This window comes from Enterobacter sp. 302C9 (assembly GCF_034106085.1).
GTDB lineage: Bacteria > Pseudomonadota > Gammaproteobacteria > Enterobacterales > Enterobacteriaceae > Enterobacter > Enterobacter asburiae_B.
Map to the genome: position 1 here is coordinate 1080504 of NZ_JAWNBW010000001.1, position 53403 is coordinate 1133906.

The window sequence follows — 53403 nt, forward strand, 5'->3', positions numbered from 1 at the left end:
AGCGGGCAATAAAAAACCCCTCATGCGAGGGGTTTTGACGTTTACTGCTGCGGTGCCGCCGGTTCGGCCGGTGCTGCCGGTGCCGCCGGTGCTGCCGGTTCCGGCATCCCCAGCGTCGGCATACCAAACATGCCGACAAAGTCTTCCAGCGGCATCTTGTCGCCGTTCAGCGTTACCTGGCCGTTGGCGTACTGCAGGCTGGTGGAAATCGTGTTGTTTTCCACTTTAGTGATGCGGAACATCTGGCCCATGGCCGCCAGACCTTTCACCTGCTGGTTAGCCAGCTTGCCGGCGTCTTCATCGCCGTAGCCTTCCAGCTTCGCAATCTGGGTCATAAACTCGGTCGCCATATCCATCGGGATGGTCAGCTTGCTGTCGAGCGACTTCACGCTGCGATCCACTTCCTGCGCCAGCGTCTGCGGTTCACCCGTTGCGGTTGCCGGATCTTTCAGGAACAGCGACAGGTTAAAGCTGGTTTCGCCTTTGCTGTTTTTCCAGCTCAGCGGCGCAACGGTGATCACCGGCTCGCCTTTCAGCAGGACAGGCAGGTTGTTGAACAGTACCGCCATCGCCTGCTGCTGATACACCTCAGGGTTCTGCTGGAGTGCGGCATCGGTCAGCAGCGCCTGGCTCTCTTTGCTGTATTTCTGGCTAAACTCGTGCCACGCCTGGCCGTCGATATTGCCGATCTTCAGCGACAGCTTGCCGGTGCCCAGATCCTGATTCTGCACCTTCAGGCTCTTCAGCGTGTAATCCAGCTGGGTGTTGATGCTTTTACCGTCTTTGGAAACGTCGGATTTGCCGTTGACGTCCATGCCTTCCAGCACGGCCATCTCTTTTCCTTCAACCGCAATGGCTACTTTGTCGAGAGAGAGTTTCTGATCGCCGATACGCTCCTGGAAATCGGTCATTCGACTGTTGCCGTCGGCTTTCAGGTTGTTGAAGGTGAGCTGAACCTTTTGGTTATATTCGTTCACGGCATTGACCAGGCCGCTTTCCGCTTCACCCGTCAGGGAGAACACGTTTCCGTCGCGGTCAGCATCGAGTTTGAAGTGACCGCCGCTAAAGGCGACTTTCTCATTCTCTTTCTCGTAGTTCAGCGCTTTCAGAGCAATATCGGAGCTCGTGTCGCCGGCATAGCTAATTCGGGTATTAATGTCGAAAGGCGATTCATTCTTCGCCAGGTCAAACAGCGGTTTGGTGACGTCGTTATTCACCAGCACGGTATGAACGGACGCCATCGACGGGGTCAGGTTAAAGGACTTCAGCTGCGCCAGCGGCAGCGGACCGTGGCTCACCACCTCGTCCAGCACCACGCTCTGGCCCGGTTTCAGCCAGCCGTTTTCAGCACCGGCCACTGGCTTCACAACCAGCTGCATACGGCTGGTAAACACGCCGCGATGATAATTCTGGTAGCTCAGCTCAAGGCCCGCCTCCGGCGCGCTGCGCTTAATCTCTCCGTTAGCCTGCGCCACCATCTCAGCCAGACGGCCTTCCAGCTGTTTCCCGGTAAACCAGGAGGCACCCGTCCAGACCACGCCTAACGCTACAATCACTCCAACCGCTACGACCGATTTTTTCATTGCGACTATCCCTAAAATGAAACCAGGCGGTAAAAACCGCCTGGAGATATTAAGCCTGCAACTAGCTTAGCAAGAGTTGTTAAAAAAATCAGTAAGTCCCTAATACCCGTCATACTTCAAGTTGCCTGTGCGTTGGCTTTCCTCGCTCACCCCAGTCACGTACTTATGTACGCTCCTGGGGATTCGCTGCGTCGCCGCCTTCATGCAACTCGAATTATTTAGGGTATAGCTTATTAAAAACGCGCGCCAGACGACCGGTGCCGCTTACGCTGACCGGTGATTCATTGGCTGCAACGAATGCTGACTCACCGGGCTTAAGCACCAGACGCTGTTCGCCTTTGCGAAGCGTCGCTTCGCCCTCGGCGCAGAACAGAATCGCCGCGCTTTCCTGCGCGATGGCGGTTTCGGCCTGGCTCAGGTCGTGCAGGGAAAAAGCAAAATCCTCAACCGGAATTGGGAAGTCCAGCTCTGCGCCGTTTTTCACCGGCTGAGTCAGCAGCTCCGCGGCAGGTTTCGCCACAAACTTCACGTTGGCAACCAGTTCAGGAATATCGATGTATTTCGGCGTCAGGCCTGCGCGCAGCACGTTATCGGAGTTAGCCATTACCTCCAGCGCAACGCCCTGAAGGTAGGCGTGCGGGGTTTCAGCGAACAGGAACATCGCTTCGCCCGGGTTGAGCTTCACCACGTTCAGCAGCAGAGGGGAGAACAGGCCGCTGTCGTCCGGGTAGAATTCGGAGATCAGGCGGATAGTCTCCCACGGTTCACCCTGCTGGCTGCCCAGAGCCGCTTTCAGCACCGCCAGCGCGTGGGATTTCTCTTCACCCTGCATATTCAGCAGGCTGGCAAACAGCTGGCTCAGCGCGTCCGCGTTCGGGTTTTCAAGGAAGTGGGCGATAGCCTTGTGGGCACCCGCGACCGGTTGCAGCAGAGAAACGATCTCTGAAAACTCGCGGAACGCGTTCATCGCCAGGAACGGGGTCAGCGCAAAGACCAGCTCCGGCTTGTGGTTAGGATCTTTGTAGTTACGCTCGGCGGCGTCTAACGGAATACCCGCCGCGTTCTCTTTCGCAAAGCCGATTTCAGAGGCTTTCTTGTTCGGGTGAACCTGGATGGAGAGCGGCTGGTCAGCGCACAGCACCTTAAACAGGAACGGCAGTTCGCCGAAGCGCTGAGCAACCTTGTCGCCCAGCAGCGCGGCTTTATCGGCGTCAATCACGTCACGCAGGCTGCGAACCTGGCCGCTGGCGTCTTCAATTTTTGAGCTGCTCTTCGGGTGCGCCCCCATCCACAGTTCTGCCATCGGCAGGTTGTTCGGGTTCGCGATACCGTAGAGATCCGTTAACGCAGTTTTACTTCCCCAGGCGTAGTTTTGCACTGAGTTAATGAGTTTTTGCATTATCAAGCCCTGATTCAATTGTGGAATTAACTCCGGGTATTAAAGCAATAAACCTCATGGAAGTAACCTGTGGATGTAAAAAGTCGTACTAGTCTCAGTTTTTGTTAAAAAATTGTGTAGGATAAGCTGACTCGCTTTTAAGCCGGGCAGCGGAACATTTGCCCTGAATAAACAGACCGAAGCAGTAAGTGAGAGACCAATGTCGAATAAACCCTTCCATTATCAGGATCCTTTCCCCCTCAGTAAGGATCGGACCGAGTATTACCTGTTAACCCGCGATCACGTCTCCGTCTCTGAGTTTGAAGGACAAGAGATCCTCAAGGTGGATCCGCAGGCGCTGACGCTGCTGGCGCAGCACGCTTTCCACGACGCCTCGTTTATGCTCCGCCCAGCGCACCAGCAGCAGGTTGCCGATATTCTCAGCGACCCGCAGGCCAGCGAAAACGATAAATACGTTGCCCTGCAGTTCCTGCGTAACTCAGACATCGCCGCGAAAGGTGTTCTGCCTACCTGTCAGGACACCGGCACGGCGATCATCGTCGGTAAAAAAGGCCAGCGCGTCTGGACCGGCGGCGGTGACGAAGCGGCCCTGGCGCACGGCGTCTACAACACGTACACCGAAGATAACCTGCGCTACTCGCAAAACGCGGCGCTGGATATGTACAAAGAGGTCAACACCGGCACCAACCTGCCGGCACAGATCGATCTCTACAGCGTCGACGGTGGCGAGTACAAATTCCTCTGTATCGCCAAAGGCGGCGGTTCGGCCAACAAAACCTATCTCTACCAGGAAACCAAGGCGCTGCTCACCCCGGGCAAGCTGAAGAACTACCTGGTTGAAAAGATGCGCACCCTCGGCACCGCGGCGTGCCCGCCGTACCATATCGCGTTTGTGATTGGCGGTACGTCGGCTGAAAGCACGCTGAAAACCGTCAAGCTGGCCTCAACCAAATATTATGACGGCCTGCCTACCGAAGGTAACGAGCACGGCCAGGCGTTCCGCGACGTGCAGCTTGAGCAGGAACTGCTGGAAGAAGCGCGCAATCTGGGCCTCGGCGCGCAGTTTGGCGGCAAATACTTTGCCCACGACGTGCGCGTGATCCGTCTGCCGCGTCACGGTGCCTCCTGTCCGGTCGGGATGGGCGTATCCTGCTCCGCGGATCGCAACATCAAGGCGAAGATCAACCGCGAAGGCGTGTGGATCGAAAAACTGGAAAACAATCCGGGCAAATACATCCCGGAAGAGCTGCGCAAAGCGGGCGAGGGGGAAGCGGTTCGCGTCGACCTGAACCGTCCGATGAAAGAGATTCTGGCGCAGCTTTCGCAGTATCCGGTCTCGACCCGTCTCTCGCTGAACGGCACGATCATCGTGGGCCGCGACATCGCGCACGCGAAGCTGAAAGAGCGTCTGGACAACGGCGAAGGGCTGCCGCAGTACATTAAAGATCATCCGATCTACTACGCAGGCCCGGCAAAAACGCCTGAAGGCTACGCGTCCGGCTCGTTAGGCCCAACCACGGCAGGGCGTATGGACTCGTACGTTGACCAGCTGCAGGCCAACGGCGGCAGCATGATCATGCTGGCGAAAGGCAACCGCAGCCAGCAGGTGACGGACGCCTGCCACAAGCACGGCGGCTTCTACCTCGGCAGCATCGGCGGCCCGGCTGCGGTTCTGGCGCAGGGCAGCATCAAGAGCCTGGAGTGCGTGGAATACCCGGAACTGGGTATGGAAGCGATCTGGAAAATTGAAGTGGAAGATTTCCCGGCGTTTATCCTCGTGGATGACAAAGGAAACGACTTCTTCAAGCAGATCCAGTCGTCCCAGTGTTCGGCGTGCGTGAAGTAATTCTGTAAATTGACGGGTGGCGGCTGCGCCTTACCCGGCCTACGAGTCTGGTAGGTCGGGTAAGCGTCAGCGCAACCCGACACCAAAAAGAGCGCACAAAGCGCCATATCGTTTCTCAGAAGTCATCAATACTTACCCCTTAAGCATGTGAGCAATCCCTCTTTTGTTATCAAGGAGAAAGTAATGACCACGGTACGCCATGAGAAAGATTCGATGGGCGCCATCGACGTCCCGGCCGACAAGCTATGGGGCGCGCAAACCCAGCGTTCGCTGGAGCACTTCCGTATTTCGACCGAAAAAATGCCCGTCTCGCTGATTCAGGCATTGGCGCTCACCAAACGCGCCGCCGCGAAAGTGAACCAGGATTTAGGCCTGCTGACGGCAGACAAAGCGACCGCCATCATCAACGCCGCCGACGAAGTGCTGGCGGGCAAGCATCCCGATGAATTCCCCCTCGCCATCTGGCAGACCGGTTCCGGCACCCAGAGCAACATGAACATGAATGAAGTGCTGGCAAACCGGGCCAGCGAACTGCTTGGCGGCGTGCGCGGCATGGAGCGTAAGGTCCATCCGAACGATGACGTCAACAAAAGCCAGAGTTCCAACGACGTCTTCCCGACGGCGATGCACGTGGCGGCGGTCATCGCTATCCGCGAGCAGCTTATCCCGCAGCTCAACGTGCTGAAATCCACGCTCAACGAGAAAGCGCAGGCCTTCCGCGACATCGTCAAAATTGGCCGTACGCACCTGCAGGACGCCACGCCGCTGACGCTCGGCCAGGAGATTTCCGGCTGGGTGGCGATGCTGGAACATAACCTGAAGCATATTGAGTACAGCCTGCCGCACCTGGCGGAGCTGGCGCTCGGCGGGACGGCGGTCGGGACCGGGTTAAACACCCATCCAGAATACGCGGTGCGCGTGGCGGAGGAGCTGGCAAACATCACCGGGCAGCCGTTCGTCACGGCGCCCAACAAGTTCGAAGCGCTGGCGACCTGCGATGCGCTGGTCCACACCCACGGCGCGCTGAAAGGGCTGGCGGCCTCGCTGATGAAAATCGCCAACGACGTGCGCTGGCTGGCCTCGGGTCCGCGCTGCGGCATCGGTGAAATCAGCATTCCGGAAAACGAGCCGGGCAGCTCCATCATGCCGGGTAAAGTGAACCCGACCCAGTGCGAAGCCATGACCATGCTCTGCTGTCAGGTGTTGGGCAACGACGTAGCCGTCAACCTGGGCGGTGCGTCCGGCAACTTCGAGCTGAACGTCTATCGCCCGATGGTGATCCACAACGTTCTGCAATCGATTCGTCTGCTGGCGGACGGGATGGAGAGCTTTAACGAGCACTGTGCGGTAGGGATTGAGCCGAATCGCGAACGTATCAGCCAGTTGCTCAATGAATCCCTGATGCTGGTGACGGCGCTGAATACCCATATCGGCTACGACAAGGCCGCCGAGATCGCTAAAAAAGCGCATAAAGAGGGGCTGACGCTGAAAGCCTCCGCCCTGGCGCTGGGCTATCTCACGGAGGCGGAGTTCGACGCCTGGGTTCGCCCGGAAGCGATGGTCGGCAGCCTGAAATAGTCATCCCGCCACGTACAGGTGCAGCCGCGGAATAATCAGCTGCAGCGGCTGCGCCTGAGGTCTGTAACGGTGCTGGACATTGTCCGCATCGTAATTCAAAAGCTCACCAATATCCGGCACGATGGCCCCCCGATCGGCATCATAGAGCGCAATCAGCGGCGTAGGGCAGGCATACTGAACCTGTTTTTGCTGGCCGGAATACCAGACGCGGGCGATAGGCTGTACCTTCACCGGACGCTTTATCTTGAGGCGCGCGTCCGCCGGCAGCGAGGCGATGCTGTGGTACTCCTGCTCCAGGCGCTCAATCCACTGCTCGCGCGACCACGGTGCGACGGTGCGCGGCGTCTTCAGGCTTTTTTCCAGCTGCGCCAGAATCTCATCCCGGGTGAAGTTTTTAATGATGTGCTTATTCGCCCAGCCGAAGCGCAGCGTGGCGGGGTGACGCAGTACCGTAAGCGTGCGATAGGCGTTCAGGGTAATCAGCCCCGGAAGCTGACGGTGCACCCATTCAAACCGGGCGGCAGGGGCGAGGCCGGACTCTTCGGTAACGATCTTTTCAAAGGCCGCTTTCAGGGTGTTGATGTGGGTAATCTGGCTTTCCAGCGCGTCGCGCGTTGTCGCATCGGTTTGCAGGCAGATCACGCCGGGCAGACGCACGGCGGCCTTACTGCTGCGGTTTTCTGACTGCTGCTGGATAAACAGGCGGCGATAGTGCTTCAGCGTCAGCTCAAGGGCGGCGCTGCCGATGTGCTGTTCAACCGCGATGGTGTCCAGCGGGTCGTGCTCGGCCCCTTTGGCAACCTCGGGCAGGGTAAAGACGCGCGCGGCCAGCAGACGGCAGCTCTGCAAACGTTCGGTCAGGGTCAGGAGCTCGTGTTCTATTTCCCGAAACGTGCTGTTCAGCCGTTCGAGGAGATCGTAGGTCGCCATAAGCACTCTCGTTAGTTACAACATACTTATCATATAGCACAGCACGCCGGGTCAGGCCAGCGTGCGGTTGAAGTCAGGCAGGGACGGGAAGGGCGATGTTATGGTATACCGGCCAGCTAAAGCAGAAGCGCGCGCCGCCGAGCTCGCTCTCTTCGCAATGCACCGTGCCGCCCATCGCCTGCGCGATAGAGTAAACAATCGCCAGCCCCAGGCCGCATCCGCCAGTGGCGCGATCGCGGCTGGGGTCGAGGCGGACAAACGGTTCAAACACGGTTTCTCGCGCTTCCGGGGCAATCCCCGGACCGTCATCCTCCACCGTCAGGCTGGCCTGATTGCCCTGCAAATCCAGCCCAATCTGTAGCGTGCTTTCGCTGTAGCGCATGGCGTTGTTCATCAGATTGTCCAGCACGCGCTCCATCAGGCGCATATCGAGCGCGCCGTAATCACCCGGCGTGACGCGCGTTAACAGCGTGCGCTGCGGGTTTACGCTCTGAACGTCATCGATGTGGGTTTGCAGCCAGGCAGGCAGGTCCGGCGTGCTGAGGTTCAGTTCGTTTTGCGGACGATCGAGGCGCGCGTAGGTCAGCAGTTCCTCAATCAGCGCCTCAAGCTGGCCGATGTCGCGGTTAAGCGCCTGAGACTCCGCTTCCGTCAGATTCTCGCTCATCTCCAGACGATAGCGCAGGCGAACCAGCGGCGTGCGCAGCTCGTGCGCAATCCCGTCGATCAGCTGCTTTTTACTGGCGATCAGGGCATTGATGTTATCGGCCATCTGGTTAAAGGCCACGCCCAGACGTTCAAAACTGGAACCGCTGTCGAAGTGGATGCGTTCGGTAAAATGCCCTTCGCCAAAACGCTGCGCGGCGGATTCCAGCTTCAGCATGTCCTGCCAGTGCGGGCGCATCCAGATAAAGACCGGAAACGCGAGCGAAATGGCGATAAAGGCCATCAGCGCCATGTCCAGCAGACGCATCTGGTGCAGATAGTAGAGATAGGGCACCGGCCCGACGGCCAGCACGTAATGGCTGCGCGGAATACGCTGGATAAAGGTGTATTTCTCGTCCAGCGCGACGATGTCCCCGTCGCGCAGACGCTGCATGGCGGGCGGATCCAGCTCAAAATCTTTTAACGGCTCGATGCGTAAATCGAATGACAGGTTCAGATCCAGCTCTTTGAGGGTTTTCGCCCAGTCGTGCGGCGGGATCTCTCTCAGCTCGCTGCGCATCAGATAGAGCGAGCTTTTCATCAGATCGTCCAGCGACTGCCTGCCCGCACGTTCGGCGGTGAATTTATAGACCAGCCCGACCAGCATGGTCATGACCAGGAAACAGACAAACAGCAAAAGATAAAACTGCACAAACAGCTTTTTCATTAAATATCACCAGGAAATCAAGTAATTAACTACTTTGTTTTTACCTTCAGGGGCACTATAGGGGCATTTGCATATCCGCCAAAGCGCTGATTCAAAAATGATACCTGATCGCAATCGAGAGCATTTATCTACGCAGAGTACACTGTATATGTCATTTCTGCATTCATGTGGCCCAATTGGCTCGCAATAAACGCAGGGTTGCGGACAATTAGAACAAAGAAGCGGTTACCGCAAGCAAGCCAGCGCCAACAAACCCTAGGCATCTGCATACGGACAGGAATATAGCGACGGGCTGACCATGGCACAGACTGGGGAAATCATGCAACAGATGAAGATAAATCAGCAACAGCTTACTGCGAAGGGCCAATAGATGCAGTAAATGATAGTACTCTTGCTAAGTCGCTGAAAATGCAATACTTTGAAAGTTCACATTGGCCGGGTGGGCAAATTTATTCATTCTCGGCAAATTGTATTTCGTGATCACAACAATGGAACTGCCAAGGCGACTCATAGATATGGTTACTACTAAAGACACGTCCTTAAATAAAATCAACAGTGTTAATGGTTATTTGCGGTTGATTTTTGATCAGAACAAGTTGATGAATGATAATGATAATTATAAAAGTATAGATGACGATGAAAAAGAAGGTTTTGCAGTAACTTGTTATCGTGGGCAATCAAAGTCAGATTGGTTGCTTCAACCTTCAATATCCAGAGGGTATAAAGATAATGCTGAGAATGAAATATTTAGAGAGTTAATGCTGGAAGCTCCAAACGAATTTAACAATGACAGATTCATGTTTGACAAATTAGTAAGGGCGCAGCATTACGGATTACCCACAAGATTGGTGGATGTATCATTAAATCCGCTGGTGGCACTATATTTTGCTTGCTGCGAATTTAAAGGGGGAAAGGAAGAGTTAGCAGATGGTAAGGTTTATATAATAAGCTTTAAGTCTTCGCGGGTTAAATTCTCCGACAGCGATACAATTAGTCTGATTAGTAACCTTACACGCTTGTCTGATGAGGAAAAAAAAGCGCTTAAAGAAAAACAAAACTTCGCAGTTGCTAGCTTTAGAAAGCTTGATGAAATTAAACGATTGTTAGGGTTCGTTAAAGGCGAAAAACCTTATTTCACCAATGAAGTTAGACGATCAGATTTGTTTAGATACTTTTTTGTTTATCCTACAAAAAACAATAGGCGTGTCATAGCTCAATCCGGCGCTTTCATGACGGCCGGACTATTAAAATACGATTCACCTCAAAGCTCAAATGGATTAAAAATCAATCAAATCCTCATACCTGGTGCCAGTAAGCCAAAAATATTAGAAGAATTAGATAAGCTAAATATAAATTCCAGAAGTTTGTTTCCAGAAATTGAATCAGCATCCAAATATATTAAAGCCAAGTATGTTATTCCTTCGGCAATGGAAGATGAGAACTTGTAAAGAGTTTTACTTTCGACAATCGTAAGACGAAAATTCAAATTATAGCCGTAATGCTTATTTTACCCGCCTTGTGCGGGTTTTTGCGTTTTGCCCGATAGACGGGTTTTTCTTTGAGTGCACGCCGCAGAATCGTCCCATTCTAGGGGGGCTTTTTAGTATGTACTTTCGTGAGCTGAACGATACAGGGGTATGAGAAATGAGCGACGCTGAATTTACAGATAACATGTTCTTTCAAGAATTTGAAGCAAACCTGGCGCTGATTGAAAACGGAGAGGATGTCGAGGTCGTAGATGTGCCCGTTGTCGCTGCACTCGTACCAGCAGCACTTCAACCAGATGCATCCAGGCGGGCGATACTTCTCAGCAGCAAAAAAACATCTGCGACAGGTACTCTTCCTGCCGCGGTCTCTGCTGTTGCAGGGCCGACGCCGGGCTTGGAAGCAGGCCTAAGTGTTGGCAAAAGATGATGTACACCACATTCTTTTTGAAGTGCTCTAAGCCACCCGGGTACGGGCCCGCGAAATGGAACAGCAGATCGAAGCCTTAAAGAAACAAGCGGTTGAAGTGGGTGCTGATGAATCGCTGTCAAGTTAAGGGATAAACAAATTTTTCATTCAATAAAAAAGGAAATCAAGTAATTAACTACTCTGTTTTTACCTTCAGGGGCACTAAAGGGGCATTTGCATATCCGCCAAAGCGCTGATTCAAAAATGATACCTGATCGTTATCGAGAGCATTTATCCACGCAGAGTATGCATGGAAGACCATCTCTGCATTCTCATGTCCCATCTGATTCGCTATAAAAGCAGGATTAGCACCCGCCGACAACATCCAGCACGCATATGTATGACGCAACTGATAGGGGCGTCTGCGGCGAATGCCCGAACGCTTTACTGTAATGTCCCATATTCTTATGCCGTCGGCAGCTACTTCGTGGGCTCCATGCCTTGGTGGAACGTAGTGCGTCTTGGTGAATTGGCTTAAATCACTGATTTATGTTTATATCAATTTTGGATTTGTTATTGGTGTAAACCTAGGGTTTGTATGTGGTGCTTTTTTAGGTCGTTAGCCCAGTGATGGAAAAATTACTTAGACAGGCTGAAGAAGGTGGGTTGGAGGAAGATGACGGCAAGCGAGCTAGTACGACAGTGGTTAAAAAACCCGGCTTCGGAGCCGGGTTTGTATATGTTATTGGTCTAATTTGATCATGGTAAGTACAGATTGAGCCAAGTTATGATAAACCCTATTAGCTTCCTCAATATTCACTTTTATTCCATTTTCCTTACCATTTTTTTCCCACATCCATCGTGCACCAGTCCAGTTCCCATCTTCTTTAGTGAGCTCGAAAATCGGTTTAGACAAACTTTGAGAAACGGGTACCAAACCGCTAAAGTTCTGTACACCTGCTAGATGGAATGGGGCGTCGTGCGTAACCGCTTCTGTAAAAATTGCATCCGAAATAACCATTTCTGACGCACTCAATGCAGGAATTAGTTTTTTATTAGCAACAGTTTTGATGCGTTCGAGCCAGTCGCTATAAGCTTTTGACATCTGCTTGGGTTGCTCCGCATCATCTCCGTCAGAAGAGCTGCTGCTAGTGGTATAGATTCTGTAGTTTTGAGTTATAAAGCCAAGCATTTTGGGATTGGCTTTTGGCAGTGGATGATCCCCTCCAACCTTGAAGGGGGAAATCTCATTGGCCCACTTAGGTAGTACATTACTTAGCGAATCTATAGCCTGATAGCAATAAAAATCAGGAGAAATAGGTATGATAAAGTAATCAGAACTCATCAAAATACACTGATTGGTTGACGACACACTGGGGCTCATGTCGACTAGAACAATATCGATACTATGCTCGTCAGCGATTTTCCTGACTAACTTATTGAAAGCACCTACGAATTTTCTCAATACTGGGAGTGTATTGCTACTTGTCATCGCTGTCGCGATTTGTGTATCAAGTTCAGAAAACCTTATGTTTCCGGCTAAAATGAATAAGTTAGGATTATTAGTCCCTGTAATAGGAGTATTGCCAACTGGCGTGTGTGGTGTGCTTTCTAAAGAAAACTCTGGCGCAAGACTATTGAAAAGATCTGTATTTTGCTTGCTGTCATAGAATTGAACCAGGGATTCATAATCATCCAAACCTAACGTCAGCCCAGTTAAGTTGCATTGAGGATCTGCATCGATGATCAGTACTCTTTGTCCAAGAGCAGCTAGCTTCCATCCGAGATGGAAAACAGTTGTTGTTTTGCTTACACCACCTTTATGGTTAAAAAGAGATATTACCTTAGCCACTATATTTTCCTTTAGCGGTTGAATGTTTATCTCATTATATGATAAGTGGTGATTTCGTTCTATTGTGAAAATTATGAAATGACGGCTGGATCCAATAAAACCCGGCTGCGAAGGCATGCATTTGCTTAACTTAGTAAACAATCCCAACTATTCATCTGTACTCTTGATTCTACCTTTCATGTATTTCTCATATAACTTGTCCAATCCTTTCAGGCGAAGCGCGAAGATTCGAAGCATGTTTTGCTTCTCCTCTTCTGGTAATTGGCGATAGTGCTCTAGTAGGCGCTGCTCATCAGGTTTAATGCCATCTTTTCCCCTACATCTTCACCGAGAAGCCAGGCAACCGAGATGCCTAGCGATTAAAGCCACAGGCTCAGCCAGAAATCTCAGCATCGCGCTTGGAGTAACAAGTATGTCTGTAAGTCATTGGAAGAATCGTGACCAAGGGATGGTCCCGCCAAGTTACATCTTTCCAATTTTCACAATGACAGGAGTAACTCCTCACGAATTACGCCCTGCTGACCTCTATCCAAATCCCACAGACGGTTTACCTAAACAGGAGCCTTAACAATGCAAACTGTTTCAGTTCAACAGAGTAGCAAAGCTTACTCTAATCCACTGATATTTCCGTGTCATCGAAGCGAATCGGCAACGCAGGATACCCTTCATGTTTTTCATGTCTGTGGAGCGCGTTACATGGCAGTCGCGCTGTTTTTTACCTTGGCGATGAGTGTTTCCGTTACGGCCAGTCCTTCCGCAATGTGCATATCAATCACATCGGTACCGAATTCGTTAATTAAATCCAGAAGTATTTCGTAAGTCTGGATGAGCTCAAGGATATCAAAGAGCGCTTTTTGATCGGGGCGCGAGGGAGAAGGATGGTTAAGCGCGGCCTGATTAGCAATCCATTCCAGATTGGTTTTGATGGCTTCTACCTGACTGTAGCTATACATATTTCATGGGCTTAAATCCTCATTTCAAGATTTTATGGGAGAGGTATCGTGAGAGCTTCACGGTGAAAAAAGAGTCTGCATGTCGCCGGGGCAGTGCTGGCTGTAGAAAGAATGGATGAAGATTTAATTATGGGATAGTTCGCGTGCTTAGCAAGTTAATTGTTGCGCAAACGTAAAAATAAACGCGCGAAAGAGAGGGCATTGCTGCGTAATACCTTCATTTCGCGCACGTTATGCTAGCCAGGTAACGGAATCAGGTTTCCCAGGCGTGCGGGGCAAACAGATAACCCTTGTTACGCACGGTTTTAATGCGGTAGGGCTCGGTAGCGTTATCCTGCAGCTTTTTGCGCAGACGCGAAATCGCCACGTCAACGCTGCGGTCCATTCCGTCATAGCTCACGCCACGCAGGTTTTTCAGCAGCGCGTCGCGGTCCATGATTTGCCCGGCGTGCGTTGCCAGCTCCCACAGCAGGTCAAAGTCTGCGGTGGAGAGGGCGATAAGCTCGCCGGAGAGCAGCACCTGGCGGTTAATGGGGTCAATAGACAGCGTACCGAAGCGCATCGCTTTGTGCGGCGTCAGAGACGGCGCGGGCGCTTCGCGTTCGATGCTGGCGTGCTGGCGCAAATGCAGGCGCAGGCGGGCAAGCAGGACGGCAGGCGGTGTGGTTTTCAGAATGTAGTCATTGGCGCCCATCTCCAGCGACAAAATGTGGTTCATATCGCTGTCCAGTGAGGTGAGCAGGACGATAGGGCCCTCCCACCGGGCGCGCAGGTCACGGCAGAGCGTCATGCCGTCTTTGCCTGGCAACATAATATCCAGCAGTACCAGATCCGGGTTTTCACGGACGACCACCTCTTCGGCACGATCGCCGCGAGGTTCAACAATGACGTCCATATCATGTTTACCCAGATAGGCGGCGATCAGTTGCCCGACCTCGGGTTCGTCTTCAACATAAACAATCTTATTCATACAGCGTCTGTTTTCGTGAAAAAAGCCAACATACACCGCGGAACCTTAACCTTCCATTAATCTTTCAAAATTAACGCCGGTTCCGTTATTCTGGCTCTTATTGTTATTTGATTATTCCAGGGAAAAATATGGGGCTGGTGATCAAAGCCGCACTGGGCGCGCTGGTGGTGTTACTGATTGGCATTCTGGCAAAAACGAAAAACTACTACATTGCCGGGCTAATCCCGCTGTTCCCGACCTTTGCGCTAATTGCCCACTATATCGTGGCTTCTGAGCGGGGTACGGAAGCGTTACGCACGACCATCGTGTTTGGCATGTGGTCTATCATTCCGTATTTTCTCTACCTGCTTTCGCTGTGGTATTTCACCGGTTTTCTGCGTCTTCCCCTGGCGCTGAGCGGGGCGGTGGTCTGCTGGGGACTCAGCGCCTGGGTGTTAATTTTCTTCTGGAGCCGCTTTCACTAGCGCAGCGGGCGCCCGCCGTCCACGGCAAAGGTTCTGCCCGTCACGTAGCAGCTGGTGAGCAGGTAATCCACGAGGTCGATCACCTCTTTCTCGCCCGGCGCGATTTTCATGAGCGACTTATTCAGCGCCTGCTGGCGATACTCCGCATCATCGTTTTCGTTAAACAAAATCATCGCCGGGGCGATGGCGTTTACCTTCACCTCGGGCGCGAGCTTGCGGGCAAACGAGCGCGTCATATTATCCAGTGCGGCTTTACTGGCCGCGTAGGCGATGTGCTTGTCGCTGCCGCGCTCCACCACATAATCGGTGAAGTGAATAATATCGCCGGCCGCGTGCCCATGGCCGCGTAGCAGATCCTGCAGAGCGTGGTTAAGCAGATAAGGCGCATTGACGTGGATCTGCAGCATGGCAGAGAGCGTTTCGCTGAGTGACGTACCGGGTTTTTCGGCTCGCCATGCGCTGGCGTTATGGATCACGGCGCGCAGTCCCGTCGTGGTGGCTTTTACCTTTTCCGCGAAAGCCAGAATGCCTTCATCGGTCGAAAAATCAGCCTGAATGCAGACCGCCCCGGCTTTGCGTAACCCTTCAATCGACGGGTATTCCGTACGGTAGCTGACAATGACCGGATGGCGAAGGTTGAGAAAGTGATGGGCGAGGGCGAGGCCGATACGGCGGCCTCCACCGGTAATCAGTATTGGGCGAAGCGGTGCATTTCCCATCGTATTCTCCTTTACAGTTCAACAATGGGAAAGGCGATGCTATCCCATTAACATCCAGGTTGCCGGTAGGGCAGCAACCAGTAACAATCCAATTAAGGCCATCTCACGGCGCTTCAGCGCGTTCTCCAGCTGATGCGTGCGGCGGGCGTAGATAAACACCAGCAGACCCGGTGCGTACAGCACTACCGACAGCAGCAGATGCATAGGCCCGGAAGCATACAACAACCACAGGCCGTAAATACAGGCTCCGACACCCACGACATAATGCGCCGGGCGTGTGGCAATTTTTAACAGATACGCACCCACTAGGAAATAGGGTACCAGAATCATCTCCGAGGCGATGGTCAGCAGGGTGTTATAGTCTGAACCTGTGAGCCAGATCAGCACCAGACAGACCTGAACGCTGATGTTGGTCAGCCAGAGCGATGCCGACGGCGCGCTGTTTTGGTTTTGACGGGCGAACAGACGTGGAAACGCCTTGTGCGTCGCGGCCAGGAACGGCACTTCAGCCGCCATGATGGTCCAGCTCAGGTAAGCGCCGCAGACGGAGACGATCAGCCCTGCGGCAATCACCACGTCGCCCCAGGAGCCGAGCATTTTCACCATCAGGCCCGCCATTGACGGGTTACGCATTTCAGCCAGCTCAGGACGCGCCACCACGCCCAGCGACAGCAGCGTGACCAGCAGATAGACCCCCAGCGCGGCCAGAACGGCCAGCAGCGTGGCGCGGCCCACATCGCGTTTATTCCTGGCCCGGGCAGAAACCACGACCGCGCCTTCAACACCGATGAACACCCACAGGGTAATCAGCATCGTGTTTTTCACCTGCTCCCAGACGGGCACGCCCAGCGCGATACCGGTGAAATCGAGCTTAAAGATGTCCATACGGAACGCAATAAAGGCCAGAACGATAAACAGGCCGAGCGGAACCAGTTTCGCCAGCGTCGCCACCAGGTTGATGCTGGCGGCCGTTTGTACGCCACGTAACACCAGCCAGTGGACGAACCACAGCAACACCGAGGCGCCCACAATAGACTGCCAGGTATTCCCGTCGCCAAAGAGGCGCAGCTCAGGCGTATCGGTAAAGAAACTGAGCGCTGAGAAGACGATCACAAGATAAGAGACGTTGGCGATAACGGCACACAGCCAGTATCCCCACGCGGAACAGAAGCCAATCAGCTCGCCGAAACCTTCACGCGCATAGGTGAAAATGCCGCCGTCCAGATCCGGGCGAATGCGGGTGAGCAGCAGCATCGCGAAGGCCAGCAGCAGTATGCCGACACCCGTAATGCCCCAGCCAATGATGAGCGCGGAAGGGCTGGCAACGGCCGCCATATTTTGCGGCAAACTGAATACGCCTGCACCCAGCATTGAGCTTAAAACGAGTGCAGTCAGAGCACTCAGGCCAAGTTTCTTTTCCATTGGCTTCCTGTTATGAAAGGTCAAAATCCAGAATAATTATTTCGCTCAGGCGCATAAAAATGGTGGATCACACTAAGGCGCGGGATTTTACGGAGTGTAACGAATGCATGCAATGACGTGAGGCAGAAATTCAAAAAAAGTAACAAAAAAAGGCGGCATTGCGCCGCCTTTCGTCAACGATGTTGTTACTTGTACAGATCGGCGCTGATGGTCACGTTGTTACCACGTTCCTGCCACTGGCGGGTGATGTGGTAGTACTTCGCCCCTTTCTTCGCCGCACGCTTCGCGACCTGGTAAGAGACTTCCGTCATGTTGCCGTAGTTGCCGGTAAACTTGATGCTGTCGAACGGCACCATCTGCGCTGCAGTGGCGTTGTTCAGCTCTTCAATTTTGGTACCGTCAGGCAGCGTAACGGAGTAACGACCACCTTTCGTGGACTGCGTTTCGAAGAAACGGCCCACTTCAGCGCTTGGGGCAGCCGTCGTTGCTACGCCTGGAATTTCAACTTTCTTCGCTGCTTCGCCGCCTTTCGCTATCGCCGCGCGACCTGCTTCTGAATTCGCCGGGATAGCATCCGGGCTCTGCAGAACACGTTTTTTCGCATCTTTTTTATAGATGAACGCGGTAATACGCTGGTTGCCACCCTGGTTAGCATCGACCTGACGCACGATGAAGAAAGAGTAGGCCCCTTTCTCTTTCGCGGCTTTGGTGATGGCATCGTTCACTTCAGGCTGGCTGCGATAGAAGCCCTGAACGGTGACGGTGTCGTAAGGTTCCAGCTCAATCGCCTGATCTTTCGGCAGTTCAACAACACCGTTGATCACGCGGTTTTTCGGTGCGTCAGCTTTTGGCGCATTGTCTTTGAACAGCGCGATGGTCACGCGCAGGTTACCGCTGTTGCCGTAATCGGACTGGTCAACGACATAAAACGAGGCCGCCCCGTTTTTATCAGCGGCTTTTGATGCAGCGGCGACGGCGTCGCCAATAGAATTATAACGACCCACAATGACCGTATGGTCAAAAGGTTTTAACGCTGCCGCTTGCTCCGGCGTTAACTCTGTTGCGGCATTCGCAGACAGGGCGGTCGCGGAAAGAAGTGCGGACGCCAGGAGTGTGTTCTTAAGCTTCATAAAAATGATCCTTCGCCTTGCGCAAACCATGTACTGGTATTGTTGTTAATTTGAGACGGTCCCGATTATTGCATTTAAAACCCGTCGCTGTCTGCGCCATTTTTCACTGCCTGTGCTTACTGAATCACCGAATTCGATAACATTTAGTGATATGTTGAAAAAACACGCGTTTGACAAGTAAAACTGATAAAGCATATGACTTTTACAAGTTAATTTAATGTTAACAAGTTGTTCTGTTATGGCGCTATATCATGTTTTTACCGTTTCGCTTGCGCGATTTATCGGTTCTGGCAGTGAATTTAAGGTAAATATCACTGTCAGTGACGCCGATCGCTTATTTTTCACAGATAAAGTAAGAAATAGTGTTTTCTGGCGGTAGATCACGGGCGCTATTTTCAGTAGGTTATAGACAGTTTGTTACTGTTTTATTTTCCGGGGTTAATCATCTCTCGTCGCTCGCGCGATGGCGAAAATTGATACAAACCGCGGGCATTTATCGATAAACCATCATCAAAAACCGATGGAAGGGAAAACTATGCGTATTGGGGTACCAAAAGAACGGTTAGCCAATGAGACCCGCGTAGCGGCAACACCGAAAACGGTGGAGCAACTGCTTAAACTGGGTTTTACGGTCGCGGTTGAAAGCGGCGCGGGCAAACTGGCGAGTTTCGATGACGAGGCTTTTATCCAGGCTGGCGCGGAAGTGGTCGACGGTGCTGACGTCTGGCAGTCGCCGGTGATTCTGAAGGTCAACGCACCGGAAGAGAGTGAGATTGCGCTGCTGAATCCGGGAACGACCCTGGTGAGCTTCATCTGGCCTGCGCAAAACCCGGAGCTAATGGAGAAGCTGGCGGCCCGTGGCGTGACCGTGATGGCAATGGACTCCGTGCCGCGCATTTCGCGCGCGCAGTCGCTGGATGCCTTAAGCTCCATGGCAAACATTGCCGGCTACCGCGCCATTGTTGAAGCGGCCCACGAGTTTGGTCGCTTCTTTACCGGTCAAATCACCGCCGCGGGTAAAGTCCCTCCGGCGAAAGTGATGGTGATTGGCGCAGGCGTGGCGGGCCTTGCCGCAATCGGTGCGGCAAACAGCCTGGGCGCTATCGTACGCGCCTTTGATACCCGTCCTGAAGTAAAAGAACAGGTCCAGAGTATGGGCGCCGAATTCCTTGAGCTGGACTTCAAGGAAGAAGCAGGCAGCGGCGATGGTTACGCGAAGGTAATGTCCGAAGCCTTTATCAAAGCCGAAATGGAACTCTTCGCCGCCCAGGCGAAAGATGTCGACATTATTGTCACCACCGCGCTTATCCCGGGTAAACCGGCGCCGAAGCTGATTACCCGTGAGATGGTTGACTCCATGAAGCCGGGCAGCGTGATTGTCGACCTGGCCGCCCAAAACGGCGGTAACTGTGAATATACCGTTCCAAATCAGGTAACCACGACCGCTAACGGCGTGAAGGTGATCGGCTATACCGATCTGCCGGGCCGCCTGCCAACGCAGTCTTCTCAGCTCTACGGCACTAACCTGGTCAACCTGCTGAAGCTGCTCTGCAAAGAGAAAGACGGCAACGTCACCGTTGATTTCGACGATGTGGTGGTGCGCGGCGTCACGGTGGTCCGTGAAGGTGAAATTACCTGGCCTGCGCCGCCTATTCAGGTTTCTGCTCAGCCTCAGGCGGCAACGAAAGCGGCGCCTGAGCCAAAAGAACCCGCCAAACCGGCTTCTCCGTGGCGCAAATACGCGATCATGGCGCTGGTGATTATTCTGTTCGGCTGGCTGGCTGACGTCGCGCCAAAAGAGTTCCTCGGCCACTTTACCGTCTTCGCGCTCTCCTGCGTCGTAGGCTACTACGTGGTGTGGAACGTCTCCCATGCGCTGCATACGCCGCTGATGTCGGTAACCAACGCCATCTCCGGGATCATCGTGGTGGGGGCGTTACTGCAGATTGGTCACGGCGGCTGGATCAGCTTCCTGAGCTTTATCGCGGTGCTGATCGCCAGTATCAATATTTTCGGTGGTTTCACCGTGACTCAGCGCATGCTGAAAATGTTTCGTAAAGGCTAAGGGGTAGCATATGTCTGGAGGATTAGTGACAGCTGCATACATTGTTGCTGCAATCCTGTTTATTTTCAGTCTGGCGGGGCTTTCCAAACACGAAACGTCTCAGCAGGGGAATAACTTTGGTATCGCCGGGATGGCGATTGCGCTGATTGCCACCATCTTCGGGCCGGATACCGGCAACGTGGCGTGGATCCTGGTGGCGATGATCATCGGCGGCGCGATTGGTATTCGCCTGGCAAAACGCGTTGAAATGACCGAGATGCCGGAGCTGGTTGCCATTCTGCACAGCTTCGTGGGTCTGGCTGCAGTGCTGGTGGGCTTCAACAGCTACCTGTATCACGAACCGGGTCTGGAACCGATTCTGGTGAACATCCACCTGACGGAAGTGTTCCTCGGTATCTTCATCGGTGCGGTGACCTTCACCGGCTCCATTGTGGCGTTCGGCAAGCTGCGCGGGAAGATCTCCTCTAAACCGCTGATGCTGCCAAACCGTCATAAGCTGAATCTGGCGGCGCTGGTGGTGTCGTTTGTATTGCTGGTGGTCTTCGTGCGTACCGAAAGCGTCGGCCTGCAGGTACTGGCGTTGCTGGTGATGACCATCATCGCGCTGGCGTTTGGCTGGCACCTGGTGGCGTCCATCGGCGGTGCGGATATGCCGGTGGTTGTCTCGATGCTGAACTCCTACTCCGGTTGGGCGGCAGCGGCGGCAGGCTTTATGCTGAGCAACGACCTGCTGATCGTCACCGGTGCGCTGGTGGGTTCTTCCGGTGCGATCCTGTCTTACATCATGTGTAAGGCGATGAACCGCTCGTTCATCAGCGTCATCGCCGGTGGTTTCGGGACCGATGGGTCTTCTTCCAGTGCGGATGAAGAAGTGGGTGAGCACCGCGAAATTTCTGCGGAAGATACCGCAGACATGCTGAAAAACTCGCACTCCGTGATCATCACTCCGGGCTACGGCATGGCGGTGGCGCAGGCGCAGTATCCGGTGGCGGAAATCACCGAGAAGCTGCGCGCGCGGGGCATCAAGGTTCGCTTTGGTATTCACCCGGTGGCAGGGCGTCTGCCTGGCCACATGAACGTGCTGCTGGCGGAAGCGAAAGTGCCTTACGACATCGTGCTGGAAATGGATGAGATCAACGATGATTTCGCCGACACCGACACCGTGCTGGTCATTGGTGCTAACGATACCGTTAACCCTGCTGCACAGGACGATCCGGGTAGCCCAATCGCCGGTATGCCTGTTCTGGAAGTGTGGAAGGCGCAGAACGTGATTGTGTTTAAACGCTCCATGAATACCGGCTATGCCGGGGTTCAGAACCCGCTGTTCTTCAAAGAGAACACCCACATGCTGTTTGGCGATGCCAAAGCCAGCGTGGATGCGATTCTGAAATCACTGTAAGTTGCGTTGAAACGAAAAAACCGCCGAATTCGGCGGTTTTTTTATTGCCGGTTGGCGCTGACGCTTACCCGGCCTACGGTTTTGTTGGCCCGGCAAGCCTGCGCCGCCTGGCGTCAGGCGTTAATCGTCTTCAGGATCGTCCAGCTCAACCGGCGTCTGATACTCATCCGGCTTAATGACCAGCAGGTCGCAGCGCAGATGGTCGATCACCTGTTCGGCGGTATTGCCGAGGAACGCGGCAGAAATACCGGTCCGGCCAATGGTGCCCAGCACCACAATCCCCGCCTGCAGGTGTTCCGCCAGGTCCGGGATCACCTCTTCAGGCAGCCCTTTTTCCACGTGGGTCATTTTCTCATCGATGCTGAATTTCTGGCGCAGCGCTTTCATGGCCAGCAGGTGCTGACCGCGGATCGCGTCGTTGTACACGCTCGGGTCAAATTCAGGGAGCTCAATGGCAATGTTAATCGGGGTGACCGGATAGGCGCCAACCAGATGCACTTCGGTATGATTCACCTGATCGGCAAGCTGGATGGTCTCCTTCACCAGCTTCTCGTTCAGCGAATTGTGGTAATCCTCTTCGCTCGCGAGGTTTACCGCCACAACGGCTTTCCCGCCTTCAGGCCACGGCTGGTCTTTCACCATCCAGACCGGGCAAGGGCATTTGCGCAGCAAGTGCCAGTCGGTCGGAGTGAAGATCACGGATTCCAGCTTGTCGTGCTGGTGCGCCATCTTCAGCAGCAGGTCGTGCCCACCGGCGACAATTTCCTGGATGATGGCTTCGAAAGGTCGGTTATGCCAGACCACTTTAATATCAATGGGCACGCCCGCTTCCAGGTAATACTTCGCCTGTTCACGGATCCACGCGGTACGCTGGCTGATGACGCCCTGACGCATAGCGGTGCGCTCGTCAGGCGACAGAAGGGTGGTCATCTCATACGAGAAGTCATAGATCGGCAAAAACGCTTTGATTTTGCCACCAATCCGTTGATGTAAATACACAGCACGTCGTAATGCCGGCTGATCGTCCTGATTCGGATCGATAGCTACCAGCATGTTTTGATACTTGGCCATACAGGTCTCCTTACTACTGTCACCACAGTCTGTAATTAAAAGAGTAACCTATATATCCTGAATGAAACAGAGGGGAGGTTTTGCCAGATCAATAATTCATGAAAATTTATTACTTAATGTTGTTGCATGCTGAATTCAAAGGATTTTCTTTGACTTCAAATCGCCTTGGGGGCGTAACGGGGGCATATTGGCAAGAATTCTCTTGTTTATAATGGCAACCTGGTCCTTGTCCATATCACCGATCCACTTCGCGTAAACCTCATAAACCATCCTTGAATCCTCATGCCCCATCTGAGTTGCAATAAAGGAAGGGTTTGCCCCAGCAGAAAGCGACCAGCATGCGTAAGTGTGTCTGGACTGGTACGGATGCCGGTTACGAACGCCAGCACGACGTAAGCCATTCTTCCATCCATAGGATATAGAATTTTTCGAATAGTACCCGACCTTTCTTGTCGATCGACTCGATGGAACGAATACTGGCCTGATAACCTGCATTTCAGTTTTACCATGCTCACGATGATGATAGATGATCTCGTGCTGCGGAAGATGGCCAGTAAGCTCGAACTGTTTTTTCAGTGCATCCAGAGCTGGCTGGAGCAGGGTAATTGTCCTGATCCCGGCATCCGTCTTAGGCGGTACGAATAAGCCTTTCCGGGTCAGGTTCCGTGAGACATGAATCTCTCCATTTAACAGGTCAACATCTTCCCATGCGAGAGCGCACAGTTCACCGTGCCTCAGACCGGTATGAATAGCCACAATCCATAAAAGCGAGTGCTGTTTAGACAGGTTAGCGATGAATGCCTGGTATTCGTCAAATGTAAGAGGATCAGGAGTTCGTTTCGATACCTTTAAAGTAGATATGCCTTCGTATGGGGTATGAGATATGAACTGGCTACGGTGAGCTATTCTGAGCATCTCTTTGAGAACGCTCATTAGAGTATTTACGCGTGCTGGTGATCGGCCCTGCTTCTTAAAATTCGGTAAACCGGGATTCACCACCTCACCAAACAACAGCTCGCGACGATATGAAAGTATGTCGGCGTTCTGTATGTCAGTTAAGACTGTCATGTCGCCAACAACGCGTCTGAGGGTGTTTACCGTCGACCGGATCGTGAGCATGGTGGCATGAGATACCTCCAGCGCCTTTGAGTCAGTAAAGAGCTCGCATAATTCAGCAAAAGTGTTTATCCGCTTTGTGGTTCCGAACTTGCTCAACGCCTTTGATTCAGGAAAGCGGGTTGCGTAATCGAAAGTGCCCATCTGAATTTCACTGACAATCATTGCCCTCAGATTGCCAGCTTTCTTTATATTGCTGTTGTTCACCAGCCAGCCGCGAAGTACCTCACGACAACGTACCCCGCGGTAGTAAAAAGTAATGCGGATCTTTCCGTTATGTAACTCGACACCGGTAGGGAAATTCATCAGATATCCTGCACTAACTGGTTTATTTTAGGTAGGTTGTACCAGAGCAATCCTTTGGAATTGTCGGTTTGCCCCTGGGCTGTAAGATGCTTGAAGTGAACACCTTCAACCCACAGCTTCAGTCGGTAATTTTTGATTTGGCCTTCTGTGAGACCGGTTCTTTCGGTGAGTCTGGCTTCAACAACCCACTCTTCATTGAAAATGACCTGTGCCATAGATGACTCCTGACAACCGGCGTGAGTATACCCACGTCTGTTGCGTCGTGTTGATTAATCGAAATCAGGTAAAAATAAACCCGCCGAGGCGGGTTGAATGATGAGAGATTTTAAGTGGGTGCTTAGTTAATTTTTAATTCTCGCTTAGCTTCTGCGACTAAATCGCTGAGCAATTTTTCAGAGAGTTTGAGGTCCTTTTCTGACGCTTCATAGCTTTCAATAGCATCCTCATACCAATCATCCATCATTTTCTTCCTGGCATTAACATAGAAGTCGAGCAAGCTTTTGACTTTGGTAGTTAATGTAAAATCAGCTAACTGCGCTATTCTTTCAAGATCTTGAAGATCAAGCCAATACTCAGTTCTTAACTTCTCTTCGATCTCTTTCGGATGTGGTTTGAACCGAGACTCACCAGGTTCCATTTGAGCATATTCGCAACGGAGGAAGTAGTCATTGCTCATCTTAATTCGATAAGCAATATTGATGATTTCTGTGAACGCTTCCAATCTCTTTTCCCACCACTTCTCTTTGTAGAACTTATTCAAAGCAAACTTGGTAGAGAAATATGCGGCTAGCGCAGCTACAAGTAATGGAACAACAAATTTTGATAGAACATCCGTTAAATCCAGCGTTGTTTGCACAGGCATGGCGGTCATTTCATATCCTTAAATCATTAAAACTATACTCATCATAACTTGATTATCGAATATGTTTAAGCGCATGTTCTTTTCTTTCCTGGCACTCAGAGCATGTCTGGCAGCCGGGAACTGCAGCACGCCGCGGCTCTGGGATATCCTCGCCGCATTCCGTGCAATACTCAGCTGATACGGCGTTGCGGTCGATGCGGTGAGCGGAAAGGGCAGCGTTACGCTGAAGCTCTTCAATCTCTGCTGCGGTATCGATGATATCGGCCATGGTCAATGCTCCCGGAACTGTCGGTTAATTCGGTTGAAGGTGAACGCCAGCAATAAAAAAGGAGCCTTAAGCTCCCGGGTGATTAGTGCCTTCATGCGGCGCGCTCCGCGTTGTGTTTGAATGCCCACTTTCGGAAAGCTTTCTTCAGGTCGCCTTTTGTGTAACGCATGCCGCGGCGCGGATTGTGTCGTGGGTTACGCGCACGCTTTTCAATCGCCCCACTGAACAGGCAACCGGTGGCGTCATCCATATTCATGAAGACACTTACGATATTCTTCATCCCATATTGAACGAGCACGACAGGTTTAATCTTCTCTGGGTGTTTCCACGCTTTTTTGTCACTGAACATCGCCATGCGCATATAAGTGCGAAAGTCATTCGATTTATCGCCGGATTTCATTTTGCGAAGATAAACCGCGCCTTTCCTATATTTGCTCATTGTTCTGCTCCATACCGCCCGTTAAGGCGGCCAGTTTTGACGACGAACTCTAGGAGGCTAACTCCCAGAGCTTCAATTTTCTTGTGATGCTTGCTGATGATGGGTGGCACCGTTTCGTTCCAGTTAGGCTTTGGCTTCTTGCGCATGGCCTGCTGGATTTCCTCTGTGCAGCGGCGGCAGGCGGCGCGGATGGCGTTGTCTGTTTCTGACATCATGCGGCCTCCCGGCGGGCGAGAAGTTTCGCCCCGAAAGCCATCAGTTCGTCCCGGTCCACAGTTGCGAAGTGGCAGTGTGTACGCGGGTACGGCCGCCAGATGATGAGCATCGACCCTTTGTTGTTGCCGCTGGCTGGCTTACCGGTGACCGGGTTGATAAATGCCAGCCGCCCGGCGGTGATGAAGCGAACCTCGCTGGCGGTCTGGATAGCCTCCTTAAACCAGCCAACCGAAGTGTCAGCCGGTACCAGCATGACCGTGCCGATCTGATTGGCGCTCTCGGCTGCAGCCTTCTTAACGAACGGCGTAATGTCGCTGTAAGGTGGGTTCAGCCAGACGTAGCCGGGAATGCTCAGGTAATCATCCCAGGGCGTTTCCAGCGTGTTCTGCTCGGCGGTGATGAACTTCCGGCACAGCGCGTTATGAGGAGCCGCGGCAGCATCCAGCTGGAAGCAGAACTCAGCATCAAGGGAAGCGAACAGCGCTGGTGGAGTGCGCCATAGGTCGCGCTGATCCGCTGGCGTGTTGCTGCCGGTGTAATCAGTCATGCCGCCTCCCGTCTGCGTGCCAGCAACGGCCCGTCGTGTCCTGCGTTAAAGCTTTCAACCATCGCCCGGCAACACGCCGGACAGCAGCTATAAGTCCTTTGCGGCTCTCCGTCGAATTTCCAGTAAGAGGAACGCATAGACGCGGAGAACGTGGCGCAGATATCGCAATGAAAGGCTCCCGTTTCCAGAACCCTCATTAGCTGAGGCTTGGAGAGTTCGAACTTTCTGGCGATAACCGCATACTCAAGACCGGCATCAAGCAGGGCTTCAATCAGCTGTAGATCGTCGATGGTTAATTTCCCACAACGGTAAAGACCCATGCTGCTGGCCTTCATCTGGATAGACGCTTTGGTGCGCTGTAACGTTGCGCACAGTTCATCCATATCCATGTACAGATAGGTTTTTGACAAAAAGATGGCCTGAGAATCAGGCCAGGGCATTGAGTGCATCTGCATTGTCATAACTATTCCTCAAGGCTTTTCGCCAGGATAACTTTGACGAGCCGCTCAGCAGCTGATTTCTGCGCCGGAACGGAGGCAATAATCGTTGGACGGTCTTTTTCGGCATTCACGCATATACCGCCCCAGCGCGAAATCAGGAAGAAGTCTTCCATCTCAGAGGAGCCCGCACTGCTCGCCAGTTCCTCAATCATCTGGACGATATCGACGATTGAGTGTTCAGCCATCAGCCGCTGAACGGCGTAGCCGAAGGCATTGATCATCACTGCATGGAACTGAATGTAGTCGCGCTTGTAGTCTGCCTGGCTGGTTCCGTGGCGAATCGCCTCGATCTGCGTCAGGGCCAACCAGGCCTCCCAGATGGATTCGATGTCGCCCATTTCCAGCGGCTTACTGCCCGCGTTGGCAAACTTGGCCGTCGCGTCACTAAGTGCCTTGAAGCTCACCCACAACTTACTTTTCGCCGGAACGACGTTATGCTCGAAGTCTGTCACCTCTGCGAAGGTGTCGTGCTGAGACAGGAACGTGACCATCCCTTGGGCTACATCATTACGCCCGTCATAGGCCATGTTGATCGCAGCAGAAGGTTTCGAAACGTTGTTATTTATATCGGAGAAGAACTGCTGGCGTGCCTTCAGCGGGAGGTTATGGGTCAGCATCAGCGGGATGCTGATTGGCTCTCCGTAAGTCCGGCAGAACTCAGCTAACCCGGCGGCGCGGTGCTGGCCGTCGAACAGCTTGATCACTGCATCCATAGGGAAGCGTGCGACGCCCACATTCGTATTGCCGAACTCTTCAAACTCAATATCCGCGTCGCAGTTGCCGACCAGCGGCGGGATGATGAAGGGCTCTTTATTTTGGTAGGCATTGACGAGGTACTGGTAAAACTTCTTAACTCGCGCCTGGTTAATTTCGCGTTGAGAACGCTCGAGCGTGCTGCCGTGATTGTCGGAGGCAAGTATGCGCGTCAGTGCGCGGGCCGGCGCCGTTATCATGTAAGTCGCCGTGCCACCCTGCATGCCGCGCGACGCCGGGAACTCGAAGAAATAATCGCCTACTTTGCTCATGCATCCTCCCGCTCCGGATCGTTAACATCCCAGCCATTACGCTCAGTATTGGTTTGCAGCCGCTTATCTCCGACCTCTTCAATGCTGCGGCCGGTAATCTCTGAGACTTCGGCGTTTGAGTGTCGCCACAGCAGCGCCAGTTCTTCGGTAGTCCATTCAGGCATGACTTTTCCTCCTGAGGATCGGGCAAGTGAGTTGCGCTTGCTGCGCACGGAGTGGATAGAGCGACCGGTTGCCGCGGCGATTTCTTCGGGAGTGAATCGGCCAAACAGAAACAACTCTGCTTTGGTCCACTTCCTGAGGTTGGTGTTGGCTGGTAATTTCACATTGAGGCGAGCGGCCTGGTTGTAAACGGCACGTTCAGTTCTCTCCAGTTTTTCGGCAATCAATGAGACGGGCATCTGCCCGGCAACTTCATGCAGGAACAGGTTTTCCCACGGTTGCCAGTGATTTGCTCCCATCGTTACCTCCACTGTTCGCCAAACGTGAAGCCAATCTCCGCCAGCGCCTCGTCCATCTTCTCGATGAACTCCGGCACCATTTCGTTGAAATCGGACATGTACTGCGGGTCCCGCTCAACGACGACGTGGTGAATGCCTTCGCGTTTCATGCGGGGGTCATAGTTGGCAAAGAACCAGGCATCTTTCCCGGTCACCCACATACTGTACTGCACCTGGGCCATGTACGCAGACTTGATGGCTTCGAAACCGCCAAGGCGGAATTTCATGAAGTCGCGGGAGGTGAAAGGGCATTTCAATTCGAGGCCGAAATCGTTACTGCAAAGGCCGTCAGGGGAGCACGCAGTGCGCATGCTCTCGTCACGGAACAGGATCGGAGACTCCGTGACTTTCACGTCGGTGGTGAACTCGAAGAGAGTGCGGGCGTCTTCCTCATACTGCTTCCCCCAGGCCAGCGCCTTGGCGTTAACCTCTGGCGCGACGCCGGTGCATATCTCGGCGAGTAGCGTGTGGAAGTAGGACATTTTCATGTCTGTCCACTTCTTTCCCGATCGTGGCTTGGAAATGACGTTGTGCACTTCAGAGGCGGTGATAACGCCGAGGCGCAGCCGGTGCCACGCCTCATCGCCCTGTTGGATAGTAGTTACGTCAATACCGGTCCGGGCAAGGATAATTTCTGGTGTCATAGTTTTACCCTGTATACGTTCTGCTTATTTGAACGGGTGCCATCGTGAAACCATATCGCGCACCTGGTGACTTCTATCCATTTACGCCGCTCAAGCTCGGCGATGAACCATGAAACGCGAGACCTTGTAATGCCTAAAATCTTTGCCATGTCGCGAATGCTGTGTTTTCCGCTTCGCAACAATGAAAGGAGGGAAGGTGTCATGCTGCTGCCTTTTGCCTGAGGAACCCGAGAGCCTTAACACCTTCCAGTTCTGTCAGGTCGGCTGGCTGCGAGATAGGGCGTTTGAAAATGCGTGAACAGAGAGGGAGAAGATCGGCATCCCATGTCTTATCCAAAGAGACAAGCAGGTCGTTTATCTCTTTCTGCGTGGTTTCGCTAAGAGGCGTTATATCGCGCTCTGGCTGTCGTTCTGCTGCAAAGTTGATGCCTTCTTCGCCCTCGGTGTTAACGTGGTCGATGGCGGCATCCAGGCGTTCACGTCGAGGCCAGTATTTTGCTGCCTGCTTCACGACCGTCTTTAGGATCATCTGTTCTTCATCTGTGACCCATGGACACTTTTTGCTGTTGTCAGATTTGTACTTCTTCCACGCTTCTGAGCGGTCACGGATGGAGTAGATGGCATCGATGCGCATCGTATGGGTGAGGTAATCACCATCGTCAGTTTTTACCGTTACATACGCGCCTACGATGTCCCCGCGCTGCTCTTCAGTATCGAAGTCGTTGTAGATGTGGATCGGCGGCTTATCGAGCCCCTCGCGGCGGAACTGGTCGTTTCTGCGAACAATTGCCGACTGACACCACTTAATGGCGCCAGACTGCTGCGCGATGTGCATCAGCCCCATGTAACTGATGTCGAGGCAAACCGCCCCTTTACGCGGTACCAGGTAAGCCAACTTCTGAGCTGGGTTTAGCGAAATGCCGATTGCCGCAACGTTGATGATTGCGTTCTGCGTGCTGGTCTGGTTCTGGAATGCAACTTTGGCGAGGTAGTCGTTGTTCTGAAATAACTGGATGGCGAACTGGCTTTCCTTCGCCCATACCATCCTCTCGTCTGTGGCCGCCTTAATGAAAAGCGGCTCCTGTTGTTTGACGAAATCAACAAGGGTTAAGCTCATGATCACTCCTTAGAACGGGCAAGGCGCCTGACGCTGCCATTCTTCTTCTGCGCGGGCATACGCACATTCCGATATGTATTTGTTGTATGCCTCTTCGGCTTTTTCTCCGATAAGGGCAAACTGGGCTTCCTGGGGCAGGAACAAGCTGCTCATTTCCAGAGGTTTCGCAGGGAACATAGCGATCAGTTCCTTCGCCCGATCGCCGATCCACTTCTCTTTTTCGTCTGTGAGCTGCTGCTCAGCCCAGCGCCGATCTTCGATTCGGTCGTAAGTGAGGAATGCATTCATGGTTGCCTCAGTAATGAATTTTCGCGCAGGGGATCAGTTCATCTTTCAGAGCGGTAAGCACTTCGATAGCCTGTTCGCGGGTTAAGCTGGTATTGCTGGTGAGCGCGTTAACGATGTTGGTGCCGACCGTCTTGCGATGCTTCACGTCAGCTTCGCGCTTGGCTTGCTCGTCGGCTTTGCGCTTCTCTTCGGCCAGGCGAGCATCTTCGGCCTGTTTTGCCTTCAGGCGCTCGGCTTCAACCGCCGCAGATTTTTCGCGCTCTGCCCGTTCTTCCGCTTCCTGCTTCTCACGTGCCGCACGCTGTTCCGTTTCAATGCGTTGGCGTTCTGCAGCTTCCAGTTCAGCCCTGTGATTCGCTTCGGCATCGCGGCGGGCTTGTTCTGCCGCTTCGCGCTTAATGCGTTCTTCGTGATCACGCTGAGCCTGTTCCGCCTGACGGCGCTGCTCTTCGCGGTCACGGTCAAAATCCTTATTCATCAGAAGGGCCAATTCGTGGTCCGCTTCAAACTTGGCCGCCAGCTCTTGATCGAATTTGATGTTCATTTCCAGCGCTTCGGCGTGCAGCGCGTTCATGGCTTCCTCAGCCTTGATGCGTTCCTGCTCGGCTTCCCATTCGGTGAGTGGGCGGCGGGTCGCATCTCGCAGCTCGTCGCAGGCATCAACGAATCGTTTAATTTCGGCCTCAGCCGGACGCACAGCCTCTTTCAGGCGCTTAAGGTACTCACGGCCCGGCTTTTCAATCGCCGTCTTGCTGCGGGACACCTGCGCCGCCAGAGAAGCGACACGGTCACGGCCTTTCTTCGTGGACAGGTCCGGAACTTCGTTTACTGCCTGACGAATTTGCTCGAGATAAGCGTCAAGGCCGCCGGCTACGTAAAGCACTGGCGCCTGCTCCGGCTTGATTTCGATTACAGTTAAGTCCGTTACTTCGCTCATGGTTTCTCCTGAAATTTGGATGTGCAGATCCCGCCCGCTTAATGCCAGGCCGAACGGTTGAATAGGGTGGTTAGTGCTGGATAGGGTTGCCGTGACCGTCCAGAAGGACGTCAATCACGCAGTCACTGAGGCGGATGATTTCTGCATCGGTGTGCAGGTACACCCATTTTCGCTCTTGAATAACCGCTGATACGCGATAGGTGCGGCCTTCATGCATTGCCATCATGCCGGGCGTGACGCACTGGCGAATGAGCGGGGTAGTGCCGTAGTGGTGCATCATTTTTTACCCTCCACCTGAGCCAGTAAGCCAGCAACGTGCATCTGCCAGCGGTTCAGTGTCAGCTTGTCGCGCGGCGCCAATACCGACGTAAGCTGCCACTCGTTATCGTTGAGCTTTTTGGCTGTGTACTGCTTGCCGTTGTGGGTTACTGTCATCATTCGCCATGCTCCGTGCCACCAATGAAGCGCTCTGGCATTTCATCGAAAATCTGCATGCTCAACACAGCCACCTTTCCGTCTCGTAACGGGAACGCATATTCCTTTTTCACAACGTAGAGGTGGTCAGCGGTAGCTCTCAGAACCATATCGGTAACATCTGTTTTCTTTCCAACCCAGCAGCTTTTGACTGGGTTAAGTCGTCCTTCGAAAATTGTTCCAGTTAGTGGACTGGCGCCAATCATCTTTACAGTGCTCATAAATCCTCTTGGCCTTATCGCGGCGAACGGAACGGTTAATACAAGACTTCAACGCATTTATTCAGTGTTTCAATGGGCGGTGGATGGCCGCCGGTTGTCATAACTAAGCCGCCTCGGTGAAGCGACTGAGGTATGAAGGTCATTTGATTACGCACCATTGCCGCTCTCCCTGAGCCCGCCGGGCGTCCGACGCATGGTTTAAAGACGCGCCGTTCGTCTATGCGGTTAACAATAGCTAAAGCGATTATTTGAGTCAATCGCCAAAACGATATCAATCATCGATAAAGCGATAAATTATTGAATGTTAAAGCGATATTTTTTTTGTGAATAGCGAAAAAAGTGATAGCTGTTGAGTTAAAAAGTTGGGGTAAGGGAAGGAGTGGGTGGGTTAGGACAATAAAAAACCCGCCGGAGCGGGTCGGATGTTATTCTGATTCTGGATTTATTTCTGGGGTTGAATATCCATTCAAATCGAAAGTGAACTGGCGAGCCCCGGATTGATAAAAATCGGCCTCGATAATCAGTTTCTTATGTTTGGCTATGTCCTGGAGAAACACTTTTGGGTCTTCTAAGTAAATAACATCAGTACTACCATTATTTGGCTTGAGTGTTTTGTATTTCTGTATTTTCTCGTTATCAAATTTCACATTGATATAACAACCATCATGTGAAGGGCAATTGAATTGACCTTTAGTGATGATGAGGATTGCTTTATCTAGCTGAATATTGTCAGGGTTTTCACCTTCTTTTAGTTCGACTCTAGGGGAGCGCAGAACCATAGCCAGCCATGAGCCGCCTTGATATGGTGGCTGTAAATCAACAGGTCGCTTTGAGTTAGTCTGTAGAATTTTCTCAGTTGTACCACGCATCTCATCTTTAGAATATGTTAACAACCATCTCGCAGACATTGCCTGAGAAGAAATCAAAGCTGTGCTTAAAATTGCAAATTTCAACCATTTCATAATTTTGTTATTTCCGTATTTTATATTTAAGCGAATCTTTTGTAGTCAACAGACTGCCTAAGCAGAACTTTGGCCATCACATAAAATGTATCTTCATCTTCAGGTTCAACGTACCACTTTTCGTAAATCGGGTTGTCGGATATTACCGCGAGGCGGTCTCGCTGCATCTGAAGGCGCTTAACGTGAAGGGTTTTGCCGAAGACAAATACATAAACCCCATCACCGTCAAAATGCGTAACGCCGGTATCAACGAAAATCTGATCGCCAGGTGATATGGTGCCATCCATGCTGTCGCCGTTAACCGTAATGACTTTGACGTGTGCAGCGGGTCGGTTGCCGAACAACGCGCGCGCTTGTTCAGTTGTGTATTCAATGGCTCGGATAGTTTCAATGAAATCGCTGGTGACAATTGCGCCCGGTCCAGCACTGGCTTTAACGTCGAGAACATCCACGCGGTAAACCCCATTCAGTGACGGCTTAACCTGGTATAGCGCAGTCGACTCTCTTGCGCCATTGGAAGCCATTTCCCCTTCGCCAGTAGACAGCCACTCCGGCCGCACACCCAGAACAGAAGCGATCTCAACGGTTTTACGAGAGCCGTTCGCGTCCTTGAGTAACTTATTTACGCTGGACTGAGCCATGCCGACATCTTTGGCTAATCGGCCCTGTGTATATCCAGCATGTTTCATTGCCTGCGCCAGGCGCTCCGAGAATCCCATATTCACCTCTATTACTGATTCCTTTAACTGTATCGCTCAAGCGATTATTTAGCAAAAAATCGCCTATGCGATTGACATTCGCTAAAGTGATAACCATAATCGCTTTAAACTGATAGCTGAGGTGATTATGAAGACCCCAACAGTAGAGAAGAACTCCGCAGTAGAGAAAGCGATCGCCATCGCTGGCAGCCAGAAAGAACTGGCAAAACGTTGCGGTAAAGCCCAGTCCACTATCTGCGACTGGCTTAACGGAAAGAAACGCATCTCCCCGGTTCACGTTCCTGAACTGGTGAAAGCGGTTGGTGGTGAAATCCAGGCTCATGAATTCCGCCCGGACCTGCCGTCCATCTTTCCACACCCTGACAACCATGCCGCTTAACGGCGGCCCTAACCACGAAAGGGAAAGCAATGCATTCACTTGCGTATCAACAAGGTAACAATTTTTCGCCAACGGCGATGATTTACCAGAATCGCCGGGAACCTGATTCCGCGGCGTTAAACATCAATGGGATCCGCGCAGCAGTTCGCGCCTGGGCCGCTGATTGCCGCAGCCGTGAATTTGTCGCAGCGCTGATTGTGGAAGAGTGGCGGGCAACCGGCGGCACCGGTCTGAATATCCCGACTGACTCGCACCGCCAGATGCAGAAAGTATTCCGCTGGATTGATGGCGACACCGAATACGCCGCCAACAACATTCACCAGCTGGCGCCGGCAATCATGTCCGTATTGCCGCTGGAGTACCGCAACCGCCTGGCGCCACAGAACGACACGATGTCGCTGATCGCATCCGCGATGAAAGAGTGTGCTGAAGCTAAACAGGCCGTGCTGCTGGACGCTCCAGAGCATCAGAAGCTGAAAGAGGTAAGCGAGGGTATAGCGTCGCTGTTCCGTCTCATGCCGGAGCAAGTAGGACCGCTGATGACGATGGTCACGTCGATGCTGGGGGTCATGTGAGAACTACAGAAATGACGAAAGCCGGTCTGCGCGAACAGAACCGACTTTCAGGTGGAATTAATTGGATCAATTCACAGAGGCAATTATGCATCTCGAGCCATTAACAAAGCAAGTCGGCGTACTGAAGACTATGGATGTTCCAACCGACTTCAGAATGGAAGGGTGGGTATACGTGTTAAGCAATCCATGTATGCCTGGCATATACAAAATTGGAATGACCACAACAAGCCCGGAAGTTCGAGCGCGAGAGCTTTCATCAGCTACTGGTGTTCCTGTTCCATTCAAGGTTGAGGCGGCTTTCTACAGCCACTCTCCGATCGAAGCTGAAAAAGAGATTCACGATGCTTTGTCGGAATGGAGAGTAAACGAGTCTCGCGAATTTTTTCAGCTTGATTTGAAAGAAATTATTCATGCTTGCTCGTGCAGCTGTGAATGCCAGGTCGGTGAAAAAGCTGAATACATAGCTATTTACCACGACTTCATCATTTTTGAGAGCCTCAGCAAAATCAATATACCTGAACTTTTTAATGAGATTGGGATTAGCGTCTTCGGCGACAAGCTTGCAGCTGCTGAGCGATTAATTCGAATCGGTGCGGAAACTATTTTCAATATCCGTAGAAAAAGCGGCGTTGTTATCGCTGTGCACGATTCAAATGCGTATGCGATCGAACCCGCTGATGAACAGGCGCTAAAAGAAGCCATGAATGAATATCAGGCTCATAGAGAAGAGCTTGATAGACGTGGAATTTACGGCCCAGAACAACCAGTGGAGTTTTAAATGGCCAGATCGCGAAATATCAAACCCGGCTTTTTCACGAACGACGAGCTTGCAGAATGTCAGCCGCTGGCGCGCATTCTCTTCGCTGGTTTGTGGACTATCGCCGATAAAGAGGGTCGCCTTGATGACCGCCCTAAGAAAATTAAAGCCATGGTGCTGCCTTTTGATGATGTCGATTGTGACGCTTTGTTGCAGCAGCTGCATCAGCACAAATTCATCAACCGTTATCAGGTAAAAGGCGATTCCTACATTCAAGTTTCTAACTGGAAAAAGCATCAGAACCCGCACTGCAAAGAAGCGGCAAGTGAGATACCAGAACCATCCCAGAACCAAAATGGCACCGAACAAGAACAGTGCAATTCAGATGCAAAAGAGGAAAAGGAAGAAGAGGGAAAGCCTCAAGTCATTGAAAATAATGAAGCACAAGAAAAGCACGGTGCTAGTAAGGTGCAAGAACAGGTTAAGAACAGTTTAAATCCTGCTGATTCCCTTAACCTGATTCCTGATTCCTTGGTTAACACCCAAGCCGCTTACGCGTCTTGCGAAGAGGCCAATGCGGATATTCATGAGATATCGAGTCGGTACGCATTCGAGGGCCAAATCGTTCGGCTGAACCACAAGGACTATCAAGCATGGTTAAACCTGTACCCGCTGATAGACCTGAATTACGAACTTCAGAAGCTGGATATCGAGTTCACGCATGAGAAGCCAAAAAATTGGTTTATCACTGCCAGCCAGAAGCTGAGTTATCAGAACAAGCAAGCGGCAGTACGCGGCAAACCAGCCGCGAAGCCGGATCTGGACTTCAACAACACTGACTGGGCTTATGAGGTGATTCGATGAAATCTCTTGCAGAGCAGATGCGTAACCATGACCGCGAGCAGATGAGCCGCATGGCCCATAACCTGCCAGAGCAATACCAGGAGCGGGCGCCGGTCGAGCAGGTGGCGCAGGTATTCAACGGACTGTTCAACCAGCTGCGTGCCGCGTTCCCGGCCAGCATGGCGAACTTCCGCACTCAGGACGACCTGAACGAATTCCGCCGTCAGTGGCTACTGGCGTTCCAAGAGAACGGGATCCACACCATGGCTCAGGTCGATGCAGGTATGCGCATTGCCCGCCGCCAGGAGCGCCCATTCCTGCCGTCGCCGGGCCAGTTCGTCGCCTGGTGCAAGCAGAGCTGCGGGGCGCTGGGCGTCAACGTTGACCAGGTGATCGCCGAATACTGGGACTGGCGTAACCGTTCGTTCGAGTTCACCTCCAGCGAGCAATTCCCCTGGTCGCAGCCGGTCATGTACCACATCTGCGTAGAACTGCGCCACCGCAGCACAGAGCGCCAGTTAACGCATGGTGAGCTGGCACGCGAGGCGGGCGATCTGCTGGATATGTGGGAGAAGCGCGTCACCGAGGGTAAGCCAGTGCCGCCTGTGCGCCGGGCGATTGCAGCACCGGCTGCCGAACACGGGCCGACGCCGATCCAGCTGCTGCTAGCGAAGTACAACCGCAACAAGTCGAACGGGATGGTGTGAGATGAAAGGCAAACAGGCAATTCTGCGTTATATCGAAACACACCGGACCTTCACCGCGAAGGATGTGGCTACAGAGCTTGGCATGTCTACCAACTGCATCATTAAGAACGCCATCGATCTGGATTGAGACTACAAGATTGCGCTCGTTAGCTAGGGTTGTAGAGCAGTTAATTATGCTGATCACATTATTAGAGTAATATTGTACAGTGCGTATCTTACTTCCACGCCCCTGAATTAATCAGATTCTCCGTCGTGAAGATGAGGGTTTAAACTGCATTGTAATATATTCTATATACTTAATAACTACAGGCTTTATTTGCTTAATTACAGAGGTTAAGCCGGAACTTAACCTCTATATGATTTAAGGGTGTTCGATTAATTTAGATGATTGTTCTTTCGCCCAACTTGTATTTTGCACCCACAATTTTGCAGGATTGATAATTGATATCTCTTGTTCTGTGGTAATATTGCCTTGATTGTCAACTAAACTCAAAATGCCAAGTAAGTGGTTATATGTCTCATCCTTATTGTGCTTGAGAGTTAAGATCTCATTTTTAAGTTTCTTTATTGCTTCAAGGTGCTGGCTGTTTATTTGAGATTTTTCATTATTTAATTCATATAAGTTGGTGCGCATTAAACTAATCGATGCGTTATATTCGTCGCTCTCCTTTTTTAAGCCTTCTATGCGTTTTGCTAATTCACTATTCTCTTCTTTAAGAGTTTCATTAATAGTTTTGGAGTTAGCAATAGACTCAGATAGTGAAGATAATGTGTTTTTGAGATCGCTTATATTAGATTGAGATGTAAAAGCTTCTGCCTTCAAGCTTTCCTGCTCGGCTTTTAATCGGAGTCTTTGCGTCTCAGTAGCTTCCTCATAATTTACTCTGGCTATAACTGATAACTCTTTTTGCTTATAACTATGTCGAACTAAATATTCATCATGGGATTGTTTTAATGTTCTTGCTGATACTAAGATTTTATCTATAAGATTGTTAATAAATGGGCTTAAGAGAATCAATGTTAAAGTTGATGCGAGGGGTAACCAAATTGTCGTAGCGTTGGGTATATCCCAATACAATATAATATTGCTTGGCATTTTTTTGACTGTATCTATTCGAGTGATAATGCTCTGTTTGGAAAAGAATAAAATAGCCAGCCTATCCCAGTTAAATAAAGCCCAGGAAATTATAAACCCAAAAAAAATGGGATTGCTAAACCGTGCTACAATAGCTTCCTGTAGCGGTTTTAAGGTCTCTAGACCATGCTTAAGTAGTGATTCATTAGAGTCATCATTTTTTTCATCACTTTTTGTTTTGCTCATATTTATTTCCGTTATTAAAAAGATGATAATATTTTGTTGTTTACTTAGTGGGTGATTATAAAGGCACTTGTTGTTAAGGTAAATACCTGTTAATGCTAGTACTATCAAACAAATTGGAAAACCAATTGTAAAAATAATGAAGTCGACAGTTGTTGTATTTATCCTGCCCTGTCATAATGGTGTTACCAGAGCCTGAACAACTCCGGTGACTTCTGCGCATTTAAGGGGACTTAAATGCGACAACAATCTGAACTCCTCACCTTCTCACAGATGCAGAAATGCACCTGCGATTTTCTGCATTCTGCGGTTTCCGGCAAGGAGGCCGTATGACACTGCCAGTAGACGGCATCAAACTCCATCGCGGCAACTTCGCGGCCATTGGCCAGCAGATTCAGCCATTGCTGGATGCCGGGCAATGTTTCCGCCTTCAGGTTAAGCCGTGGCGCGAGAAGCGCAGCCTGTCGCAGAACGCGCTCAGCCACATGTGGTACACCGAAATCAGCGAATACCTCATCGCCCGCGGCAAGACCTTCGCTACACCCGAGTGGGTCAAGGACGCGATGAAGCACACCTATCTCGGCTATGAGAGCAAGGACCGGGTAGACGTCGTGTCCGGAGAGGTGACCACGGTTCAATCTCTCCGCCACACCTCCGATCTGGAAACCGGCGAGATGTACAACTTCCTGTGCAAAGTCGAAGCTTGGGCGATGAATATCGGCTGCCACCTGACCATACCCCAAAGTTGCGAGTACCAGCAGCTGCGCGATAAGCAGGAGGCCTGATGTCTACTCCACTTTCCCGCTTCATCACGAACGAAATCTTCCGCGTTCCGGCGCGCCGCCAGCGCAAGCCCGCGGTTAAGCCGTCCGAAATCCCGACCCTGAAGGACTACACCTCCCGTCTTGTGGATCAGAAATGGCTGCGTCTCGCGGCACGGAGGGCGCATGGCTAATTTATGCAAGGCCGCACGCGGCCGCGAATGTCAGGTGCGGATCCCCGGCGTATGCAATGGCGACCCTGAAACCTCAGTGCTGGCACATATCCGCCTGGCGGGCCTGTGCGGAACCGGAATTAAACCGCCAGACCTGATCGCCACCATAGCATGCAGCAGCTGCCACGATGAGATCGATCGCCGCACTCGCCTGGTCGATGCGGATTATGCAAAGGAGTGTGCGCTGGAAGGCATGGCCCGCACACAGGTTATCTGGCTCAAAGAGGGGCTCGTGAAGGTATGAATATTTACGATATCACGCCCGTCAGCAAACCTCGCATGACTCAACGGGACCGGTGGGTAAAACGTCAGGCAACAGCGGCATTTTGGGCTTTCAAAGCCGAAGTACGCCAGCTCGGAATCTGTCTGCCTGAGTCCGGTTATCACGTCACCTTCATCATTCCCATGCCAAAAAGTTGGAGCCAGAAGAAGCGCGCGCAACTGAACGGCCAGGCTCATCAGCAGAAACCGGATAAAGACAACCTGGAAAAGGCGCTACTCGATGCCATTTTCGAAGACGACAGCCGCGTCTGGGATGGCCGGGTGACAAAACTCTGGGGAGAGAAGGGGCAGATCATCATCGGGGAGTGCGCGCCGTGACCAGAGACGAGATAACCCGATATCAGGCCGAAAGCGTTAAGCGCGCAAACCTGCCGCCAGTAGCAAAGCACAGCAAGACCAAAACTAATCAGCCACAGAAGGAAGCCGCATGAACAGTCAGCAACTGGAATACGTACGTCAGCAGCTCATTGTGGCGACCGCAGACCTAAGCGGGGCGACGAAAGGGCAGCTGGTAGCTTTCGCCGAGAACGCGCAGTTCACCGCGACGGCGCGCAGCCGAGGACGGAAGAAAATAACCGATCCGGTAACCGGCCGCAAAGTGAACCCGGACGGCCCGGCGATGAGCGGCAGCCAGTCCCGCGCCAAGGGATCATCCATCGCGCTGGTGGGGCCGGTTGAGTTCGTGACCGCATCGTGGCGCCGCGCTGTCCTGTCACTGGAAGACCACCAGAAAGCATGGCTGCTGTGGAACTACAGCGAGAATATCCTCTTCGAGTACCAGGTGGCGATCACGCAGTGGGCCTGGGCTGAGTTCATGGGGCAACTCGGCGCAAAGAAGCTGGCCGGCAAGACGATGGAGCGCCTGAAGAAGCTAATCTGGCTGGCGGCGCAGGACGTCAAAGCGGAACTGGTAGGGCGTGAGACGTACGAATATCAGGCGCTGGCGTCGCTGGTTGGCGTAACGCCAAAGAACTGGTCAGAGACGTTTACGGACCGCTGGGTTGAGATGCGGCGCATCTTTCTGTGCCTGGATAGTGGGGCTTTATTGCAGGTTACGCGATCACGTTCACAACAAAAGGCGACAAATTTAGACTCAAGTCTTGCAAAACTGGATTGAAACGCATATATTTCATGTAAATCTGATATTGTCGCCATAGCTTCGTAGGTCGACAAAGAATTAACAGCCTCGCCATCGTGCGGGGCTTTTTATTTGAACAAAAAAGATATCCCAAGCTTTACTAGGAAGATGAAAATTGCGATATCGATAATCATGTGAATAATTCGATCCACTACGTCCGGATTCTTATTAATTCTGTACCTGCCACGTCTACGTCTGCCCATTTTTATCTCCTTTTAGGGATGTATCGGCAGGGATGTGAAGAAACTTTATTCAAAGGCTCACTTATGTGGGCCTTATTTAATTCAGGCTCCGGGAACCATCATCGACACGCCTATTTGTTAAATCGTCCCGAGGGCCTGACCCCTTTTAAACACACAGCACCCGCTAACAACGCGAGGTGAGAGCATGTATCGCATGGAAAAAATAACCACTAGTGCTGCCTATGGCGCTTCAGCCGGGAGCATCCTCAACGGCATGCTGAATGCCTACAGCCCCGAGCAGTGGAACGCTATCGGCGTGCTGGTGGGTATCATCATTGCCGTACTGACGTATCTGACAAATCTTTATTTCAAGATCCGCGAAGACAACCGCCGCAGCAGGAGCCGAGATGAACCCGACACTCAGGAATAAGCTGGTGGGTGCCATAGTTGGCGGATCCGGAGCAATCACCATTGCTGCAGTAATGCTGGGCAATGCGGATGGACTGGAAGGGCGTCGCTATTACGCCTACCAGGATGTGGTCGGCGTCTGGACCGTTTGCGATGGTCACACCAGTACCGACATTCGCCGCGGTCACCGCTACACAGATAAAGAGTGTGACAACCTGCTGAAGGCAGATCTGCGAAAGGTGGCAAACGCCATCGACCCGCTGATCAAGGTTCGTATCCCTGAGCCTACCCGCGCCGCACTTTACTCCTTCACCTACAACGTTGGCTCTGGTGCTTTCGCCAGTTCCACGCTGCTGAAGAAGCTGAACTCCGGTGATGTGCAAGGCGCCTGCAAAGAACTGCAGCGCTGGACTTATGCCGGTGGCAAGCAGTGGAAGGGGCTGATCACCCGGCGTGAGATTGAGCGTGAAGTCTGCGAGTTGGGCAAGAAATGAGCCGATTAACCGCAATCATCTGCGCTGTCGTTATTTGCCTGCTGGTCTCTATGGCCTGGGCGATTAACCACTACCGCGACAACGCCATCACCTACAAAGACCAGCGCGATAAAGCGTCGGTCCGGGCGGAAACATCAGAGGCGATCACCAACAACATGATCACCACGATGAACCTCATCCGTGACATTTCACAGGCCACCCAGAATGCAAAGAACGAACTGGCCCAAAAAGGCGAGACGCGCATTGTCTACATCAGGCAGGCGCTTGAAGGCGATCCGTGCGCTAACCAGCTTGTTCCTGCTGCCGCTGCTGACAGCCTGCGGGAATACACAGACAGTTTACGTCCCAGCTCCGGTGGTGCCGATAAGCGCTGACCTGACATCAGACACGCCGATCCCCGGAATGGTGGTTCCGTTCACGTGGCAGGCAAGTCTGGAGTTGAACGCTCAGCTCTATACGGCGCTGGGGCAGTGCAATCTGGATAAGGCGGGGATTAGAAGTATTGAAGAACGCCGAAGCGTTTTGCCAGCAACAGGCAGACCAGAATGATGATCGCATGAACGCTGTCAGCGTAGGCGATTGCAAGTTCGAATAACTGATTTGGGGACATGTTACCTCCTGTAGAAACGAGGCAGGGGAATTCCTGCTTCCATAGTGGTCTCTAAAGGCCTTCGTTGGATTTCCAGCGCCGTTAGACAGAAGAGACCATCCCATAGTGATAGTTAAGTACTGTCCACAGCAGCAGGTATTCCTTCTGATGATCCCAGAAATGGATAAAGAGGTCCTTAATGTCCGACATCTACCAAATCACTCTAACCACCCAAACAGGCGAAACCTTCATGGGCAAGATGTCACGACGCCAGCCTGAACTGGTTAACGGCTTTGTGCCGCTGGCGACGGAAACAGGTGAGTGGCTGTATTTCGCTCCTGCAGATGTGAAGCGCGTGCAGTTCACTCCTCTGCCCAACATTACTCTTGAACAAGAGGATGAAAATTAACAGGGTGGGTAAAATTCACCACCCTTGAAATGGTTTCTAAATTAAATTATTAAGAGAGGCAGACTCGATCAGGGCGTTCATGAAATGATATTCAACATTTTCAGCATAATCGGTGTCGATTGAAGGAGTCGAATCTGGCGCCCCAAAATGCATGCAATTGTCCCAATCAAGAAAAACTTTATGAAATTCCTGATTTTTTCCATCCCGAGACGTGTAAAAAGTGATGACCCCGATTAACGAGCCCTCGTGAAGTGAAAGCTTGCTTTCCGTAAAACATTTAAAGCGTAGTTGGGGAATTAAAACTTCAAGCTCACCATCCTTTAACTTTATGGAAATTTGCTTATTAAGGTCTCGTTTGTTATTCCATGCGGTGTTAACCCGATCCAGTAAGCCATGCGTATTTTGCTGTAACAACTCACCTTTCTTCGAAAGTAATTGCGACAATCCGATAAAAGTTAATGAGCTCATAAATCCTCCTTGGAGAAGAAATGGCACTCACCGACAAGCAAGAGATGTTCTGTCGCGAGTACCTCATCGATTTAAACGCCACGCAAGCGGCTATTCGGGCGGGGTACAGCGCAAAGACAGCTAACCGCACTGCGTCCGAAAACCTGTCAAAACCTGACATCCAGTCCAGAATTGACGAACTTAAAGCGCAACGCAATGATCTGGTTGGCATAAATGCGACATACGTCCTGAATCGTCTCGTTGAGATAGACCAGATGGACGTGCTGGACATCCTGACCTCGACCGGAGAGCTCAAGCCGGTTTCTCAGTGGCCTAAGGTCTGGAGGACAACATTATCCGGGCTGGATGTCGTTGAGATGTCAGCTGAGGGAAACACCGCCGCACTGCTCAAGAAGATTAAGTGGCCTGATAAAGTTAAGAACCTCGAGCTGATTGGTAAGCACATCGACGTCCAGGCATTCCGTGAGCAAGTTAAAACAGAGCACGTTGTTGATTCAATATCTGACCTTATGGATTCACTGTCTCAGGGGGCGTAATGAAGCCTGAGCACATCAAGCTGCTGTCCGACAAAGACTGGCGGTTGAACAATCTATACTGGATCACCGACAAAGAGGGAAAGCCGACGCGGTTCAGGATGACACCTGAGCAGCGGGAATACTTCGAGGGGATCCACACCCGCAACATCATACTGAAAGCTCGCCAGCTCGGTTTCACAACTGAGGTGTGCATCATCCAGCTCGACGCGGCCCTGTTTGAGTCGGCGAAGTGCGCGCTGATTGCCCACACGCTGAATGACGCAAAGCGCCTTTTCCGCGAAAAGGTGAAGTACGCATACGACAAGCTGCCGGTAGAGATAAAGGCGGCCAACCCGGCCAGCAATGACTCTTCTGGTGAGCTCGTCTTTAAGAAGGGCGGATCACTCTACGTAAGCACGTCATTTCGTGGCGGTACGCTGCGTTACCTGCACGTTTCAGAGTTCGGGAAGATATGCGCCAAGTATCCGGATAAAGCCCGTGAAATCGTCACTGGTGCGTTTGAGGCTGTATCGACTGGATGCTTCGCCACTATCGAGAGCACGGCGGAGGGGCGGGCAGGTTACTTCTTCGATTACTGCCAGACGGCAGAGAAAGCGCTGCTGCAGGGCAAACCGTTATCCGCGCTGGACTGGAAGTTTTTCTTCTTCTCCTGGTGGAAGAATCCGCAATACGCAATCGACCCGGTGGAATCGTTGCCGGTGCGCCTGCTTGAGTACTTCGCTGAAATGGAGGCGAAGCACGGCGTAGTAGTCAATGAGCGCCAGAAAGCCTGGTACTACGCCAAAGAGAAAACGCTCGGCGATGACATGAAGCGCGAATACCCGACCATTCCGGCCGAGGCGTTCCAGCAGTCTGTTGAGGGCGCGTACTATGCCAAGCAGTTCCGCTGGCTGTATACCAACAAGCGGATCGGCCAAATCCCGGATAACTCACACCTGCCGGTTCACACGTTCTGGGATATCGGTGTGGGTGACTCCACGGCGATATGGTTCGTTCGTGAGGTCGGCGAAGAGTTCCACATCATCGACTACTACGAAAACTCCGGTGAGGGGCTGAGGCACTACATGAAGGTGCTGAAAGACCGCGGCTATGAGTACGGCGAGCACTGGGGGCCGCACGACATCGAGAACCGCGAGTTCGCTGCTGATGCGAAGTCTCGCAAAGAACTGGCGCGCGAAGGTTACGAAATCGATGGCCAGATGTATTCGATAAACTTCCGCGTTGTGCCGAAAGCCGGCATTGATACCGGCATTGAGTCGGCACGTGAAATCCTCCCACGCTGTGTATTTGACGAGGAAAAATGCTCTGAGGGTATATCCCACCTAGAGGGTTACCGGAAAGAGTGGGACGACAAGCGCGGATGCTGGAAAGACAAGCCTCTCCATGACGCCACCTCGCACGGTGCTGACGGCTTCCGTTACTTCGCTGTGACGAAGAACAACCGCAAGCAGGTCGGCACAGTATTCTTCTAAGGAGCATCGCCAGTGAGCGAACAAGATAACGGCCTTCAGATGGCTGTGAACAACCTCGCCACTGAAATGAGGCGAGCGAATTACCTGAATGCCATCGGCATCGGTGGCGGGAACACGAAGCGACCGACGCTTTACCAGGAATTTGGCTATCCGCGCACGATCACTTTCAACGACTTCTACAACATGTATCGCCGCAACGCCGCTGGCTTCGCTGTAGTGCATCGCCTACTGGATGGTTGCTGGCAGGACTATCCGGTCATTGTTGACGGTGATGAAGCTCAGGAGGCGGAGAATACAAACGCCTGGGAAAAGAAAGTAACCAAGTTCATGAAGAAGCTGTGGCCGAAGGTGAAGGATGCCGATCGCCGCAATATGGTCGGTCGTTACTCCGCGTTGCTGCTGCAGGTCAAAGATAATAAGCCGTGGAACGAGCCAGTAGATATCATGTTGGTGAAATCCTTGGGCGAGTCAGCGCTGGTAAAACTTATCCCGGTATGGGAGCCACAGTTAACCGTCGCCGAATGGGATAACGACCGTCAGTCTGCAACGTTCGGTCAGCCGAAGATGTTCAACTTCAACGAGCAGCCGGTTGGTGATGAGCCTTTTGTCGGTCCGATGCGCGGAGAGCCGGTACACCCGAGCCGCGTTATCCTGTTCTGCGAAGGTTCTGAAGACGACAACGTTCTGTCCGGCATCCCGCTGCTGGAGGCTGGTTTCAACAAAGGCCTCGATATCGAGAAGATTTCCGGCGGTGGCGCTGAGGGCTTTCTGAAGAACGCCAGTCGCCAGATTGCCGTCGAGTTCAGCAAAGAAACCGACATGAACACGCTGACTGACCAGGCTAAGAAGGCTGGCTATGTCGATCTCGGCGAAGCGATGGGCGACAAGGTCAACAAGCTTAACCGTGGCACCGATGCGGCCGCCGTGATGCAGGCCGGGCAGATGCACGTTCTGAGCGTTACGCCCGGCGACCCGGGGCCGACCTGGGAAGTCACCGCGAACGAACTGGCAGCCTCTGTGCAAATCCCGTTCACCATCCTTTTCGGTCAGCAGACCGGGCGACTGGCGAGCGATGAGGATAAAACGGACTGGGCTATCCGTCGAAACACGCGGCGTAATGGCTTCCTGACAGACCGGATCACTGCGCTGCTGGAACGCTTCTGGACGCTTGGGATTATCGACCCACCGACCAAAGGCGAGGTCACCATCTCGTGGAGCGACCTGCTGGCGCCTGGCGAGAAAGAGAAGATCGAGAACGCTTCGAAACTTGCCGACATTGTGCAGAAAACCACTGGCTTCTATGGCGGTGAGCCGCCGATTACAGCCAATGAGTTGCGAGAGGTTGTTGGGCTTGATCCGCTGCCTGAACCAAAAGAACCGCCTGACCCGGACGAGAAGGTGACTACCGATGATCCACTGGCCGATGACACCAGAACAGACGGCAAAGGTGTGGCTGCCGATAGTTCCGCGCAGCAAGGTTGACCCGACCCGATCGGCAAAGCAGGTAACCGCAATGTACCGGGATATCGAAGAGCGGTATCTCGGCATCAAGCGCGCGCTGAAAGCTCTGTTTGACCAGAGCCTGACCGGGCGTGAGCGCAAGGTTAACAGCCATAACTGGCACTTCCTGTGCCACGATAACGGCGCGGATATGCGGCTCTACCAGGTCAACGCCGGTAAGTTCATCTACGACATGTCGGCGCAGGAGCTGGCTGATCTGCTGGAGGCGGTGCAGGCAATTCTTGATGACCATCTGCTGGAGGGTGGCGAGCAGAACCTCTGGGCGATGGATTACGTCGTCGCTGAGGCGCAGCGCGGCACGCTGGAGGCATTCAACAACCTATCGCAGCAGTCGCAGGTGTACGCCAGCCAGACGACGCTACAGCAGCTTTTAAGCAGCCCCGGTTATCTGAACCAGATATCGGCGGCCAGGCTGACAACGTTCAGTGACTGGAAGGTTATCAGCGACACTGCCCGCGGCGATTTAACCAACATCATCACCGATGCGGTAGCGCGCGGGGTGAATCCTCGCGAAACGGCAAGCGTCATCAGCAAGCGTCTCGATGTGTCGATGTCGAAGGCCAAAACCATCGCTCAGACTGAGCAGGTAGGCGCGCTTCGTCAGGCGCAGTGGAACGAAATGGACTGGGCTGCTGACCGACTGGGGCTGAATACCGGCCTGCTGTGGCTGTCAGCGCTCAAGCCGACGACGCGCACCTGGCACGCCAGCCGTCACGGACTCGTTTACACCACCGAAGAGGTGCGCGACTTCTACGCAGAGAACGGCAACCGGTACAACTGCTACTGCAGCCAGATTCCGGTACTGCTCAACGGTGACGGCAGTATCTTCAACGAAGGGTTGGCGGATAAGCTAGCGAAAGAGCGCAAGCAGTGGAAGGTAAGTTCATGATATAACAAACATGAGCATTAACTAAAAAGGAGAGCTCATGTTTTTCAATTCAAAGTTATACACAGGACCAGAAAACTGTCAAAAGCCAGATCACGGCATGCTAATTGGTGATCTTCTGCATGTAAGCATGACTAAAGATGGCGCCTTTAATGCTGCTAGATTTACAGCAAAAGCACATGAGGATTTTCATCAAGCGAACATGATCGTTGATGCTTTAAGACGTGATCTCCAAACTAATATCAAAGTTTGGTCCGTTGGGATGCATGGTGAGACTCTACTTGAAGGGAAGCTGGTTAAAGTTGAGACTATTAGCGATATCGCTGAGAACCGTCTCATAGATGAAATCAGCGTTACTATTAATATTCCTATTGTGTAATCAATTAATTAGTTAAAGGTCGCTCAGGCGGCCTTTTTTTATGCCTGAAAACCACCAATGATGAAACCAAATTGCAAATGCCCGGGCTGTGAGCGCAAGCGTAAAGGCTGGTCAGGGTATCAACCGTGCGCGTCGAAATCATCCGGCAAGGTACTGCCACCACCAAAACAACGCTAAGAGGACGCAACGTGAAGCTATCCAGCATCCACGTTAAATCCCTCGCCATCAACGCCTCTAATATCTCAACGACCACCATAAACGACCAGGAACACTACGTCATTCGTGGCGCTGTCCCGATCGTCGATGACATCGTGATGAATGGCGGCCTGTACCCGGCGGAGGAGATTAACAACAGCTACCAGACGATGGAGCGCAAGTTAATGCCGATCGGCCACCCGATGGTGAACGGCAAATACGTCAGCGCCAACGACCCGCAGGCTGTCAATGACTACTACGCCGGGGCATGGGCTCAGAACGTCAGCAAGGCCAACGACAAGGTCGTGATGGACGTTTACGTCAATAAGGCTGTGGCAGACACCAAGCCTGACGGTAAGCGCCTTATTCAGCGCCTGGACGACATGATTTCCGGCAATAACGCCGACCCGATTCATGTCTCCACCGGACTTCTGCTGAACAAAGAGCAAAAGGCGGGGGAGTCAAAGCAGAAGAAATACTCTTGGGTCGCTCACAACATGCAGTTCGACCACATCGCGATCCTGCTCGATGAGCCTGGCGCCGGTACTCCTGATGAAGGTGTCGGCATGTTCGTTAACGCTGACGGACAGGAGGCCGATGTTGAATCGACAAGCCTCATCGATTCCGCCAACAGCATGAAAGACGGCTGGTGGAACAAAGTGAAGTTCTTCATCAGCAACGCTTCAGAGATGTCATTCGACGACATCTACCAGGCGCTGCGCATGTCCATCAAACAGGACGACAAAAAGTGGCGCTACGTCGTCAGTGTCTGGCCTGACCATTTTGTTTACGAAGAGGATGGCGAGAACGTCAAACCGAAGCTCTTCGACCAGAAGTACCTCATCTCTGACAAGGTCGTAACGCTTGTCGGCGATCCAGTAGAAGTCGTGCGCAAACCAACTGAGTACGAAGTCAAAACCAACGGAGAAACAAACCCGATGAAAGAGAAGATGATCGCCGCGCTCAATGCCGCAGGCGTTAAAACCGAGGGGCTGACCGACGATCAGGTCTGGGATGCCTACAACCAGCAGATGCAGAAGAAAGATGGTGGCGGCGACCCCGGACAGGCTCAGATTAACTCCGACGCTATTACTGCCGCAGTGAATCTGGCACTGAAGCCGCTTACCGATGAAATCAGCACGCTGAAATCTCAGCTGCAGGCGAACGCAGAAAGCGACCTGAAAACCAAGCGCGATGCGGTTAAAGCGAAATTCTCGTTCATGACCGAAGCTGCGATCAACTCGCTGGCTGGCGACGCGCTGAACGACTTGTACTCACAGTGCCAGACCAGCACCGGTCTGAACCCTGCGTTCCAGGGGAATGGCGCTCAGAGTGAAATCCTTAACATGGAGGCACCTGAATAATGGCTCTCGCACCTCGTTTCCATACCGTAATCGCGGGCCCGGCCCGTAAGAATGACCCGCAGGTCATTGAAGCAATCATGGCGGCGGCCGTGAAACCAGGCTCACTGGTGATGCTCGACAGCACCGGGAAACTGGCAGTTCACAATGTCGCTGGCGGCGCAGGCGTTGCACTGGCTCTTCAGCATAACTACATCGGCGGCGGTGACATTCGCGACGCGGTTCCTGCCGGTGATACCGGCGCGGCCATCATGTGCGAAGACGATGTGGATTACCACATGCTGGTCAAAGCGTCGCAGGTACTCCTTGAAAATGAAGGTCTCGTATCTGCTGGTGACGGCACCCTTCAGAAATCCGCTGCGCCTACTACCGACGTAGTTCTGTTCTATTCACGCGAAAAAATCACCGTTGGCGCTGAAGCTCAGCTCGTGAAAGTTCGCAAATCAGGGAAAGCAACCGCATGAGCATGATCGTATTCAACAAAAAGCTTATCACCGAGCACAATCAGGTGAAGCAGGCATGGAATCAGCTGCTGATGCAGCGTGAATCTTTCAACATCAACCAGGGAACCATTGCTGCCCAGTACGGCGGCGCGCTTGAAGTTAACCAGGCCGCGCTGATCTCCAAAGACTACTGGCGTGAAGTGGACAACATCACCACCCGAGTCTTCCGTAATGACGAAGGCAACGGCCTGCTGGATGATCTGCTCGGTCTCGGTACGCCGATTTCTATCGGCAAGACCGCGGCGCTGTACCGCGTTTCCAGTGACGCAGGCAAGGTTCATCGCTCACTGACGGGCCACGTGCCGGAAGAGCTGGATAAAGTCATCTACGACGAAGCTGGTGACCCAATCCCGATCTTCAACACTGGCTACGGCCGTGAATGGCGTGAATGGAACGGCATGCAGTCGGAAAACCTCGACGCGATGGCTGACGATCAGGAAGCGCACGTTGCGGCTATCCGTGAAGACATGGCTGACTACATGCTGTCAGGCGATGCGAAGGTGAAGGTGAAAGGGTATGTCGGCGCAGGTATTACCAATCACGCCAACACCAACCAGGTGGATCTGAGTGCGTCAGGTCTGAATATTGATCTGACCACCTCGACTCCTGATGAATCAGTGGCATTCTTCACCGGCCCGTTCGCCAAGCTTCTGGATGATAACTATGTGCAGGAGAAGGTTAAGCTGTGGGCGTCACCGGACATCATGCGCAACCTGAACCGACCGTATTCCGATGCAGCCGGATTCAAAGAAGGCACTGTGCTGGAATACATCCTGCGCTATGGCCGCATCGAGTCGTTTAACCAGACCTTTAAACTGACCGGTAACCACTTCATCGCTTACGTGCGAAATTCTCAGTACATCAAAACGCGCATCGCCGCGCCGGTGGGTACCTTCATGATTCCGCGTCAGAATCCGTTCGACAACTACAACTCCCTGGTCTGGAGTGCTGTCGGTCTGCAGATTAAGCGCGATTTCAACGGTCGTTCTAAAGTGTTCAACGCACAGGGTTAAGGGGCTTCGGCCCCTTTTCCTCGGGAGAGAGCATGAAAAAGTTAAAAGTAGAGAAGGCTGGTTGCTGGGGAACAATTAACGGCGTATTCCAGCAACTGCCGGTGGGCCATGAGTTCGTTGCGGTTGGTGTGCCACCGGCTTTCGCTGGCCGCGTATCGGTCGTTGGTGAAGTTGAAGAGCAGGAGCTTGAAGTTGCCACACCTGGTGCTGACGATAAACCTGCAGAGCAGGCAGAGCAGGCAGAGCAGGCAGAGCAGGCAGAGCAGGCAGAGCAGGCAGAGCAGGCAGAGCAGGCAGACACCTCCGCTAAATCGAAAAAGGCGAAATAACCATGGCTGACCCAATCACAGCGGCAGACGTGCAGGCGTTCCTCGGTGAATTGGGTTACTCCATTCCGGGTGCGCTGCTTGAGCCGATCCTCTGCTTGGTGAATAAAATCATCCCTTGCCTCGATGGCGCGGGTTATGACGAGTGCACCGCGAAGCTGATCCTGATGTACGCCGCAGCGTTGATGGCTACGTCTTCCGGCGCGCGCCGCATCAAATCGCAGGGTGCGCCGTCTGGCGCGTCCCGCTCATTCGATTACGGTGCTGACAGTATTACCTGGTTGCGTGACTCGCTGGCCAGGCTCGATACCAGCGGCTGCACCGGTGAGCTGCCGATCAGTGCAGGTAACAGTGTCGGCTTGTTCATGGTAGTCGGGGGCTGCTGATGACGTACAAATCAATTAAGCGCGGCCTGCCGCGCTCGTTCACCCGAGTCTGGGTGATGACTGACACCGGGCGGGAGACTACCGGCTACGTCAAATCGGATGGCGAGTGGTTCATCAACTGCCCGCGCATCCGAGCGACTGGCGCGAAGGTGCTGCGCTGGAAGGAGGGCTGATGTCGAGTATTGCTTCGTGGAGTTACACCGCGACAGCCACCATCTGGCGCAAGCTGGAAGGCAATGACGAATACGGCGATCCGCTGGGCTATGCGGAACCTGTTCAAATCCTCTGTGATTACGAGGGCGGGCTCAGCAAAAAGTTAGCCAGTTTGGGCGCCGAAGTCGTTGTGAAGAACACCGTCTGGACTGAATTCGCGCTGGCGGCCGCTGGTGATTATCTGCTGATTGGCGTTTCTACCGAAGCCGACCCGGTTGTAGCCGGTGCCGACGAGGTGCGGCAGGTAATCCGTTACGCCGACACGTTCGATCGTCTGACAGATGATTACGCCATCCTTACAGGAGTCTGATAAACCTGTGCAATAATGAGCCAAAACATTATAAGGAATGACAGGTGATGGGCTTTCAATTTTGGTTCACGGTGTGCGCAATTTTTCTGACATGCCCCATTATGTTTGTTCAGTCGATAATCTTTTTGCGACGAGGTGTCTACACCAAAACCTTTAAGGGGACGATGCGGAAGGAGTATATCCGCAAAGACACTAAACCTATTGAATTCTGGTTCAGCGTTATTGCTCAAATGATGATGAGTGCTGCAGTGCTTGGTTTAGGCTTCTGGTTTTTAGATGACCTACCTGCCTTTCATGGTTGGTACACTGAAATCCGCGCACTGCTCCCTTTTTGATTCACCATTAAATGACACCAAACCTCGCTCAGGCGGGGTTTTTTATTGCCTGGAGAAAGTCATGGGCATCAAAGTGAAGGGCATTAGCCAGGCGAAGAAACACCTGGCCGATATCATCGACGATGTGAAGGGGCGCAAAGTAATCCGCGCGCTGCAGTCTGCGATGATTCTTATCGGTGCGCGGGCTGCCTATTACACCCCGATCGACACCTCCACGCTGATTAACAGCCAGTTTCGGGAGATCGACGCTGGCGGGGTGCTCATCACCGGGCGCATCGGCTACTCAGCCAATTATGCTGCGTACGTCCATGAGGCGTCAGGCAAGCTGAAAGGTCAGCCGCGCGCGCACTTTGGCACGACCCGAGCCGGGCAGCTGTTCGGCGGCGGGACCGGGACGGGCAACTACTGGGACCCTCACGGTGAGCCTCAATTCCTGACCAAAGGGGCGAATGACGAGCGCGATAACGTTGACGCGGTGATGCGCAAGGAGCTTTCGCTATGACACCTATGATGCACGAGCGGGTGCGTAACATGTTCGGCGACGCGGGGCTAACGACCGGCTTCACGGTGCAGCAGCTGGTTTACGACGACCCAGGCGACCTGTCGAAGGCGATCATGGTGTTCAGGCCAAATGGAG

Annotated in this window: 73 protein-coding genes and 2 pseudogenes (2 of these 75 running past the window's edge); 40 read left to right on the top strand and 35 right to left on the bottom strand. The window is 52.6% G+C overall.

Annotated features, from left to right (window positions below):
- Positions 1-2, top strand: partial view of an alpha/beta fold hydrolase gene (locus UR289_RS05305; RefSeq protein WP_193139117.1) — a 2-nt sliver only. Its footprint begins 853 nt before the window's first position; just 2 of its 855 coding nucleotides fall inside the window; its start codon lies beyond the left edge, outside the window; the stop codon is cut by the window's left edge — 2 of its three bases fall inside, at positions 1-2.
- A 39-nt stretch (positions 3-41) separates the two neighbouring features.
- On the opposite strand, the gene UR289_RS05310 is transcribed toward UR289_RS05305, so the two are convergent.
- Positions 42-1583: a YdgA family protein gene (locus tag UR289_RS05310; RefSeq protein ID WP_320709271.1), complete on the bottom strand. Its 1542-nt coding sequence runs from the start codon at positions 1581-1583 to the stop codon at positions 42-44.
- Between the two features lie 214 nt (positions 1584-1797).
- On the bottom strand, positions 1798-2982 hold the full coding sequence (manA, locus tag UR289_RS05315; protein ID WP_033145341.1) for a mannose-6-phosphate isomerase: 1185 nt from the start codon (positions 2980-2982) through the stop codon (positions 1798-1800).
- A 199-nt stretch (positions 2983-3181) separates the two neighbouring features.
- Here manA and fumA point away from each other — a divergent pair, with 199 nt between their 5' ends.
- Both fumA and fumC read left to right on the top strand, forming a co-directional pair.
- Entirely contained in the window at positions 3182-4828 is a 1647-nt protein-coding gene (gene fumA, locus UR289_RS05320; protein WP_320709272.1) for a class I fumarate hydratase FumA, read from the top strand.
- A gap of 183 nt (positions 4829-5011) precedes the next feature.
- Positions 5012-6406: a class II fumarate hydratase gene (fumC, locus tag UR289_RS05325; protein ID WP_029740298.1), complete on the top strand. Its 1395-nt coding sequence runs from the start codon at positions 5012-5014 to the stop codon at positions 6404-6406.
- Here the strand turns inward: fumC and tus are convergent, their stop codons facing one another.
- Positions 6407-7336 (bottom strand): DNA replication terminus site-binding protein, encoded by a 930-nt coding sequence (gene tus / locus UR289_RS05330; RefSeq protein WP_033145343.1) that lies wholly within the window; start codon positions 7334-7336, stop codon positions 6407-6409.
- 73 nt (positions 7337-7409) lie between these two features.
- Positions 7410-8708, bottom strand: a complete 1299-nt coding sequence (rstB, locus tag UR289_RS05335) for a two-component system sensor histidine kinase RstB (protein ID WP_033145344.1) — start codon at positions 8706-8708, stop codon at positions 7410-7412.
- 515 nt (positions 8709-9223) lie between these two features.
- Between rstB and UR289_RS05340 the strand changes: the two genes are divergently transcribed.
- Both UR289_RS05340 and UR289_RS05345 read left to right on the top strand, forming a co-directional pair.
- Entirely contained in the window at positions 9224-10156 is a 933-nt protein-coding gene (locus UR289_RS05340) for an FRG domain-containing protein (RefSeq protein WP_320709273.1), read from the top strand.
- A gap of 196 nt (positions 10157-10352) precedes the next feature.
- Positions 10353-10622, top strand: coding sequence for a hypothetical protein (locus UR289_RS05345; protein WP_224978799.1), 270 nt, complete (start codon positions 10353-10355; stop codon positions 10620-10622).
- A gap of 175 nt (positions 10623-10797) precedes the next feature.
- Here UR289_RS05345 and UR289_RS05350 read toward each other — a convergent pair whose 3' ends face one another.
- From UR289_RS05350 to UR289_RS05360, 3 genes and pseudogenes are all read right to left on the bottom strand, one after another.
- The gene (locus UR289_RS05350; RefSeq protein ID WP_404995714.1) at positions 10798-11148 is read right to left on the bottom strand and encodes a tyrosine-type recombinase/integrase; all 351 of its coding nucleotides are present in this window, start codon (positions 11146-11148) and stop codon (positions 10798-10800) included.
- Positions 11149-11343: 195 nt separating this feature from the next.
- Positions 11344-12453 carry a ParA family protein gene (locus tag UR289_RS05355; protein WP_224978800.1) on the bottom strand — a complete coding sequence of 370 codons (1110 nt, stop codon included), beginning with the start codon at positions 12451-12453 and terminating at the stop codon, positions 11344-11346.
- A gap of 147 nt (positions 12454-12600) precedes the next feature.
- A pseudogene (locus tag UR289_RS05360) lies at positions 12601-12812 on the bottom strand (transcriptional regulator); the annotation flags it as partial.
- A gap of 32 nt (positions 12813-12844) precedes the next feature.
- Between UR289_RS05360 and UR289_RS05365 the strand changes: the two are divergent.
- Complete coding sequence (locus UR289_RS05365; protein ID WP_233422262.1) at positions 12845-13021, top strand: helix-turn-helix domain-containing protein; 177 nt, start codon at positions 12845-12847, stop codon at positions 13019-13021.
- 124 nt (positions 13022-13145) lie between these two features.
- Here UR289_RS05365 and UR289_RS05370 read toward each other — a convergent pair whose 3' ends face one another.
- Positions 13146-13406 (bottom strand): hypothetical protein, encoded by a 261-nt coding sequence (locus UR289_RS05370; protein ID WP_320709274.1) that lies wholly within the window; start codon positions 13404-13406, stop codon positions 13146-13148.
- 253 nt (positions 13407-13659) lie between these two features.
- A complete protein-coding gene (rstA, locus tag UR289_RS05375; protein WP_021241154.1) occupies positions 13660-14376 on the bottom strand; it encodes a two-component system response regulator RstA in 717 nt (238 codons plus the stop codon).
- Between the two features lie 128 nt (positions 14377-14504).
- Here rstA and UR289_RS05380 point away from each other — a divergent pair, with 128 nt between their 5' ends.
- Entirely contained in the window at positions 14505-14840 is a 336-nt protein-coding gene (locus tag UR289_RS05380; RefSeq protein WP_028017326.1) for a GlpM family protein, read from the top strand.
- Here UR289_RS05380 and folM read toward each other — a convergent pair.
- The 3 genes from folM to ydgH all read right to left on the bottom strand — a co-directional run bounded on the left by folM (position 14837) and on the right by ydgH (position 18111).
- Positions 14837-15559, bottom strand: a complete 723-nt coding sequence (gene folM / locus UR289_RS05385; protein WP_033145346.1) for a dihydromonapterin reductase — start codon at positions 15557-15559, stop codon at positions 14837-14839. The two genes, UR289_RS05380 and folM, sit on opposite strands and share 4 nt — an antisense overlap.
- 39 nt (positions 15560-15598) lie before the next feature.
- Entirely contained in the window at positions 15599-16981 is a 1383-nt protein-coding gene (locus tag UR289_RS05390; protein WP_320709275.1) for an amino acid permease, read from the bottom strand.
- A gap of 185 nt (positions 16982-17166) precedes the next feature.
- Positions 17167-18111, bottom strand: coding sequence for a DUF1471 family protein YdgH (gene ydgH, locus UR289_RS05395; protein WP_033145347.1), 945 nt, complete (start codon positions 18109-18111; stop codon positions 17167-17169).
- Between the two features lie 535 nt (positions 18112-18646).
- On the opposite strand from ydgH, the gene pntA reads away from it, so the two are divergent.
- Together pntA and pntB are read left to right on the top strand one after the other, a co-directional pair.
- Entirely contained in the window at positions 18647-20176 is a 1530-nt protein-coding gene (gene pntA / locus UR289_RS05400) for a Re/Si-specific NAD(P)(+) transhydrogenase subunit alpha (protein ID WP_023311474.1), read from the top strand.
- Positions 20177-20186: 10 nt separating this feature from the next.
- Positions 20187-21575 (top strand): Re/Si-specific NAD(P)(+) transhydrogenase subunit beta, encoded by a 1389-nt coding sequence (gene pntB, locus UR289_RS05405; RefSeq protein ID WP_024909329.1) that lies wholly within the window; start codon positions 20187-20189, stop codon positions 21573-21575.
- Positions 21576-21695: 120 nt separating this feature from the next.
- On the opposite strand, the gene uspE is transcribed toward pntB, so the two are convergent.
- The 21 genes from uspE to UR289_RS05510 all read right to left on the bottom strand — a co-directional run bounded on the left by uspE (position 21696) and on the right by UR289_RS05510 (position 33787).
- Positions 21696-22646 carry a universal stress protein UspE gene (gene uspE / locus UR289_RS05410; protein ID WP_023335478.1) on the bottom strand — a complete coding sequence of 317 codons (951 nt, stop codon included), beginning with the start codon at positions 22644-22646 and terminating at the stop codon, positions 21696-21698.
- Between the two features lie 135 nt (positions 22647-22781).
- Complete coding sequence (locus tag UR289_RS05415) at positions 22782-24068, bottom strand: Arm DNA-binding domain-containing protein (RefSeq protein WP_320709276.1); 1287 nt, start codon at positions 24066-24068, stop codon at positions 22782-22784.
- The gene (xisR, locus tag UR289_RS05420) at positions 24068-24283 is read right to left on the bottom strand and encodes an excisionase family protein (RefSeq protein ID WP_045406214.1); all 216 of its coding nucleotides are present in this window, start codon (positions 24281-24283) and stop codon (positions 24068-24070) included. Before xisR ends, UR289_RS05415 begins: the two co-directional genes overlap by 1 nt.
- 122 nt (positions 24284-24405) lie before the next feature.
- Positions 24406-24939 (bottom strand): hypothetical protein, encoded by a 534-nt coding sequence (locus UR289_RS05425; protein WP_320709277.1) that lies wholly within the window; start codon positions 24937-24939, stop codon positions 24406-24408.
- A gap of 43 nt (positions 24940-24982) precedes the next feature.
- A complete protein-coding gene (locus UR289_RS05430; RefSeq protein ID WP_320709278.1) occupies positions 24983-25198 on the bottom strand; it encodes a TraR/DksA family transcriptional regulator in 216 nt (71 codons plus the stop codon).
- A gap of 91 nt (positions 25199-25289) precedes the next feature.
- Positions 25290-25637, bottom strand: a complete 348-nt coding sequence (locus UR289_RS05435) for a hypothetical protein (RefSeq protein ID WP_320709279.1) — start codon at positions 25635-25637, stop codon at positions 25290-25292.
- Positions 25634-25852, bottom strand: a complete 219-nt coding sequence (locus UR289_RS05440) for a hypothetical protein (RefSeq protein WP_320709280.1) — start codon at positions 25850-25852, stop codon at positions 25634-25636. Before UR289_RS05440 ends, UR289_RS05435 begins: the two co-directional genes overlap by 4 nt.
- On the bottom strand, positions 25849-26400 hold the full coding sequence (locus UR289_RS05445) for a phage N-6-adenine-methyltransferase (protein WP_320709281.1): 552 nt from the start codon (positions 26398-26400) through the stop codon (positions 25849-25851). Before UR289_RS05445 ends, UR289_RS05440 begins: the two co-directional genes overlap by 4 nt.
- A complete protein-coding gene (locus UR289_RS05450) occupies positions 26397-26861 on the bottom strand; it encodes a hypothetical protein (protein WP_320709282.1) in 465 nt (154 codons plus the stop codon). The genes UR289_RS05445 and UR289_RS05450 overlap by 4 nt, the downstream gene beginning before the upstream one ends.
- A gap of 2 nt (positions 26862-26863) precedes the next feature.
- Positions 26864-27925 carry a DGQHR domain-containing protein gene (locus UR289_RS05455; RefSeq protein WP_320709283.1) on the bottom strand — a complete coding sequence of 354 codons (1062 nt, stop codon included), beginning with the start codon at positions 27923-27925 and terminating at the stop codon, positions 26864-26866.
- The gene (locus UR289_RS05460; RefSeq protein ID WP_320709382.1) at positions 27922-28386 is read right to left on the bottom strand and encodes a hypothetical protein; all 465 of its coding nucleotides are present in this window, start codon (positions 28384-28386) and stop codon (positions 27922-27924) included. The genes UR289_RS05455 and UR289_RS05460 overlap by 4 nt, the downstream gene beginning before the upstream one ends.
- A 2-nt stretch (positions 28387-28388) precedes the next feature.
- Positions 28389-29069 carry a lambda exonuclease family protein gene (locus UR289_RS05465; RefSeq protein ID WP_320709284.1) on the bottom strand — a complete coding sequence of 227 codons (681 nt, stop codon included), beginning with the start codon at positions 29067-29069 and terminating at the stop codon, positions 28389-28391.
- Positions 29066-29272, bottom strand: a complete 207-nt coding sequence (locus tag UR289_RS05470; RefSeq protein WP_074165348.1) for a winged helix-turn-helix transcriptional regulator — start codon at positions 29270-29272, stop codon at positions 29066-29068. Before UR289_RS05470 ends, UR289_RS05465 begins: the two co-directional genes overlap by 4 nt.
- On the bottom strand, positions 29269-30186 hold the full coding sequence (locus tag UR289_RS05475) for a RecT family recombinase (protein ID WP_320709285.1): 918 nt from the start codon (positions 30184-30186) through the stop codon (positions 29269-29271). Before UR289_RS05475 ends, UR289_RS05470 begins: the two co-directional genes overlap by 4 nt.
- Positions 30187-30195: 9 nt before the next feature.
- The gene (gamL, locus tag UR289_RS05480) at positions 30196-30474 is read right to left on the bottom strand and encodes a host nuclease inhibitor GamL (protein ID WP_320709286.1); all 279 of its coding nucleotides are present in this window, start codon (positions 30472-30474) and stop codon (positions 30196-30198) included.
- A 7-nt stretch (positions 30475-30481) separates the two neighbouring features.
- Positions 30482-31411: a hypothetical protein gene (locus UR289_RS05485; RefSeq protein ID WP_320709287.1), complete on the bottom strand. Its 930-nt coding sequence runs from the start codon at positions 31409-31411 to the stop codon at positions 30482-30484.
- Between the two features lie 70 nt (positions 31412-31481).
- Positions 31482-31691, bottom strand: a complete 210-nt coding sequence (locus UR289_RS05490) for a hypothetical protein (RefSeq protein WP_001514158.1) — start codon at positions 31689-31691, stop codon at positions 31482-31484.
- Entirely contained in the window at positions 31688-31849 is a 162-nt protein-coding gene (locus UR289_RS05495) for a hypothetical protein (RefSeq protein ID WP_320709384.1), read from the bottom strand. Before UR289_RS05495 ends, UR289_RS05490 begins: the two co-directional genes overlap by 4 nt.
- Positions 31846-32106: a hypothetical protein gene (locus UR289_RS05500; RefSeq protein WP_045325421.1), complete on the bottom strand. Its 261-nt coding sequence runs from the start codon at positions 32104-32106 to the stop codon at positions 31846-31848. Before UR289_RS05500 ends, UR289_RS05495 begins: the two co-directional genes overlap by 4 nt.
- 425 nt (positions 32107-32531) lie before the next feature.
- Positions 32532-33068 (bottom strand): hypothetical protein, encoded by a 537-nt coding sequence (locus tag UR289_RS05505; RefSeq protein ID WP_213729852.1) that lies wholly within the window; start codon positions 33066-33068, stop codon positions 32532-32534.
- A gap of 26 nt (positions 33069-33094) precedes the next feature.
- Positions 33095-33787 (bottom strand): helix-turn-helix transcriptional regulator, encoded by a 693-nt coding sequence (locus tag UR289_RS05510; RefSeq protein ID WP_320709379.1) that lies wholly within the window; start codon positions 33785-33787, stop codon positions 33095-33097.
- A 127-nt stretch (positions 33788-33914) separates the two neighbouring features.
- Here UR289_RS05510 and UR289_RS05515 point away from each other — a divergent pair, with 127 nt between their 5' ends.
- The 6 genes and pseudogenes from UR289_RS05515 to UR289_RS05540 form a co-directional block, all read left to right on the top strand.
- The gene (locus UR289_RS05515) at positions 33915-34166 is read left to right on the top strand and encodes a transcriptional regulator (protein ID WP_001514164.1); all 252 of its coding nucleotides are present in this window, start codon (positions 33915-33917) and stop codon (positions 34164-34166) included.
- Positions 34167-34195: 29 nt separating this feature from the next.
- On the top strand, positions 34196-34741 hold the full coding sequence (locus tag UR289_RS05520) for a toxin YdaT family protein (protein ID WP_320709288.1): 546 nt from the start codon (positions 34196-34198) through the stop codon (positions 34739-34741).
- A gap of 61 nt (positions 34742-34802) precedes the next feature.
- Complete coding sequence (locus UR289_RS05525; protein WP_320709289.1) at positions 34803-35519, top strand: GIY-YIG nuclease family protein; 717 nt, start codon at positions 34803-34805, stop codon at positions 35517-35519.
- On the top strand, positions 35520-36362 hold the full coding sequence (locus UR289_RS05530; protein WP_320709290.1) for a hypothetical protein: 843 nt from the start codon (positions 35520-35522) through the stop codon (positions 36360-36362).
- Complete coding sequence (locus UR289_RS05535; RefSeq protein ID WP_320709291.1) at positions 36359-37048, top strand: replication protein P; 690 nt, start codon at positions 36359-36361, stop codon at positions 37046-37048. Before UR289_RS05530 ends, UR289_RS05535 begins: the two co-directional genes overlap by 4 nt.
- A gap of 1 nt (position 37049) precedes the next feature.
- Positions 37050-37172 (top strand): annotated as a pseudogene (locus UR289_RS05540) (protein ren); the annotation flags it as partial.
- Positions 37173-37409: 237 nt separating this feature from the next.
- On the opposite strand, the gene UR289_RS05545 reads toward UR289_RS05540, so the two are convergent.
- Entirely contained in the window at positions 37410-38369 is a 960-nt protein-coding gene (locus UR289_RS05545; RefSeq protein WP_320709292.1) for a hypothetical protein, read from the bottom strand.
- 326 nt (positions 38370-38695) lie between these two features.
- Between UR289_RS05545 and UR289_RS05550 the strand changes: the two genes are divergently transcribed.
- The 10 genes from UR289_RS05550 (at position 38696) to UR289_RS05595 (ending at position 42862) form a co-directional block, all read left to right on the top strand.
- Entirely contained in the window at positions 38696-39151 is a 456-nt protein-coding gene (locus UR289_RS05550; RefSeq protein ID WP_320709293.1) for a YbcN family protein, read from the top strand.
- On the top strand, positions 39151-39321 hold the full coding sequence (locus tag UR289_RS05555) for a NinE family protein (RefSeq protein ID WP_320709294.1): 171 nt from the start codon (positions 39151-39153) through the stop codon (positions 39319-39321). The genes UR289_RS05550 and UR289_RS05555 overlap by 1 nt, the downstream gene beginning before the upstream one ends.
- Positions 39314-39604 carry a DUF1364 domain-containing protein gene (locus UR289_RS05560; RefSeq protein ID WP_320709295.1) on the top strand — a complete coding sequence of 97 codons (291 nt, stop codon included), beginning with the start codon at positions 39314-39316 and terminating at the stop codon, positions 39602-39604. The genes UR289_RS05555 and UR289_RS05560 overlap by 8 nt, the downstream gene beginning before the upstream one ends.
- Positions 39601-39960, top strand: a complete 360-nt coding sequence (locus tag UR289_RS05565) for a RusA family crossover junction endodeoxyribonuclease (RefSeq protein WP_320709296.1) — start codon at positions 39601-39603, stop codon at positions 39958-39960. Before UR289_RS05560 ends, UR289_RS05565 begins: the two co-directional genes overlap by 4 nt.
- The gene (locus tag UR289_RS05570) at positions 39957-40073 is read left to right on the top strand and encodes a hypothetical protein (RefSeq protein WP_110875363.1); all 117 of its coding nucleotides are present in this window, start codon (positions 39957-39959) and stop codon (positions 40071-40073) included. Before UR289_RS05565 ends, UR289_RS05570 begins: the two co-directional genes overlap by 4 nt.
- Positions 40070-40759, top strand: coding sequence for a bacteriophage antitermination protein Q (locus UR289_RS05575; RefSeq protein ID WP_320709297.1), 690 nt, complete (start codon positions 40070-40072; stop codon positions 40757-40759). The genes UR289_RS05570 and UR289_RS05575 overlap by 4 nt, the downstream gene beginning before the upstream one ends.
- A gap of 408 nt (positions 40760-41167) precedes the next feature.
- Complete coding sequence (locus tag UR289_RS05580) at positions 41168-41392, top strand: class II holin family protein (RefSeq protein WP_320709298.1); 225 nt, start codon at positions 41168-41170, stop codon at positions 41390-41392.
- A complete protein-coding gene (locus UR289_RS05585; RefSeq protein ID WP_320709299.1) occupies positions 41370-41864 on the top strand; it encodes a lysozyme in 495 nt (164 codons plus the stop codon). Before UR289_RS05580 ends, UR289_RS05585 begins: the two co-directional genes overlap by 23 nt.
- Positions 41861-42238, top strand: a complete 378-nt coding sequence (locus tag UR289_RS05590; protein ID WP_320709300.1) for a DUF2570 domain-containing protein — start codon at positions 41861-41863, stop codon at positions 42236-42238. Before UR289_RS05585 ends, UR289_RS05590 begins: the two co-directional genes overlap by 4 nt.
- 414 nt (positions 42239-42652) lie before the next feature.
- On the top strand, positions 42653-42862 hold the full coding sequence (locus UR289_RS05595; protein ID WP_320709301.1) for a hypothetical protein: 210 nt from the start codon (positions 42653-42655) through the stop codon (positions 42860-42862).
- A gap of 36 nt (positions 42863-42898) precedes the next feature.
- Here UR289_RS05595 and UR289_RS05600 read toward each other — a convergent pair whose 3' ends face one another.
- Positions 42899-43330, bottom strand: a complete 432-nt coding sequence (locus UR289_RS05600; RefSeq protein ID WP_252093159.1) for a hypothetical protein — start codon at positions 43328-43330, stop codon at positions 42899-42901.
- 20 nt (positions 43331-43350) lie between these two features.
- On the opposite strand from UR289_RS05600, the gene UR289_RS05605 reads away from it, so the two are divergent.
- The 15 genes from UR289_RS05605 to UR289_RS05675 all read left to right on the top strand — a co-directional run.
- On the top strand, positions 43351-43866 hold the full coding sequence (locus UR289_RS05605) for a terminase small subunit (RefSeq protein ID WP_320709303.1): 516 nt from the start codon (positions 43351-43353) through the stop codon (positions 43864-43866).
- Entirely contained in the window at positions 43866-45338 is a 1473-nt protein-coding gene (locus UR289_RS05610; RefSeq protein ID WP_320709304.1) for a terminase, read from the top strand. Before UR289_RS05605 ends, UR289_RS05610 begins: the two co-directional genes overlap by 1 nt.
- A 12-nt stretch (positions 45339-45350) precedes the next feature.
- Positions 45351-46820, top strand: a complete 1470-nt coding sequence (locus tag UR289_RS05615; RefSeq protein ID WP_320709306.1) for a DUF1073 domain-containing protein — start codon at positions 45351-45353, stop codon at positions 46818-46820.
- Positions 46747-47748, top strand: a complete 1002-nt coding sequence (locus UR289_RS05620; RefSeq protein ID WP_320709308.1) for a phage minor head protein — start codon at positions 46747-46749, stop codon at positions 47746-47748. Before UR289_RS05615 ends, UR289_RS05620 begins: the two co-directional genes overlap by 74 nt.
- 37 nt (positions 47749-47785) lie before the next feature.
- Positions 47786-48124 carry a hypothetical protein gene (locus tag UR289_RS05625; RefSeq protein WP_320709310.1) on the top strand — a complete coding sequence of 113 codons (339 nt, stop codon included), beginning with the start codon at positions 47786-47788 and terminating at the stop codon, positions 48122-48124.
- Between the two features lie 188 nt (positions 48125-48312).
- Positions 48313-49683, top strand: coding sequence for a DUF2213 domain-containing protein (locus UR289_RS05630; protein ID WP_320709311.1), 1371 nt, complete (start codon positions 48313-48315; stop codon positions 49681-49683).
- On the top strand, positions 49683-50144 hold the full coding sequence (locus UR289_RS05635) for a hypothetical protein (protein WP_059287862.1): 462 nt from the start codon (positions 49683-49685) through the stop codon (positions 50142-50144). Before UR289_RS05630 ends, UR289_RS05635 begins: the two co-directional genes overlap by 1 nt.
- A complete protein-coding gene (locus tag UR289_RS05640) occupies positions 50141-51196 on the top strand; it encodes a major capsid protein (RefSeq protein ID WP_320709314.1) in 1056 nt (351 codons plus the stop codon). The genes UR289_RS05635 and UR289_RS05640 overlap by 4 nt, the downstream gene beginning before the upstream one ends.
- Before the next feature lie 32 nt (positions 51197-51228).
- On the top strand, positions 51229-51525 hold the full coding sequence (locus tag UR289_RS05645; protein WP_320709315.1) for a hypothetical protein: 297 nt from the start codon (positions 51229-51231) through the stop codon (positions 51523-51525).
- 2 nt (positions 51526-51527) lie between these two features.
- Positions 51528-51908 carry a hypothetical protein gene (locus UR289_RS05650; protein ID WP_320709316.1) on the top strand — a complete coding sequence of 127 codons (381 nt, stop codon included), beginning with the start codon at positions 51528-51530 and terminating at the stop codon, positions 51906-51908.
- On the top strand, positions 51908-52081 hold the full coding sequence (locus UR289_RS05655) for a hypothetical protein (RefSeq protein ID WP_320709318.1): 174 nt from the start codon (positions 51908-51910) through the stop codon (positions 52079-52081). Before UR289_RS05650 ends, UR289_RS05655 begins: the two co-directional genes overlap by 1 nt.
- A complete protein-coding gene (locus UR289_RS05660) occupies positions 52081-52431 on the top strand; it encodes a hypothetical protein (RefSeq protein WP_320709320.1) in 351 nt (116 codons plus the stop codon). Before UR289_RS05655 ends, UR289_RS05660 begins: the two co-directional genes overlap by 1 nt.
- 47 nt (positions 52432-52478) lie before the next feature.
- Entirely contained in the window at positions 52479-52766 is a 288-nt protein-coding gene (locus UR289_RS05665) for a hypothetical protein (RefSeq protein ID WP_320709381.1), read from the top strand.
- 61 nt (positions 52767-52827) lie between these two features.
- Positions 52828-53268, top strand: a complete 441-nt coding sequence (locus UR289_RS05670; protein ID WP_320709323.1) for an HK97 gp10 family phage protein — start codon at positions 52828-52830, stop codon at positions 53266-53268.
- A protein-coding gene (locus UR289_RS05675) for a hypothetical protein (protein ID WP_320709324.1) crosses the window boundary here: on the top strand, positions 53265-53403 show its 5' end (the start). Its footprint extends 245 nt past the window's final position; the window shows 139 of its 384 coding nt (coding positions 1-139); it begins with the start codon at positions 53265-53267; the stop codon falls past the right edge of the window. Before UR289_RS05670 ends, UR289_RS05675 begins: the two co-directional genes overlap by 4 nt.

What these genes read in the sequence shown, in the direction of transcription:
- UR289_RS05310 (WP_320709271.1), bottom strand. Translation starts at nt 1,583, where the DNA reads ATGAAAAAATCGGTCGTAGCGGTTGGAGTGATTGTAGCGTTAGGCGTG.
- manA (WP_033145341.1), bottom strand. Translation starts at nt 2,982, where the DNA reads ATGCAAAAACTCATTAACTCAGTGCAAAACTACGCCTGGGGAAGTAAA.
- fumA (WP_320709272.1), top strand. Translation starts at nt 3,182, where the DNA reads ATGTCGAATAAACCCTTCCATTATCAGGATCCTTTCCCCCTCAGTAAG.
- fumC (WP_029740298.1), top strand. Translation starts at nt 5,012, where the DNA reads ATGACCACGGTACGCCATGAGAAAGATTCGATGGGCGCCATCGACGTC.
- tus (WP_033145343.1), bottom strand. Translation starts at nt 7,336, where the DNA reads ATGGCGACCTACGATCTCCTCGAACGGCTGAACAGCACGTTTCGGGAA.
- rstB (WP_033145344.1), bottom strand. Translation starts at nt 8,708, where the DNA reads ATGAAAAAGCTGTTTGTGCAGTTTTATCTTTTGCTGTTTGTCTGTTTC.
- UR289_RS05340 (WP_320709273.1), top strand. Translation starts at nt 9,224, where the DNA reads ATGGTTACTACTAAAGACACGTCCTTAAATAAAATCAACAGTGTTAAT.
- UR289_RS05345 (WP_224978799.1), top strand. Translation starts at nt 10,353, where the DNA reads ATGAGCGACGCTGAATTTACAGATAACATGTTCTTTCAAGAATTTGAA.
- UR289_RS05370 (WP_320709274.1), bottom strand. Translation starts at nt 13,406, where the DNA reads ATGTATAGCTACAGTCAGGTAGAAGCCATCAAAACCAATCTGGAATGG.
- rstA (WP_021241154.1), bottom strand. Translation starts at nt 14,376, where the DNA reads ATGAATAAGATTGTTTATGTTGAAGACGAACCCGAGGTCGGGCAACTG.
- UR289_RS05380 (WP_028017326.1), top strand. Translation starts at nt 14,505, where the DNA reads ATGGGGCTGGTGATCAAAGCCGCACTGGGCGCGCTGGTGGTGTTACTG.
- folM (WP_033145346.1), bottom strand. Translation starts at nt 15,559, where the DNA reads ATGGGAAATGCACCGCTTCGCCCAATACTGATTACCGGTGGAGGCCGC.
- UR289_RS05390 (WP_320709275.1), bottom strand. Translation starts at nt 16,981, where the DNA reads ATGGAAAAGAAACTTGGCCTGAGTGCTCTGACTGCACTCGTTTTAAGC.
- ydgH (WP_033145347.1), bottom strand. Translation starts at nt 18,111, where the DNA reads ATGAAGCTTAAGAACACACTCCTGGCGTCCGCACTTCTTTCCGCGACC.
- pntA (WP_023311474.1), top strand. Translation starts at nt 18,647, where the DNA reads ATGCGTATTGGGGTACCAAAAGAACGGTTAGCCAATGAGACCCGCGTA.
- pntB (WP_024909329.1), top strand. Translation starts at nt 20,187, where the DNA reads ATGTCTGGAGGATTAGTGACAGCTGCATACATTGTTGCTGCAATCCTG.
- uspE (WP_023335478.1), bottom strand. Translation starts at nt 22,646, where the DNA reads ATGGCCAAGTATCAAAACATGCTGGTAGCTATCGATCCGAATCAGGAC.
- UR289_RS05415 (WP_320709276.1), bottom strand. Translation starts at nt 24,068, where the DNA reads ATGAATTTCCCTACCGGTGTCGAGTTACATAACGGAAAGATCCGCATT.
- xisR (WP_045406214.1), bottom strand. Translation starts at nt 24,283, where the DNA reads ATGGCACAGGTCATTTTCAATGAAGAGTGGGTTGTTGAAGCCAGACTC.
- UR289_RS05425 (WP_320709277.1), bottom strand. Translation starts at nt 24,939, where the DNA reads ATGACCGCCATGCCTGTGCAAACAACGCTGGATTTAACGGATGTTCTA.
- UR289_RS05430 (WP_320709278.1), bottom strand. Translation starts at nt 25,198, where the DNA reads ATGGCCGATATCATCGATACCGCAGCAGAGATTGAAGAGCTTCAGCGT.
- UR289_RS05435 (WP_320709279.1), bottom strand. Translation starts at nt 25,637, where the DNA reads ATGAGCAAATATAGGAAAGGCGCGGTTTATCTTCGCAAAATGAAATCC.
- UR289_RS05440 (WP_320709280.1), bottom strand. Translation starts at nt 25,852, where the DNA reads ATGATGTCAGAAACAGACAACGCCATCCGCGCCGCCTGCCGCCGCTGC.
- UR289_RS05445 (WP_320709281.1), bottom strand. Translation starts at nt 26,400, where the DNA reads ATGACTGATTACACCGGCAGCAACACGCCAGCGGATCAGCGCGACCTA.
- UR289_RS05450 (WP_320709282.1), bottom strand. Translation starts at nt 26,861, where the DNA reads ATGACAATGCAGATGCACTCAATGCCCTGGCCTGATTCTCAGGCCATC.
- UR289_RS05455 (WP_320709283.1), bottom strand. Translation starts at nt 27,925, where the DNA reads ATGAGCAAAGTAGGCGATTATTTCTTCGAGTTCCCGGCGTCGCGCGGC.
- UR289_RS05460 (WP_320709382.1), bottom strand. Translation starts at nt 28,386, where the DNA reads ATGGGAGCAAATCACTGGCAACCGTGGGAAAACCTGTTCCTGCATGAA.
- UR289_RS05465 (WP_320709284.1), bottom strand. Translation starts at nt 29,069, where the DNA reads ATGACACCAGAAATTATCCTTGCCCGGACCGGTATTGACGTAACTACT.
- UR289_RS05470 (WP_074165348.1), bottom strand. Translation starts at nt 29,272, where the DNA reads ATGACACCTTCCCTCCTTTCATTGTTGCGAAGCGGAAAACACAGCATT.
- UR289_RS05475 (WP_320709285.1), bottom strand. Translation starts at nt 30,186, where the DNA reads ATGAGCTTAACCCTTGTTGATTTCGTCAAACAACAGGAGCCGCTTTTC.
- gamL (WP_320709286.1), bottom strand. Translation starts at nt 30,474, where the DNA reads ATGAATGCATTCCTCACTTACGACCGAATCGAAGATCGGCGCTGGGCT.
- UR289_RS05485 (WP_320709287.1), bottom strand. Translation starts at nt 31,411, where the DNA reads ATGAGCGAAGTAACGGACTTAACTGTAATCGAAATCAAGCCGGAGCAG.
- UR289_RS05490 (WP_001514158.1), bottom strand. Translation starts at nt 31,691, where the DNA reads ATGATGCACCACTACGGCACTACCCCGCTCATTCGCCAGTGCGTCACG.
- UR289_RS05495 (WP_320709384.1), bottom strand. Translation starts at nt 31,849, where the DNA reads ATGATGACAGTAACCCACAACGGCAAGCAGTACACAGCCAAAAAGCTC.
- UR289_RS05500 (WP_045325421.1), bottom strand. Translation starts at nt 32,106, where the DNA reads ATGAGCACTGTAAAGATGATTGGCGCCAGTCCACTAACTGGAACAATT.
- UR289_RS05505 (WP_213729852.1), bottom strand. Translation starts at nt 33,068, where the DNA reads ATGAAATGGTTGAAATTTGCAATTTTAAGCACAGCTTTGATTTCTTCT.
- UR289_RS05510 (WP_320709379.1), bottom strand. Translation starts at nt 33,787, where the DNA reads ATGGGATTCTCGGAGCGCCTGGCGCAGGCAATGAAACATGCTGGATAT.
- UR289_RS05515 (WP_001514164.1), top strand. Translation starts at nt 33,915, where the DNA reads ATGAAGACCCCAACAGTAGAGAAGAACTCCGCAGTAGAGAAAGCGATC.
- UR289_RS05520 (WP_320709288.1), top strand. Translation starts at nt 34,196, where the DNA reads ATGCATTCACTTGCGTATCAACAAGGTAACAATTTTTCGCCAACGGCG.
- UR289_RS05530 (WP_320709290.1), top strand. Translation starts at nt 35,520, where the DNA reads ATGGCCAGATCGCGAAATATCAAACCCGGCTTTTTCACGAACGACGAG.
- UR289_RS05535 (WP_320709291.1), top strand. Translation starts at nt 36,359, where the DNA reads ATGAAATCTCTTGCAGAGCAGATGCGTAACCATGACCGCGAGCAGATG.
- UR289_RS05545 (WP_320709292.1), bottom strand. Translation starts at nt 38,369, where the DNA reads ATGAGCAAAACAAAAAGTGATGAAAAAAATGATGACTCTAATGAATCA.
- UR289_RS05550 (WP_320709293.1), top strand. Translation starts at nt 38,696, where the DNA reads ATGACACTGCCAGTAGACGGCATCAAACTCCATCGCGGCAACTTCGCG.
- UR289_RS05555 (WP_320709294.1), top strand. Translation starts at nt 39,151, where the DNA reads ATGTCTACTCCACTTTCCCGCTTCATCACGAACGAAATCTTCCGCGTT.
- UR289_RS05560 (WP_320709295.1), top strand. Translation starts at nt 39,314, where the DNA reads ATGGCTAATTTATGCAAGGCCGCACGCGGCCGCGAATGTCAGGTGCGG.
- UR289_RS05565 (WP_320709296.1), top strand. Translation starts at nt 39,601, where the DNA reads ATGAATATTTACGATATCACGCCCGTCAGCAAACCTCGCATGACTCAA.
- UR289_RS05575 (WP_320709297.1), top strand. Translation starts at nt 40,070, where the DNA reads ATGAACAGTCAGCAACTGGAATACGTACGTCAGCAGCTCATTGTGGCG.
- UR289_RS05580 (WP_320709298.1), top strand. Translation starts at nt 41,168, where the DNA reads ATGTATCGCATGGAAAAAATAACCACTAGTGCTGCCTATGGCGCTTCA.
- UR289_RS05585 (WP_320709299.1), top strand. Translation starts at nt 41,370, where the DNA reads ATGAACCCGACACTCAGGAATAAGCTGGTGGGTGCCATAGTTGGCGGA.
- UR289_RS05590 (WP_320709300.1), top strand. Translation starts at nt 41,861, where the DNA reads ATGAGCCGATTAACCGCAATCATCTGCGCTGTCGTTATTTGCCTGCTG.
- UR289_RS05595 (WP_320709301.1), top strand. Translation starts at nt 42,653, where the DNA reads ATGTCCGACATCTACCAAATCACTCTAACCACCCAAACAGGCGAAACC.
- UR289_RS05600 (WP_252093159.1), bottom strand. Translation starts at nt 43,330, where the DNA reads ATGAGCTCATTAACTTTTATCGGATTGTCGCAATTACTTTCGAAGAAA.
- UR289_RS05605 (WP_320709303.1), top strand. Translation starts at nt 43,351, where the DNA reads ATGGCACTCACCGACAAGCAAGAGATGTTCTGTCGCGAGTACCTCATC.
- UR289_RS05610 (WP_320709304.1), top strand. Translation starts at nt 43,866, where the DNA reads ATGAAGCCTGAGCACATCAAGCTGCTGTCCGACAAAGACTGGCGGTTG.
- UR289_RS05620 (WP_320709308.1), top strand. Translation starts at nt 46,747, where the DNA reads ATGATCCACTGGCCGATGACACCAGAACAGACGGCAAAGGTGTGGCTG.
- UR289_RS05625 (WP_320709310.1), top strand. Translation starts at nt 47,786, where the DNA reads ATGTTTTTCAATTCAAAGTTATACACAGGACCAGAAAACTGTCAAAAG.
- UR289_RS05635 (WP_059287862.1), top strand. Translation starts at nt 49,683, where the DNA reads ATGGCTCTCGCACCTCGTTTCCATACCGTAATCGCGGGCCCGGCCCGT.
- UR289_RS05640 (WP_320709314.1), top strand. Translation starts at nt 50,141, where the DNA reads ATGAGCATGATCGTATTCAACAAAAAGCTTATCACCGAGCACAATCAG.
- UR289_RS05645 (WP_320709315.1), top strand. Translation starts at nt 51,229, where the DNA reads ATGAAAAAGTTAAAAGTAGAGAAGGCTGGTTGCTGGGGAACAATTAAC.
- UR289_RS05650 (WP_320709316.1), top strand. Translation starts at nt 51,528, where the DNA reads ATGGCTGACCCAATCACAGCGGCAGACGTGCAGGCGTTCCTCGGTGAA.
- UR289_RS05655 (WP_320709318.1), top strand. Translation starts at nt 51,908, where the DNA reads ATGACGTACAAATCAATTAAGCGCGGCCTGCCGCGCTCGTTCACCCGA.
- UR289_RS05660 (WP_320709320.1), top strand. Translation starts at nt 52,081, where the DNA reads ATGTCGAGTATTGCTTCGTGGAGTTACACCGCGACAGCCACCATCTGG.
- UR289_RS05665 (WP_320709381.1), top strand. Translation starts at nt 52,479, where the DNA reads ATGGGCTTTCAATTTTGGTTCACGGTGTGCGCAATTTTTCTGACATGC.
- UR289_RS05670 (WP_320709323.1), top strand. Translation starts at nt 52,828, where the DNA reads ATGGGCATCAAAGTGAAGGGCATTAGCCAGGCGAAGAAACACCTGGCC.